The sequence below is a fragment of the Azohydromonas sediminis genome, from assembly GCF_003574675.1.
GTDB classification, from domain to species: domain Bacteria; phylum Pseudomonadota; class Gammaproteobacteria; order Burkholderiales; family Burkholderiaceae_C; genus Calidifontimicrobium; species Calidifontimicrobium sediminis.
The window spans coordinates 55,403-110,048 of the sequence record NZ_QOAZ01000004.1; the positions used below are offsets into that span (position 1 = coordinate 55,403).

The 54,646-nt window shown below is 72.6% G+C and carries 55 protein-coding genes and 1 tRNA gene (2 of these 56 cut by a window edge); 42 read left to right on the forward strand and 14 right to left on the reverse strand.

Translation table 11 applies throughout. The annotated features are described in order from the left end of the window. The 3 genes from DRV96_RS03730 to DRV96_RS03740 all read left to right on the forward strand — a co-directional run. Nucleotides 1–52, forward strand: the final stretch of a protein-coding gene (locus tag DRV96_RS03730) for an ATP-dependent DNA ligase (RefSeq protein WP_119287912.1). Its footprint begins 1,661 nt before the window's first position; the window shows 52 of its 1,713 coding nt (coding positions 1,662–1,713); its start codon lies off the left edge, out of view; the stop codon is at nt 50–52. Between the two features lie 75 nt (nt 53–127). Further along, the gene (locus DRV96_RS03735) at nt 128–565 is read left to right on the forward strand and encodes a c-type cytochrome (RefSeq protein ID WP_119287913.1); all 438 of its coding nucleotides are present in this window, start codon (nt 128–130) and stop codon (nt 563–565) included. Between the two features lie 106 nt (nt 566–671). Continuing rightward, on the forward strand, nt 672–1,517 hold the full coding sequence (locus DRV96_RS03740) for an MTAP family purine nucleoside phosphorylase (RefSeq protein ID WP_119287916.1): 846 nt from the start codon (nt 672–674) through the stop codon (nt 1,515–1,517). Nucleotides 1,518–1,529: 12 nt separating this feature from the next. On the opposite strand, the gene DRV96_RS03745 is transcribed toward DRV96_RS03740, so the two are convergent. Further along, nucleotides 1,530–2,189 carry a Smr/MutS family protein gene (locus DRV96_RS03745; protein ID WP_119287919.1) on the reverse strand — a complete coding sequence of 220 codons (660 nt, stop codon included), beginning with the start codon at nt 2,187–2,189 and terminating at the stop codon, nt 1,530–1,532. Nucleotides 2,190–2,233: 44 nt separating this feature from the next. After that, nucleotides 2,234–2,908 (reverse strand): RadC family protein, encoded by a 675-nt coding sequence (radC, locus tag DRV96_RS03750; RefSeq protein ID WP_162910933.1) that lies wholly within the window; start codon nt 2,906–2,908, stop codon nt 2,234–2,236. A 47-nt stretch (nt 2,909–2,955) separates the two neighbouring features. Here radC and DRV96_RS03755 point away from each other — a divergent pair, with 47 nt between their 5' ends. The 9 genes from DRV96_RS03755 (at nt 2,956) to DRV96_RS03795 (ending at nt 10,566) form a co-directional block, all read left to right on the forward strand. Then, a complete protein-coding gene (locus DRV96_RS03755; protein ID WP_119287922.1) occupies nt 2,956–3,429 on the forward strand; it encodes an FKBP-type peptidyl-prolyl cis-trans isomerase in 474 nt (157 codons plus the stop codon). Continuing rightward, nucleotides 3,429–4,409 (forward strand): 4-hydroxy-3-methylbut-2-enyl diphosphate reductase, encoded by a 981-nt coding sequence (gene ispH / locus DRV96_RS03760; protein WP_119287924.1) that lies wholly within the window; start codon nt 3,429–3,431, stop codon nt 4,407–4,409. The genes DRV96_RS03755 and ispH overlap by 1 nt, the downstream gene beginning before the upstream one ends. 82 nt (nt 4,410–4,491) lie before the next feature. Further along, complete coding sequence (serS, locus tag DRV96_RS03765; RefSeq protein ID WP_119287926.1) at nt 4,492–5,796, forward strand: serine--tRNA ligase; 1,305 nt, start codon at nt 4,492–4,494, stop codon at nt 5,794–5,796. Then, nucleotides 5,793–6,605: a 2-keto-4-pentenoate hydratase gene (locus tag DRV96_RS03770; protein WP_119287928.1), complete on the forward strand. Its 813-nt coding sequence runs from the start codon at nt 5,793–5,795 to the stop codon at nt 6,603–6,605. Before serS ends, DRV96_RS03770 begins: the two co-directional genes overlap by 4 nt. Nucleotides 6,606–6,656: 51 nt before the next feature. After that, a tRNA-Ser gene (locus DRV96_RS03775) sits at nt 6,657–6,747 on the forward strand. A 79-nt stretch (nt 6,748–6,826) separates the two neighbouring features. Further along, complete coding sequence (locus DRV96_RS03780; RefSeq protein WP_162910934.1) at nt 6,827–7,756, forward strand: hypothetical protein; 930 nt, start codon at nt 6,827–6,829, stop codon at nt 7,754–7,756. A 102-nt stretch (nt 7,757–7,858) separates the two neighbouring features. Next, nucleotides 7,859–8,434 carry a Spy/CpxP family protein refolding chaperone gene (locus DRV96_RS03785; protein ID WP_119287933.1) on the forward strand — a complete coding sequence of 192 codons (576 nt, stop codon included), beginning with the start codon at nt 7,859–7,861 and terminating at the stop codon, nt 8,432–8,434. Between the two features lie 58 nt (nt 8,435–8,492). Beyond that, nucleotides 8,493–9,194, forward strand: coding sequence for a response regulator transcription factor (locus DRV96_RS03790; RefSeq protein ID WP_119287934.1), 702 nt, complete (start codon nt 8,493–8,495; stop codon nt 9,192–9,194). A gap of 10 nt (nt 9,195–9,204) precedes the next feature. Further along, nucleotides 9,205–10,566, forward strand: a complete 1,362-nt coding sequence (locus tag DRV96_RS03795) for a sensor histidine kinase (RefSeq protein WP_119287936.1) — start codon at nt 9,205–9,207, stop codon at nt 10,564–10,566. 16 nt (nt 10,567–10,582) lie between these two features. Here DRV96_RS03795 and DRV96_RS03800 read toward each other — a convergent pair whose 3' ends face one another. The 3 genes from DRV96_RS03800 to DRV96_RS03810 all read right to left on the reverse strand — a co-directional run bounded on the left by DRV96_RS03800 (nt 10,583) and on the right by DRV96_RS03810 (nt 13,398). Then, nucleotides 10,583–11,983, reverse strand: coding sequence for an MATE family efflux transporter (locus DRV96_RS03800; protein ID WP_119287938.1), 1,401 nt, complete (start codon nt 11,981–11,983; stop codon nt 10,583–10,585). Beyond that, a complete protein-coding gene (locus DRV96_RS03805; protein ID WP_119287940.1) occupies nt 11,980–12,459 on the reverse strand; it encodes a DUF3717 domain-containing protein in 480 nt (159 codons plus the stop codon). Before DRV96_RS03805 ends, DRV96_RS03800 begins: the two co-directional genes overlap by 4 nt. A gap of 81 nt (nt 12,460–12,540) precedes the next feature. Continuing rightward, nucleotides 12,541–13,398 (reverse strand): dioxygenase family protein, encoded by an 858-nt coding sequence (locus DRV96_RS03810; RefSeq protein WP_119287942.1) that lies wholly within the window; start codon nt 13,396–13,398, stop codon nt 12,541–12,543. 130 nt (nt 13,399–13,528) lie between these two features. On the opposite strand from DRV96_RS03810, the gene DRV96_RS03815 reads away from it, so the two are divergent. The 5 genes from DRV96_RS03815 (at nt 13,529) to DRV96_RS03835 (ending at nt 18,301) form a co-directional block, all read left to right on the forward strand. Then, complete coding sequence (locus DRV96_RS03815) at nt 13,529–14,272, forward strand: sulfite exporter TauE/SafE family protein (protein ID WP_119287944.1); 744 nt, start codon at nt 13,529–13,531, stop codon at nt 14,270–14,272. A 224-nt stretch (nt 14,273–14,496) separates the two neighbouring features. Continuing rightward, complete coding sequence (locus DRV96_RS03820; protein WP_119287946.1) at nt 14,497–15,114, forward strand: ParA family protein; 618 nt, start codon at nt 14,497–14,499, stop codon at nt 15,112–15,114. Continuing rightward, nucleotides 15,111–15,563: a MaoC family dehydratase gene (locus DRV96_RS03825; RefSeq protein WP_119287948.1), complete on the forward strand. Its 453-nt coding sequence runs from the start codon at nt 15,111–15,113 to the stop codon at nt 15,561–15,563. The genes DRV96_RS03820 and DRV96_RS03825 overlap by 4 nt, the downstream gene beginning before the upstream one ends. A gap of 119 nt (nt 15,564–15,682) precedes the next feature. Next, the gene (locus DRV96_RS03830) at nt 15,683–16,420 is read left to right on the forward strand and encodes a response regulator (protein ID WP_119287950.1); all 738 of its coding nucleotides are present in this window, start codon (nt 15,683–15,685) and stop codon (nt 16,418–16,420) included. Between the two features lie 21 nt (nt 16,421–16,441). Beyond that, nucleotides 16,442–18,301 carry an ATP-binding response regulator gene (locus tag DRV96_RS03835; RefSeq protein ID WP_235823266.1) on the forward strand — a complete coding sequence of 620 codons (1,860 nt, stop codon included), beginning with the start codon at nt 16,442–16,444 and terminating at the stop codon, nt 18,299–18,301. Between the two features lie 131 nt (nt 18,302–18,432). Here DRV96_RS03835 and DRV96_RS03840 read toward each other — a convergent pair whose 3' ends face one another. Further along, complete coding sequence (locus DRV96_RS03840) at nt 18,433–19,290, reverse strand: segregation and condensation protein A (protein ID WP_119287952.1); 858 nt, start codon at nt 19,288–19,290, stop codon at nt 18,433–18,435. Further along, entirely contained in the window at nt 19,287–19,490 is a 204-nt protein-coding gene (locus tag DRV96_RS03845) for a DUF3460 family protein (protein ID WP_119287954.1), read from the reverse strand. The genes DRV96_RS03840 and DRV96_RS03845 overlap by 4 nt, the downstream gene beginning before the upstream one ends. Before the next feature lie 48 nt (nt 19,491–19,538). Between DRV96_RS03845 and DRV96_RS03850 the strand changes: the two genes are divergently transcribed. Together DRV96_RS03850 and DRV96_RS03855 are read left to right on the forward strand one after the other, a co-directional pair. Then, nucleotides 19,539–20,045, forward strand: a complete 507-nt coding sequence (locus DRV96_RS03850) for an outer membrane protein assembly factor BamE (RefSeq protein WP_119287957.1) — start codon at nt 19,539–19,541, stop codon at nt 20,043–20,045. Nucleotides 20,046–20,052: 7 nt separating this feature from the next. Next, the gene (locus tag DRV96_RS03855) at nt 20,053–21,558 is read left to right on the forward strand and encodes a CYTH and CHAD domain-containing protein (protein WP_119287959.1); all 1,506 of its coding nucleotides are present in this window, start codon (nt 20,053–20,055) and stop codon (nt 21,556–21,558) included. Here the strand turns inward: DRV96_RS03855 and DRV96_RS03860 are convergent. Then, a complete protein-coding gene (locus DRV96_RS03860; protein ID WP_119287961.1) occupies nt 21,555–23,261 on the reverse strand; it encodes a SulP family inorganic anion transporter in 1,707 nt (568 codons plus the stop codon). The two genes, DRV96_RS03855 and DRV96_RS03860, sit on opposite strands and share 4 nt — an antisense overlap. A gap of 144 nt (nt 23,262–23,405) precedes the next feature. Further along, the gene (gene metG, locus DRV96_RS03865) at nt 23,406–25,448 is read right to left on the reverse strand and encodes a methionine--tRNA ligase (RefSeq protein WP_119287963.1); all 2,043 of its coding nucleotides are present in this window, start codon (nt 25,446–25,448) and stop codon (nt 23,406–23,408) included. Between the two features lie 160 nt (nt 25,449–25,608). Between metG and apbC the strand changes: the two genes are divergently transcribed. Genes apbC through DRV96_RS03890 form a run of 5 tightly spaced genes read left to right on the forward strand, consistent with a single transcriptional unit; the run spans nt 25,609 to nt 30,594 of the window. Then, nucleotides 25,609–26,703, forward strand: coding sequence for an iron-sulfur cluster carrier protein ApbC (gene apbC / locus DRV96_RS03870; protein ID WP_119287965.1), 1,095 nt, complete (start codon nt 25,609–25,611; stop codon nt 26,701–26,703). Between the two features lie 8 nt (nt 26,704–26,711). Next, nucleotides 26,712–27,194 (forward strand): DUF3305 domain-containing protein, encoded by a 483-nt coding sequence (locus DRV96_RS03875; RefSeq protein WP_119287967.1) that lies wholly within the window; start codon nt 26,712–26,714, stop codon nt 27,192–27,194. A gap of 16 nt (nt 27,195–27,210) precedes the next feature. After that, complete coding sequence (locus DRV96_RS03880; RefSeq protein ID WP_119287969.1) at nt 27,211–27,900, forward strand: DUF3306 domain-containing protein; 690 nt, start codon at nt 27,211–27,213, stop codon at nt 27,898–27,900. Continuing rightward, complete coding sequence (locus DRV96_RS03885) at nt 27,806–29,947, forward strand: 4Fe-4S dicluster domain-containing protein (RefSeq protein WP_235823267.1); 2,142 nt, start codon at nt 27,806–27,808, stop codon at nt 29,945–29,947. The genes DRV96_RS03880 and DRV96_RS03885 overlap by 95 nt, the downstream gene beginning before the upstream one ends. Before the next feature lie 17 nt (nt 29,948–29,964). After that, nucleotides 29,965–30,594, forward strand: a complete 630-nt coding sequence (locus tag DRV96_RS03890; protein ID WP_119288122.1) for a TorD/DmsD family molecular chaperone — start codon at nt 29,965–29,967, stop codon at nt 30,592–30,594. A 4-nt stretch (nt 30,595–30,598) separates the two neighbouring features. On the opposite strand, the gene DRV96_RS03895 is transcribed toward DRV96_RS03890, so the two are convergent. The 3 genes from DRV96_RS03895 to DRV96_RS03905 are packed head-to-tail and all read right to left on the reverse strand — an operon-like array spanning nt 30,599 to nt 34,556. Continuing rightward, the gene (locus DRV96_RS03895; protein ID WP_119287973.1) at nt 30,599–31,075 is read right to left on the reverse strand and encodes a rhodanese-like domain-containing protein; all 477 of its coding nucleotides are present in this window, start codon (nt 31,073–31,075) and stop codon (nt 30,599–30,601) included. Nucleotides 31,076–31,131: 56 nt separating this feature from the next. After that, nucleotides 31,132–33,153 (reverse strand): sensor histidine kinase, encoded by a 2,022-nt coding sequence (locus DRV96_RS03900; RefSeq protein WP_119287975.1) that lies wholly within the window; start codon nt 33,151–33,153, stop codon nt 31,132–31,134. Between the two features lie 23 nt (nt 33,154–33,176). After that, nucleotides 33,177–34,556 carry a sigma-54-dependent transcriptional regulator gene (locus DRV96_RS03905; RefSeq protein ID WP_119287977.1) on the reverse strand — a complete coding sequence of 460 codons (1,380 nt, stop codon included), beginning with the start codon at nt 34,554–34,556 and terminating at the stop codon, nt 33,177–33,179. 211 nt (nt 34,557–34,767) lie between these two features. Between DRV96_RS03905 and DRV96_RS03910 the strand changes: the two genes are divergently transcribed. From DRV96_RS03910 to DRV96_RS03940, 7 genes are read left to right on the forward strand one after another with little or no spacing between them, the layout of a single operon-like run. Further along, nucleotides 34,768–34,968, forward strand: a complete 201-nt coding sequence (locus tag DRV96_RS03910) for a formate dehydrogenase (protein WP_119287980.1) — start codon at nt 34,768–34,770, stop codon at nt 34,966–34,968. A gap of 49 nt (nt 34,969–35,017) precedes the next feature. Further along, nucleotides 35,018–37,993: a formate dehydrogenase subunit alpha gene (locus DRV96_RS03915; protein ID WP_119287982.1), complete on the forward strand. Its 2,976-nt coding sequence runs from the start codon at nt 35,018–35,020 to the stop codon at nt 37,991–37,993. Between the two features lie 12 nt (nt 37,994–38,005). After that, nucleotides 38,006–38,638, forward strand: a complete 633-nt coding sequence (gene fdh3B, locus DRV96_RS03920) for a formate dehydrogenase FDH3 subunit beta (RefSeq protein WP_119287985.1) — start codon at nt 38,006–38,008, stop codon at nt 38,636–38,638. Beyond that, complete coding sequence (locus tag DRV96_RS03925; protein ID WP_119287987.1) at nt 38,635–38,874, forward strand: hypothetical protein; 240 nt, start codon at nt 38,635–38,637, stop codon at nt 38,872–38,874. The genes fdh3B and DRV96_RS03925 overlap by 4 nt, the downstream gene beginning before the upstream one ends. 19 nt (nt 38,875–38,893) lie before the next feature. Further along, on the forward strand, nt 38,894–40,021 hold the full coding sequence (locus DRV96_RS03930; protein ID WP_119287989.1) for a formate dehydrogenase subunit gamma: 1,128 nt from the start codon (nt 38,894–38,896) through the stop codon (nt 40,019–40,021). 18 nt (nt 40,022–40,039) lie between these two features. Beyond that, nucleotides 40,040–40,324 (forward strand): hypothetical protein, encoded by a 285-nt coding sequence (locus DRV96_RS03935; RefSeq protein WP_119287991.1) that lies wholly within the window; start codon nt 40,040–40,042, stop codon nt 40,322–40,324. A 7-nt stretch (nt 40,325–40,331) separates the two neighbouring features. Continuing rightward, the gene (locus DRV96_RS03940) at nt 40,332–41,225 is read left to right on the forward strand and encodes a formate dehydrogenase accessory sulfurtransferase FdhD (protein ID WP_119287993.1); all 894 of its coding nucleotides are present in this window, start codon (nt 40,332–40,334) and stop codon (nt 41,223–41,225) included. 24 nt (nt 41,226–41,249) lie between these two features. Here the strand turns inward: DRV96_RS03940 and DRV96_RS03945 are convergent, their stop codons facing one another. Further along, the gene (locus tag DRV96_RS03945) at nt 41,250–41,864 is read right to left on the reverse strand and encodes a M48 family metalloprotease (RefSeq protein WP_162910935.1); all 615 of its coding nucleotides are present in this window, start codon (nt 41,862–41,864) and stop codon (nt 41,250–41,252) included. A 230-nt stretch (nt 41,865–42,094) separates the two neighbouring features. Then, nucleotides 42,095–42,643 (reverse strand): Mpo1 family 2-hydroxy fatty acid dioxygenase, encoded by a 549-nt coding sequence (locus DRV96_RS03950; RefSeq protein WP_119287997.1) that lies wholly within the window; start codon nt 42,641–42,643, stop codon nt 42,095–42,097. Between the two features lie 116 nt (nt 42,644–42,759). Here DRV96_RS03950 and dcd point away from each other — a divergent pair, with 116 nt between their 5' ends. The 11 genes from dcd to DRV96_RS04005 all read left to right on the forward strand — a co-directional run. Then, nucleotides 42,760–43,329, forward strand: a complete 570-nt coding sequence (dcd, locus tag DRV96_RS03955) for a dCTP deaminase (RefSeq protein WP_119288000.1) — start codon at nt 42,760–42,762, stop codon at nt 43,327–43,329. Between the two features lie 48 nt (nt 43,330–43,377). Beyond that, nucleotides 43,378–44,247: a KPN_02809 family neutral zinc metallopeptidase gene (gene ypfJ, locus DRV96_RS03960; protein ID WP_119288002.1), complete on the forward strand. Its 870-nt coding sequence runs from the start codon at nt 43,378–43,380 to the stop codon at nt 44,245–44,247. A 119-nt stretch (nt 44,248–44,366) separates the two neighbouring features. Beyond that, nucleotides 44,367–46,313 (forward strand): acyl CoA:acetate/3-ketoacid CoA transferase, encoded by a 1,947-nt coding sequence (locus DRV96_RS03965; protein WP_119288004.1) that lies wholly within the window; start codon nt 44,367–44,369, stop codon nt 46,311–46,313. Nucleotides 46,314–46,350: 37 nt separating this feature from the next. Continuing rightward, a complete protein-coding gene (locus DRV96_RS03970) occupies nt 46,351–46,620 on the forward strand; it encodes a DUF504 domain-containing protein (protein WP_119288005.1) in 270 nt (89 codons plus the stop codon). A gap of 111 nt (nt 46,621–46,731) precedes the next feature. After that, nucleotides 46,732–47,514, forward strand: a complete 783-nt coding sequence (flgG, locus tag DRV96_RS03975) for a flagellar basal-body rod protein FlgG (protein WP_119288007.1) — start codon at nt 46,732–46,734, stop codon at nt 47,512–47,514. A 15-nt stretch (nt 47,515–47,529) separates the two neighbouring features. Continuing rightward, nucleotides 47,530–48,219: a flagellar basal body L-ring protein FlgH gene (locus tag DRV96_RS03980; protein ID WP_235823269.1), complete on the forward strand. Its 690-nt coding sequence runs from the start codon at nt 47,530–47,532 to the stop codon at nt 48,217–48,219. 5 nt (nt 48,220–48,224) lie between these two features. Continuing rightward, a complete protein-coding gene (locus tag DRV96_RS03985) occupies nt 48,225–49,412 on the forward strand; it encodes a flagellar basal body P-ring protein FlgI (RefSeq protein ID WP_119288009.1) in 1,188 nt (395 codons plus the stop codon). 2 nt (nt 49,413–49,414) lie between these two features. Further along, complete coding sequence (gene flgJ / locus DRV96_RS03990; RefSeq protein WP_119288011.1) at nt 49,415–50,311, forward strand: flagellar assembly peptidoglycan hydrolase FlgJ; 897 nt, start codon at nt 49,415–49,417, stop codon at nt 50,309–50,311. A 10-nt stretch (nt 50,312–50,321) separates the two neighbouring features. Beyond that, the gene (gene flgK, locus DRV96_RS03995; protein ID WP_235823270.1) at nt 50,322–52,280 is read left to right on the forward strand and encodes a flagellar hook-associated protein FlgK; all 1,959 of its coding nucleotides are present in this window, start codon (nt 50,322–50,324) and stop codon (nt 52,278–52,280) included. Nucleotides 52,281–52,295: 15 nt separating this feature from the next. Continuing rightward, a complete protein-coding gene (flgL, locus tag DRV96_RS04000) occupies nt 52,296–53,486 on the forward strand; it encodes a flagellar hook-associated protein FlgL (protein WP_119288014.1) in 1,191 nt (396 codons plus the stop codon). Nucleotides 53,487–53,491: 5 nt separating this feature from the next. Continuing rightward, on the forward strand, nt 53,492–54,646 hold the 5' portion of the coding sequence (locus tag DRV96_RS04005) for an EAL and HDOD domain-containing protein (protein ID WP_119288017.1). 39 nt of this gene lie beyond the right edge of the window; only the first 1,155 of its 1,194 coding nucleotides appear in the window; the start codon lies at nt 53,492–53,494; its stop codon lies beyond the right edge, outside the window.

Here is a 54,646-nt window from a genome sequence, read left to right on the forward strand (position 1 = left end):
CACGCTGCAGTCGCTCGAGGCGCTACTGGCGGGCGGCTTCGCGTCGCGTTGACGGTCGTCAAAGCCGCACGCCGCGCGTCGATCATCATCGGCACAGCCCACGACGGGCGGCGACAAGGAGGCAGCGATGAAGACGGTTCTCTCGACGGCGGCGATCGGCGCCGTGCTGGCCGGGTGGGTGGCGGGCGCGTCGGCACAGCAGGCGCAGCCCTACGTGCACGACCTGGGCAAGCTCGAGTACGAGTCGAGCTGCGCCAGCTGCCACGGCCTGTCGGGCAAGGGCGACGGCTCGCTGCGCAACTACCTGACGAAGCCGCCGAGCGACCTGACGACGCTGGCCAAGCGCAACGGCGGCGCGTTCCCGACGCAGCTGGTGTGGGAGATGATCGACGGGCGCTCGTCGACCGACGTGTTCTGGCACGGCTCGCGCGAGATGCCGGTGTGGGGGCTGCGCTACCGCGTCGATGCGATGAAGGATCCGGCCACGATGGGACAGCCCGAGTGGTACGTGCGCGGGCGCATCGTCGCGCTGCTCGACTACCTCGCGCGCATCCAGCAGAAGTAGCGCTGCCGGCGTCGCAACCAGGGGCCTCGCCGCGGACGGGCAGCGTGACCATGCTGCCGCGCCACGTTCGCGTACGATCGTCGCGCACGTTGACGAGGAGTCCCCCATGCTGGCCATCATCGGCGGCACCGGCCTGTACGACCTGCCGGGCATGACGATCGACGAGAACCTCGACGCGCCGACGCCGTTCGGCGAGCCGTCGGGGGTCGTGCAGCGCGGGCGGCTGCACGGCGTGCCGCTGCTGTTCCTCGCGCGCCACGGCAAGGGCCACCGGCTGCTGCCGCACGAGGTCAACTACCGCGCGAACGTGTTCGCGCTCAAGCGCGCCGGCGCGACGCAGATCCTCGGCTTCTCGGCGGTGGGCAGCCTCGCGCAGCACATCGAGCCGGGGCACTTCGCGATGCCCGAGCAGTACTTCGACTGGACGCGCGGCACGCGCGAGCGCAGCTTCTTCGGCGGCGGCGTCGCCGCGCACGTGTCGACCGCGCACCCGGTCAGCGCGCGGCTCGTCGACGCGGTGTCGGCCGCCGCGCAGCGGCTGGGCCTGCCGCTGCACCGCGGCGTGACCTACGCCTGCGTCGAGGGCCCGCGCCTGGGCACGAAGGCCGAGAGCCTGTTCCTGCGCCAGGCCGGCTGCCACCTCGTCGGCATGACCAACGTGCCCGAGGTGTTCCTCGCGCGCGAGGCGCAGATGGGCTACGCGACGGTGGGTATCGTGACCGACTACGACTGCTGGCTCGACGACCCGAACCAGCACGCGTCGGTGGCGGCGATCATGGAGCGCTACGGTCGCGCGCTCGACGCCGCCAAGCGCCTGCTCGACGCGTTCGTCACCGCCGGCATCCCCGAGCCCGAGCCCGAGATCCGCACCGCGCTGGCGTCGTCGCTGCTGACGCCCGACCACGCGCTCACCGACGCGCAGCGCGCGTGGCTCGACGTGCTGCGGCGCTGACGCTGGCCGCGTTCAGTCGGCGCGCTGCGGTGCCGCGGCCGCGCCGGCCAGCAGCACGACCAGCGCGCCGTGACCGCCGTCGGCCGCGCGCGCCTGCACGAAGGCCAGCACGGCGTCCTTCTGCACCAGCCACGCGCGCACCTTGCCCTTGAGCACCGGCGCCTTGCCGGGTGAGCCGTGACCCTTGCCGTGCACGACGCGCACGCAGCGCAGCCCGCGCTGTGTCGCGTCGCGCAGGAAGGCGGCGAGCGCCTCGCGCGCCTCGTCGCGGCGCAGGCCGTGCAGGTCGATCTGCGCCTGGATCGCCCAGCGCCCGCGGCGCAGCTTGGCGAGCACGTCGGGCGCGATGTGCGGGCGGCGAAAGCTCAGCTCGCCGTCGGTGTCGAGCAGGCGTTCGACGTCGACCTCGTCGGACCACGCCTCGCGCAGCGCGGCCTGCTCGTCGCGTTCGCGCTGGCGCGGCAGCGGCGCCGGCCGCGGGCGGTCGATCTGTGCCAGACCGCGGTCGCGCAGCGGTTGCACCGGGCCGACGCTGCGCGCGAACAGCGAGCGCTCGCGCTCGGCCTGCGCCGCCGCCTCGCGCTCGCGCGCCGCACGCAGGTGCGCCTCGCGCCGCTGCTCGGCGAGCGCGGTCTTCAGCGCGGCGAGGTCGTGCAGGCGGCGTGCGGTCATGGCCCCGGGATTGTCCCCGGCCGCGGCAGGCCGTGCCGGCGCGGCTAGATCAGGCCGCGCTCGGCGAACGAGACGACGTCGGCGGCGCCGACGACCAAGTGGTCGAGCACGCGCACGTCGACCAGCGCGAGCGCGCCCTTGAGCGACTGCGTCAGGAACTCGTCGGCGCGCGACGGCTCGGCCACACCCGACGGGTGGTTGTGCGCGAGCACGACGGCACCGGCATTGAGCGCGAGCGCGCGCTTGACGACTTCGCGCGGGTAGACGCTGGTGTGTGACAGCGTGCCGCGGAACAGTTCCTCCATCGCCAGCAGCCGGTGCTGGTGGTCGAGGAACAGCACCGCGAACACCTCGTGCGGCAGGTGCGCCAGCTGCAGCCGCAGGTAGTCCTTGACGCGCTGCGGCGCGTCGAACACCGGGCGCTGCGCGAGCTCGGCCACCAGCGCGCGGCGCGCCAGCTCGAGCACGGCCGACAGCTCGGCGCGCTTGGCCGGCCCCAGGCCCTTGACGCGTGCGAGCTCGCGGCGGTCGGCGCGCAGCAGCCCGCCGACGCCGCCGAAGGTGGCGAGCAGCTGCTGTGCGAGCTGCAGCACGCCGGTGCCGGCGGTGCCGGTGCGCAGCAGCAGCGCGAGCAGCTCGGCATCGGCCAGCGCCGGTGCGCCGCGCGCGAGCAGCTTCTCGCGCGGGCGGGCGTCGGCGGGCAAGTCCTTGATCGACAAGGGGTGCGCTCCAGGCGGGCGGTGGGGTGGCTCCTAGAATCCACTGTATGCAGCCCGCCGCCGCGACCGCCCACACCATTCAGAGGGACTCGTTCCTGACGCTGCACTACCGGCTGCGCGGGCCCGACGGTGCCGACTTCGTCAGCACCTTCGGCGGCGCGCCGGCCACGCTGTCGCTGGGCCGCGGGCAGCTCGCGCCGGCGATGGAGCAGCGCCTGCTCGGCCTGCCCGAAGGCGCGCGCGCCGCGTTCGACCTCGCCCCGGGCGAGGCCTTCGGCGAGCGCAACCCGGCGCTGCTGCAGCGCGTCAAGCTCGCGCTGCTGCACGAGCTCGGCGACCCGGACGCGACCTACGCCGTCGGCGACGTCGTGCAGTTCCCCACGCCCGACGGCAGCGGCAGCTATGCCGGCGTCGTGCGCGAGGTCGGCCCGGCCGACGAGGGCTGGCTGCTGTTCGACTTCAACCACCCGCTCGCCGGCCAGCCGGTGCGGTTCGAGGTGCACGTGATCGGGGTGCTGTGATGGGCCCGTCCCGCGTCGAGGAAGTGCTGCTCGCCGAGCCGCGCGGCTTCTGCGCCGGCGTCGACCGCGCGATCGAGATCGTCGAGCGCGCGCTGGCGAAGTACGGCGCGCCGATCTACGTGCGCCATGAGATCGTGCACAACACCTACGTCGTCAACGACCTCAAGGCCAAGGGGGCGATCTTCGTCGAGGACCTGGGCGACGTGCCGCCGGGCGCGACGCTGGTGTTCTCGGCGCACGGCGTCAGCAAGGCCGTGCGTGCCGAGGCCGCCGCGCGCGGCTTCAACGTGTTCGACGCGACCTGCCCGCTGGTGACCAAGGTGCACGTCGAGCTCGCGAAGCTGGCCAAGGAGGGCTACGAATTCGTGATGATCGGCCACAAGGGGCACCCCGAGGTCGAGGGCACGATGGGCCAGCTCGCCGACGGCATCTACCTCGTCGAGGACGTCGACGACGTCGCGCGCGTGCAGCCCCGCGGCGACAAGCTCGCCGTGGTGACGCAGACGACGCTGTCGGTCGACGATGCGGCCGACATCCTCGCCGCCGTCAAGCGGCGCTTCCCGCACGTGCGCGAGCCCAAGCAGCAGGACATCTGCTACGCGACGCAGAACCGGCAGGACGCGGTCAAGCTGCTCGCGCCGCAGGTCGACGTCGTGGTCGTCGTCGGCAGCCCCACGAGCAGCAACAGCAACCGGCTGCGCGAGGTCGCCGAGCGCCGCGGCACGCCGGCGTACATGGTCGACTCGGCCGACGACTTGCAGGCCGCGTGGTTCGCCGGGCGTCCCCGCGTCGGCTTGACGGCTGGCGCGTCGGCGCCCGAGATCCTGGTGCAGCAGGTCATCGCGCGGCTGCGCGAGTTCGGTGCGGTCAGCGTGCGCACGATGGACGGCGTGCGCGAGACGGTGCGCTTCCCGCTGCCGATGGGGCTGGGCGACAAGAGCATGGCGCAGGTGCCGTCGACCCCGTCGTCGTCGTCCTGAGGCCACACGCGTGCCCGGCGGCGACGGCGCCTGCGGGCGCCGTCGCCGTTCATGGAAAATTCCTCGCCCACGAAGGACCGCCATGCTCGACATCAACCTGCTGCGCCGCGACCTGCCGTCCGTCGTCGCCCGCCTCGAGACGCGCAAGCGCCCGCAACCGTTCCTCGACGTCGAGCGCTTCACCGCGCTCGAGGCCGAGCGCAAGCGCCTGCAGACGCGCACCGAGGACCTGCAGGCCAGGCGCAATGCGCTGTCCAAGCAGATCGGCCAGCGCAAGGCCAAGGGCGAGGACACTGCGGCGCTGATGGCCGAGGTCGGCGGGCTCGGCGACGAGCTGAAGGCCTGCGCCGAGCGGCTCGATGCGCTGCAGGGCGAACTGCACGCGCTGCTGATGCAGCTGCCGAACCTGCCGCAACCCGGCGTGCCGGTGGGTGCCGACGAGACCGGTAACGTCGAGGTGCGGCGCTGGGGCACGCCGCGTGCGTTCGACTTCCCGGTGCGCGACCACGTCGACGTCGGTGCCCCGCTGGGGCTGGACTTCGACACCGCGGCCAGGCTCAGCGGTGCGCGCTTTTCGCTGCTGCGCGGGCCGGTGGCGCGGCTGCACCGCGCGCTCGCGCAGTTCATGCTCGACGTGCAGACCGCCGAGCACGGCTACACCGAGTGCTACACGCCGTACATCGTCAACCGCGAGGTGCTCGAGGGCACGGGGCAGCTGCCGAAGTTCCGCGACGACATGTTCAGGGTGCTGCGAGGCGGCAGCGACGACCAGCCCGAGCAGTACCTGATCAGCACCAGCGAGATCAGCCTGACCAACACGGTGCGCGAGCAGATCCTCGACGCCGCGCAGTTGCCGATCAGGCTCACCGCGCACAGCCCGTGCTTCCGCAGCGAAGCCGGCAGCGCCGGGCGCGACACGCGCGGGATGATCCGTCAGCACCAGTTCGACAAGGTCGAGATGGTGCAGATCACGAAGCCCGAGGACAGCGACGCCGCGCTCGAGCAGATGGTCGGCCACGCCGAGGCGATCCTCCAAAAGCTCGGGCTGCCGTACCGCGTCGTGCTGCTGTGCACCGGAGACATGGGCTTCGCGAGCGCGAAGACCTACGACCTCGAGGTGTGGCTGCCGGCGCAGCACACGTACCGCGAGATCAGCTCGTGCAGCAACTGCGAGGCGTTCCAGGCGCGCCGCATGCAGGCGCGCTTCCGCAACGCGCAGGGCAAGCCCGAGCTCGTGCACACGCTCAACGGCTCCGGGCTGGCGGTGGGCCGCGCGCTCGTCGCAGTGCTTGAGAACTACCAGCAGGCCGACGGCAGCGTCGTCGTGCCCGAGGCGCTGCGCCCCTACATGGGCGGGCTCGACGTGCTGCGCCCGCGAGCGGCGTGACGGCCGACGTCGCGGCACTGGCCGACGCCGTGCTGGCCGCGCGCGAGAGCGCGCGCCCGATGCCGCTGCCGAGTGCGCGCCAGCCGGGCCTGACGCTGCACGATGCCTATGCCGTGGCCGAGGCACTGCGGCGGCACCGCATCGCGCGCGGCGAGCGCGTGGTCGGCTGGAAGATCGGCTTCACGAACCGCACGATCTGGGACCGCTACGGCGTGCACGCGCCGATCTGGGGCCCGGTGTGGGACACGACGCTGACGCTGCTCGACGGCACCGCGGCGACGCTGCCGCTCGCCGGTCTCGTGCAGCCGCGGCTCGAGCCCGAGATCGTGTTTGGCTTTGCGCGCAGCCCCGAGCCGGGGATGGACGAGGCGGCGCTCGTCGGCTGCCTCGAGTGGGTCGCGCACGGCGTCGAGGTCGTGCACACGCATTGCGAAGGCTGGCGCTTCACCGCCGCCGACACCGTGGCCGACGGCGCGCTGCACGGGCGGCTTCTCGTCGGCCCGCGCGTGCCGGCGGCGGCGTGGCCGCGGCTGGCCGCGGACCTAGCCGCGACGACGATGACACTGGCCTGCGACGGCCGCGTCGTCGACCGCGGCGTCGGCGCGAACGTGCTGGGCGGCCCGCTCGCGGCGCTTGCGCTGTGGCTGGCCGCGATGGTGCGCGACACCCCCGACTGGCGCGTCGAGCCCGGCCACGTCGTGACCACCGGCACGCTGACCGACGCGTGGCCGCTCGCGCCCGGCCAGCGCTGGACGACCCAGCCCGGCGACGCGCGGCTGCCCGGCCTCGACCTCGCGATCGCGCCGTAGCGCTCGGCTAGAATCCGCGGCTTTCCCGCCGACCCCGGGATGCCGAATGCAGGAAAGGTGGCAGAGTGGTCGAATGCGCCGGACTCGAAATCCGGTATACGGGTCTCCCGTATCGAGGGTTCGAATCCCTCCCTTTCCGCCAGTCCCGTCGCAGCCACGAAGCCCGCACCCGCGGGCTTTGTCGCTTCTGGGGCGGGGGGCCCCGGCGGCACAATGCGCTGATGCGGTCTGTCGGTTTGTGGACCATTTTCGGCGCTGCCGTGCTGGTGATGGGCGGCTGCGCCTCGAGCCCGCCCGTCACGCTCGGCGGCGACGACCCGGCGCACTACGGCCACTGGCGCTGCGATGCGATGCACGACGAGGTCGACCGCGTGCAGCAGCGCGCCGTCGACCTCGCGCTGGCCGCCGACCTGCGCGCTGGCTACGGCGTCGTCGCGCTCGGCCAGGGCATCGAGGTCTTCTGGCCGGCGCTGCGCGCGATGCGTCCCGACGGCCCCGACGCCGTGGAACTCGCGCGGCTCGAGCGCCGGCACGCGGCACTGCACGAGGCGCTCGCGCAGCGCGGCTGCGGCCCGCTGCGGCATGCGACCGCGGCCCAGCTCGCGCCGATGCTGCCGCTCGCGCCGGGCGAGCGGCTCGTCTACGAGGAGCGCACCGCGGCGCGCCGCACGGCCGGCGAGCTGGCGCTGACGCTGGAGGTCGTGCGCCGCGGCCAGCTCGAGTTCAGTGCCTCCCTCGACGGCCGTGCGCTGCCGGGCGCGTGGGTGCAGGACCTGGCCGGCAACCTGCGCGGCACGCCGGCGCCCGCGCGCGGCGACGCAGCGCCGTGGGCGTACTGGACGCAGTTGCTCGAGCGATCGCCGCGGCTCGGCGACGTCGTCGCAGGCGAACTGCGCCACAGTGGCGGCGGCCGCGCGCGCGTGCGCGGCCAGGTCATCGCGCAGGGCGTGCACACCGGGTTCGGGCGGCCGTTCGACTTTGCGGCGATCGAGCTGTTCGGCGACGTGCTCGGCGCGCCGGCGGGCACGCGCGTCGACGGCGTCCTCGTCGTCGATCGCCGCAGCGGCGTGCTGCTGCGGCTCGAACTGCGCAGCACCGACCCCGGTTTCGACCTGCGGCGCACGCTGCTGCGCATCGAGGGCGGCGGCTGAGCCGCGCGCCGCGTTTACGCATCTTTACCGGCGCCATATCGCGCCGACACGGGCGCGGCGCAACCTGACCGCCTGTCACCATCCCTTGCAGGAGCGTCACCGATGACCCCGATTCCCCGCATCTCCTCGTTCGACCGCGCGACCGTCTCGCGCCGCACCCGCTGGGCGCTGGCCGCCGTGCCGCTCGTGGCCGCGCTGCTTGCCGCCGCCGTGCTGCCGGCGCAGGCGCACGGCGGCATGGGCCCGCACGGCCGTCACGACAGCGCTGCGATCGGCGCCGGCCCGATGGGGCTGCCGCTGGCCGGCCGCGGGCTCGAGCGCATGCTCGACCGCGTCGACGCGAGCGCCGAGCAGCGCGCGCAGATCCGCGCCATCGTCGACGCCGCGCGCAAGGATCTCGAGCCGCTGCGCGAGCAGCAGCGCGCGCTGCGTGAGCAGGCGCTGGCGCTGTTCGCGCAGCCCAACGTCGACGCCAACGCCATCGAGGCGCAGCGCCAGCAGATGCTGCGCCAGCACGACGAGGTCACGCGCCGCACGACGCAGGCGATGATCGACGTCGCGCGCGTGCTGACGCCGCAGCAGCGCGCGACGCTGGCCGAGCACGCGCGGCAGCGCCGCGAGATGATGCAGCGCCACTGGCAGGAGCGTCAGCGCCTCGACGCGCCGCGCGGCTCGTGACGCTGCACCCGCAGCGGCGCGGGTATGCTGCGCCGCTGCCCTGCCTGCTGCTGCTGCGATGAGCGCCGCGCGACTGCTGCTGATCGACGACGACGCCCGGCTGGCGGCGATGGTCGGCGACTACCTGCGCGCGGCCGGCTACGCCGTCGACACCGCCGGCACGCTGGCCGCCGGGCGCGAACGCCTGCGCCACGGCGGCTACGACGCGCTCGTGCTCGACCTGATGCTGCCCGACGGCGACGGGCTCGACCTCACGCGCGAGCTGCGCGCCGATCCTGCGACGCGCCGGCTGCCGCTGCTGATGCTGACTGCGCGCGGCGAGCCGATGGACCGCATCGTCGGCCTCGAGATCGGTGCCGACGACTACCTGCCCAAGCCGTTCGAGCCGCGCGAGCTGCTCGCACGCGTCAAGGCGCTGCTGCGGCGCGCGAGCCCCGAACCCGCAGCCGAGGTGCTGCGCTTCGGCCGGCTCGAGATCGAACTCGACCAGCGTCGCGCGCGCCTCGACGGGCGCGACTGCGACCTGACCGCGCACCAGTTCGACCTGCTCGTCGTGCTCGCGCGCAGCGCCGGGCGCGTGCTCACGCGCGACCAGATCATGGACGCGCTCAAGGGCCACCCGGCCGACGCGTTCGACCGCTCGATCGACGTGCACGTCTCGCGCATCCGCGCCGCGATCGAGGACGACCCCAAGCGCCCGCGGCGCGTGCTGACGGTGCGCGGCAGCGGGTATCTCTTCGCGCGCCGGCAGGACGAGTGAGAGCGCGCGCGTGAAGTCGCTGTACCTGCGCGTGTGGCTCACCGTCGTCGCGGTGCTGGCGCTGTTCGCGCTCGGCTCGGGCTGGATGTTCCAGCGACAGATCGAGCGCGAGCGCGTGCGCTTCGAGTCGATCGCCTCGGAGCGCGCCGCGGCCTGGGGTGACCTCATCCAGCGCTCGCTGCCCGGCGCCGACGCGCCGGCGGCCGAGCAGGCGCGGGCGCTGCTCGAGTGGGCCGAGCGGCTGCGCCTGCCGCTCGCGCTCGACGACGCGCAGGGGCGGCGCATCGCCACCTCGCCGCTGTTCGCCGAGCGTGAGGCCGATCATGAGGCCGATCGCCCGCCGCCGCGTCGCATCGCGGTGCGCCTCGACGACGGACGCACGCTGTGGCTGCTGCGCCGTGCGCGGGCGCCGCGGCCCGAGTGGGCCGAGCGCGGCGGCCCGCCCGACGGCGCGCCGCCGCCGCGCAGCGCGCGCGCGCCGTGGTTCGCGCCGCCGCCGTGGGCGCAGGGCACCGGCGTGCTGCTCGTGCTCGCGCTGCTGTTCGTCGCGGTGGCCGCCGGCGCCTACCCCGTCGTGCGCCGCCTCACGCGCCGGCTCGAGGCGCTCAAGCACGGCGTCGAGCAGTTCGGCGCCGGCGCGCTCGGGCAGCGCGTCGACGACTCGGGGCGCGACGAAGTCGCCGCGGTGGCGGCCAGTTTCAACCGCGCGGCCGAGCGCATCGAGGCGCTGGTGCGCGCGAACCAGTCGCTGCTGGCCAACGCGAGCCACGAGCTGCGCTCGCCGCTGGCGCGGCTGAAGATGGCACTGGCGATGCTCGACGGCGCCGACGGCGAGCGCCGCGAGCACCTGAAGCGCGAGATCGACACCGACATCGCCGAGCTCGACGCGCTCGTCGAGGAGGTGCTGCTGGCCAGTCGCCTCGACGCGCGCTCGCTCGACGTCGCGCGCGAGCCGGTGGAGCTGCGTGCGCTCGCGCTCGAGGAGGCCGCACGCACCGGCGCCGACGTCGACGACGCCGCACCGGCGTGCACCGTGCGCGGCGACGAGCGGCTGCTGCGCCGTGCGTTGCGCAACCTGCTCGAGAACGCGCGCCGCTACGGCGGCGACGACGCGACGGTGACCTGGCGCGTGCGCGGCGACACCGTCGAGGTCGCCGTCAGCGACCGCGGCCCCGGCGTGCCCGAGGCGTATCGCGAGCGCATCTTCGAGCCGTTCTTCCGCCTGCCGGGCCACGCCGAGCGCGAAGGCGGCGTCGGGCTCGGGCTGAGCCTCGTGCGGCAGATCGCGCAGGCGCACGGCGGCAGCGTGCGCTGCGAGCCACGCGCGGGAGGCGGCAGCACCTTCGTGCTGAGCCTGCCCGCCGGCACCTGAACGGTTGCGGCCGCGTTCAGCGCACCGCGCGCTGCCGTCGCAGCACGACCGCCAGCAGCGCGCCGAGCGCCAGCGCCGCCAGCGCGAGCCCGAGCGTCGCCGACGCCCAGTAGCCGCTCGCGCCGCGCAGCGCGGCCGGCGCGAGCTGCGGCCACGCGAACACGAGCGCCCAGCCGCCGCCGAGGCCGACGCCCCAGATCGCCGTCACGTAGAACGCCAGCGGCAGCGCCGCGATGCGCCACGCGCGCAGCACGAACGCCGCGACGACCTGCGCCGCGTCGGCGACGTGGAACAGCGCGGCCCACGCGAGCAGCGGCAGCGCCGCCGCGGCGACGGCGGCGTCGCTGGTGTAGATGCCGACGATGCCCTCGCGCGCGGCGAACACCGCGCTGCCGAGCAGTGCCGCGAGCGCAACGCCGATCTGCAGCCCGTGCCAGCCGAGGCGGCGCGCGTCGGCGAGGTCGCCGGCGCCGATGCGCTGCGCGACCAGCGTGCTGCTCGCGTTGGCGATCGCCAGCGGCATCATGAACAGCAGCGCCATCAGGTTGGCTGCGATCTGATGCCCGGCCACCGGCGTCGTGCCCAGCCGCGAGATGAACAGCGCCATGAACGCGAAGCCGGTGACCTCGACCAGCGTCGCGAGCCCGATCGGCACGCCCAGGCGCAGCAGCGCACCGATCGCCACGCGGCTGGGCGGGTGCAGCCCGCGGCCCCACAGCGCGAACGGGGCGTACGTGCGGTCGCGCCGCAGCACGACGAACGCGACGGCCACCTGCACCCACATCGCGATCGCGGTCGCGAGGCCGCAGCCGACGACGCCGAGCGCCGGCAGCGGCCCGGCGCCGAAGACGAGCGCCGCCGACAGCGGCACCTTCAGCGCCAAGCCGCCGAGCTGCAGCGCCATCACCGCCTTCGGACGCGAGATCGCGATGTGGAAGGCGCGGTACGCGGCGAACAGCAGCGCCGCCGGCAGCGCGGCAGCCAGCGCGAGCGTGTAGCCGTGCACGCGCGTGGCGACCTCGGGCGGCGCCTGCGCGAGCGCGAGGAACGGCTGCGGGAACGCGAGCGCCGCGCCGCCGAGCACCGACGCGGCGAGCGCGACCCACACCGCCTGGTGCAGCTGCTCGCCGGCCTCGGCCAGCCGCCGTGCACCGTACAGCTGTCCGGTGATCGGCCCGATGCCGAGCACGACGCCCATCAGCCCGATGAACACCGTGATGTACGCCGCCGCGCCGACCGCGAGCGCCGCGAGCTCGACCGGTGCGCCCTGCGCCGCCGCGAAGCGCGCGACGAGCACGGTGTCGACGGTCGAGAACGCGAGCACCGCGAGCTGACCGACAAACACCGGCCACGCGAGCGGCAGCAGGCGCCGTGCGCTGGCGGCCAGCCCGCGGCCGCCGGCGGCGACGGCCGTCAACGCCGGCTCCGGCGCGCCTGCTCGGCCACGGCCGCGTCGAGGGCGGCGGCGTCGGGATGGTCGGCGCCGTCGGCCACGCGCGCGCGCTCGGCGTAGCGGTTGAAGCGCCACGCGCTGGCCTCGAGCGTGATGCGCCGCCACACGGCGCGCTTCTCGGCCGGCGTGTAGACGGTCCAGTGCTGCACCTCGTCGAAGGTGCGCCCGCAGCCCTTGCAGACGTCGTCGCCCTGGCTGGTCGAGCAGATCGCGATGCACGGCGCGTCGGGCGTCGTCGCGTACCACGCGAGCCACGCGGCCTTGGCCGCCGCGGGCATCGTGTCCTCGTCACACTCGCTCTCGCGGTAGTACACCATCAGCGCGTAGACCTCGGCCAGCGCGCGCACCTCGGCGCACGCGGTGATGCCGTCGACGCTCGGCGAGCGCTCGCGCCACCAGTTGATGGCGCGCTCGATGTCGGTGATGTGGATGCCGGCCATGGGGCGCTGCTCGCGAGGGGGCGCAAGGATAGCGCCGGTGCCCTCCGCGGTGCCGGACGAGGGTGGCGGCCAGGCCGCGGCTCAGGCCAGTGCAGGCGCCTGCAGCGCGCGCGCGAGCGCCGGCGCCTGCGCGCCGAACGCGTAGACGTCCATGCCCAGCGCACCGTAGGTCACGCTGGCGTGCAGCCGCTGCGGCGCGTGCTCGCGCCCGCCGGCGCCGGCGGCGCCGAACCACGGCAGCAGGTGCTCGTCGCTCGGGTGCATCAGTGCGGCGTGCGGCGCCTGGCGTCGGTAGTCGAACAGCGCGTCCCAGTCGCGCGCGGCGCTGCGCTGCGCGAACCAATCGCGAAACGCCGCGCTCTCGGCGCGCTCGGGCTGGTCGACCGGCCCGCGGCCGGTGAAGCTCACCACTAGGCGCAGGTTGTGCGTGATGCTGCCAGTGCCGAGCACGAGCACGCCCTCGGCGGCCAGCGGCGCCAGCGCCTGCCCGAGCGCGAACTGCGCGGCAGGCGGGTCGCTCGGCACCCACGCCAGCGGCAGCACCGGGACGTCGGCGTCGGGGTAGACGAAGCGCAGCGGCACCCAGATGCCGTGGTCCAGGCCACCGTCGTCGACCGCGTGGGCCCGGATGCCCGCGCCGTCCAGCAGCGCCTGCACGCGCGGCGCGAGCGCCGGTGCGCCGGGGGCGTCGTAGCGCAGCCGGTACAGCGCGTCGGGGAAGCCGCCGAAGTCGTGCACCGTGGGGTGCCGCGCGGCGGCCAGCAGCACTGGCTCGCGCGTCAGCGAGTGCGCCGACAGCGCGAGGACCGCGCGCGGGTGGCCGAACGTGGCGTCGATGGCCTGCCCGAGCCGCTGCCAGAACGCGCCGGCCGCGCCGGGGTCGAGCGCCGTCATCGGCGAGCCGTGCGAGACGAACAGCGGGGGCAGGGGCTGGTCCATGGCGCCATTGAAGCACCGGCGGCGCCGGCGCGGGTTGGATGGCTTCGCACGCCGCGTTCAGCGCCGGTGCACGCGCGCGACGACGCGACGACAATGCGCGCCCCGATCGCTGCAGCGAAGCCCGCGCCCGATGATCACCGACCCCTGGTTCTACGCCGTCGCCGTGCCGGCGGTGCTGCTGATGGGGCTGGGCAAAAGCGGATTCCTCGGCGGTTTCGGCGCGCTGGCCACGCCGCTGATGGCGCTCGCGGTGCCGGTGCCGCAGGCGGCGGCGATCATGCTGCCGCTGCTGCTCGTGATGGACGCCACCGGGCTGCAGCAGCTGTGGCGCGAGCGCGACCGCGCGCTGATCGCGCACCTGCTGCCCGCGGGGCTGCTGGGCACCGTCGTCGGCACCGTCGTCTTCGGGCTGCTGCCGGCCAAGACGGTGGCGGCCATCGTCGGCGCGCTGACGCTGCTGTTCCTCGTGCAGCGGCTCGTCTTCCCGCCGCGCGCCGACCGCCCGCGGCCGCCGCGCTGGGTCGGCTGGCTGGCGGCGATGGCGTCGGGGTTCACGAGCTTCGTCGCCCACGCCGGCAGCCCGCCGATCTCGGCCTACGTGCTGCCGCTGCGGCTGAACCCGGTCGTGTTCAGCGCGACGATGGCGGTGTTCTTCGCCGCGATCAACCTGTCGAAGTGGATCCCGTACGCGTGGCTGGGCCTGATCGACCTGCGCAACATGACGACGTCGCTCGTGCTGCTGCCGCTGGCGCCGGTGGGCGTGTGGCTCGGCGTGTGGGCGCTGCGCCGGATCGACTCGACGTGGTTCTACCGCATCGCTTACGCCGGCATGGCGCTGACGGGCCTCAAGCTGCTGTGGGACGGGTGGAAATGAGCCTCCCCCTACGCGCTTCGCGCGCCCCCTTTCGGGGAGGGGGCACCGTCAGCGGACCGGCGAAGCCGGATCCGCGGCGGTCGCTGGAAGCGGCGTGATTCGCCGGTCGGTGGTGCCGGTTCGAAACGTAGGTCATTGAGGCGCCGGCGCATGGGTTTGCCCGCTGCGGGGCCGGCCCTGGCGGCCGTTACGATCGCGGGCATGACGGGCGGGGAGGACAGCGCATGCCGGTGATCGTCGTCGCCAACCCCAAGGGCGGGGTCGGCAAGAGCACGCTGGCGACCCACATCGCCGGCGCGCTGGCGCGCCAGGGCCACGCCGTGATGCTCGGCGACGTCGACCGCCAGCAGTCGGCTCGCGGCTGGCTCGCATTGCGCCCGCCCCAGCTGCCGCCGATCCGCGGCTGGGACACCAGCGGCGGCGACGCGCTGCGCCCGCCCAAGGGCACGACGCACGCGGTGCTCGACACACCGGCCGGCCTGCACGGCAAGCGGCTCGACGAGGTGATGAAGGTCGCCGACAAGGTCGTGATCCCGTTGCAGCCGAGCCTGTTCGACATCAACGCCACCCACGCCTTCGTCGCCGCACTGCGCGCGCACAAGCGCGCCGAGCGCATCGCGTTCGGCGTCGTCGGCATGCGCGTGCGCGAGGGCACGCTGAGCAACGAGCAGCTGCACCGCTACCTCGAGACGCTCGGGTTGCCGGTCCTGGGCTTCCTGCGCGACACGCAGAACTACGTGCAGCTGGCCGCACGCGGGCTGACGCTGTGGGACGTCGCGCCCAGCCGCGTCGAGCGCGACCTGGCACAGTGGCAACCCCTGCTGGAGTGGATCGGGCGATGAGGCACTACCTGCACCTGGCCGACCTGCGCACGCGCGTCGGCGACGAGATCGGCCTGAGCGACTGGGTGACCGTCGACCAGGCGCGCATCGACCTGTTCGCCGACGCCACCGGCGACTACCACTGGATCCACACCGACCCCCAGCGCGCCGCCGCCGGTCCGTTCGGCACGACGGTGGCGCACGGCTTTCTGACGCTGTCGCTGATCGCCGAGCTGGCGGCGACGGCGTTCGCGGTCGGCGACGAGCGCATCGTCGTCAACTACGGCCTCAACCGCGTGCGCTTCCCGGCGCCGGTGCCGGCGGGCAGCCGGCTGCGCGGGCGCTTCCGGCTGCTCGCCTTCGAGCCGATCGACGGCGGCGCGCAAGTGACGACCGAGGTCACCGTCGAGCGCGACGGTCACGACAAGCCGGTGTGTGTGGCCGAGTCGGTCACGCGCCGTTACACCTGATCGTCGCTGGCGGCGTCCCCGCGGCGCGGCCACCCGTCCCCCCGTCGGGGGTGTGGCGGGCACTGGCGCTGGGCTACGATCCGCCACCGTCCTGCGCGGGACACCGGGGAGCGCCGCCGATGAAAGTGCTGCTGGTCGACGACCATCCGCTGATCCTGACGGCGCTGCAGACCGTCATGCGCGGCCTCGGCGACGACGTCACCGTCGTCAGCGCCGCCAGCGCGGCCGAGGCGCGCCGCGAGCTCGCCGACGCGAAGGACTTCGACCTCGTGCTGCTCGACCTCGCGCTCGGCGACGCCGATGGCTTCGACGTGCTCGCTGAGATGCGGCAGAGGCACCCGGCGCTGCCGGTCGTCGTGATCTCCGCGTCGGACCGCGCGAGCGACGTGATCCGCGCGATCGACCTCGGCGCGATGGGCTTCGTGCCCAAGCGCGCCTCGAACGAGACGCTGTTCGACGCACTGCGGCTCGTGATGTCGGGCGGCATCTATGTGCCGCCGATCCACCTCGGCACCGAGCCGCCGCCGCCGAAGGGCGGCGACACGGTGCCCGACGTGATGCGCGTGGCCACGCCGCTGGACGTGCCGATTGGCAGCCACGCCGCCGCCGGCTACCAGACGATGCGCTCGCTCGACCAGATCGGCCTGACGCCGCGCCAGACCGAGGTGCTGGCCAAGCTGCTGCAGGGCAAGCCGAACAAGATCATCGCGCGCGAGCTGAACCTGTCGGTCGAAACGGTCAAGGACCACGTCGCCGCGGTGCTGCGCGCGCTGGGCGTGAGCTCGCGCACGCAGGCCGTCATCGCGGTCGGCCAGATGACGCGCGACGGCGGCCTCGGCGTCTGGCGCGGGCGCTGACACCTGCCGCTGCGCGCCGCGATGAGCGCCGTCGTCTCGACCGAGGTGCCCGCGTCGCCGACCGGCGCCCCGGCGCCGGCGGCGTCGCCGACGTCGGCGAGCGCGATCGCCGCCGAGGCCGTGCGCGCACACCTGCGCCAGTCGCCGGTGGCGCTGTTCGGCAACCTGGTGGGCATGGTGCTCGTCGGGCTGATCTTCGCGCCGGTGGCCGAGCGCTGGCGGCTCGCCGTCTGGTTCGTGCCGGTCGTCGTGCTGTGGCTGCTGCGTCTGGCGCACTGGCTGTTGTACGGCCGCCGCGCTGATATGTCCGACGAGACGATCGTCGCGCAGCGCACGCCGCTGGCGTGGCTGTCGGTCGCGCAGGGCGCGATGTGGGGCGTCGCGTCGTGGGTGTTCTGGGGCGAGGGCGGCGTGTTCCAGAAGACGGCGCTGATCCTGATGGTCGTCACCTACACGTTCGGCGCGGTGCAGGTGGTGGGCACGCAGCGGCGCCTGTTCCTCGTCTTCGTCGGCGTCGTCTTCGTGCCGGGGATCGTGCGTGTCGCGCTCGACACCGCGACGCCGAACCACCTTGAGCTCGCCGGACTGATGCTGCTGCTGTTCGCCGCGACGCTGCTGATGGCGCGCACCTACCGCGGTGCGCTGGCCGACGCGATCGCGCTGCGCCGCCACAGCGAGCAGCTCGCCGCGCAGCTGCAGGTCGAAAAAGCGCAGGCCGAGGCGGCGCGCCGCGAGGCCGAGGCCGCGAGTCGCGCGAAGACGCAGTTCTTCGCCGCCGCCAGTCACGACCTGCGCCAGCCGCTGCACGCCATGGGCTTGTTCGCCGAGGCGCTGCGCCAGCGCGCGCACGACCCCGAGGTGGCCAAGCTCGTCAACAGCATCAACGAGAGCGTCGACGCGCTCGAGGGCCTGTTCGGCGAGCTGCTCGACATCACGCGCATCGACACCGGCGGCGTCGACGTCAACCCGCAGCCGGTGCGCCTGCGCGAGCTGTTCGCGCGGCTGCGGCTGCACTTCGAGCCGGCGGCGTTCGAGAAGGGGCTGGCGCTGCACTTCCGCGGCGAACAGCACGTCGCGCACGCCGACCCGGTGCTGCTCGAGCGCGTGCTGCGCAACCTGGTCAGCAACGCGATCCGCTACACCGAAGACGGCGGCGTGCTGGTCAGCGCGCGCCGGCGCGGCGGCAAGCTGCTGCTGCAGGTGTGGGACAGCGGCATCGGCATCGCGCCGGCCAGCCTGCCTCGCATCTTCGACGAGTTCTACCAGGTCAACAGCCACCGCCCGCTCGAGCCGCACCACCGCAAGGGGCTCGGTCTCGGGCTGGCGATCGTCAAGCGGCTCGCGGCGCTGATGGACACGCCGCTGTCGGTGCGCTCGCGCCCGGGCCATGGCACCGTGTTCACGCTCGAAGTGCCCGAAGGGCGCGCGCCGCGCGCGCTCGACGCGCAGATGCCCAAGGCCACGACGCCGATCGGGCTCACGCTCGACGGGCGGCTGTTCGTCGTCGTCGAGGACGAGGCGGCGGTGCGCGACGGGCTCGTGGTACTGCTGCAGGCCTGGGGCGCGCGTGTCGTCGCGTTCGACACCGTCGACGCAGTGCGTGCGTGGTGCGCGGGCCCCGCTGCCGAGCGCCCCGACGTGCTGCTCGTCGACTACCGCCTGCCTGGCGGCACGACGGGTCTGGAGGCGCTCGCGCTGCTGCGTGCGCGCTTCGCCGGCGCCCCGTTGCCGGCGATCGTGATCACCGGCAGCAGCCTCGGCGGCCACGAGGACGAGGCCGCAACGCATGACTTCCACCTGCTGATCAAGCCGGTGCTGCCGAACAAGCTGCGCGCGATGATCGCGTTCAAGCTCGGCGTGCGCAGCGGCGCGGCGGGCTGACCGGCGCGCCGGCGGCCCACGCAGCCGAATCGCATCCGGTCCGGCGGCCGCCGCCGATCCGGCTGCGCCAGGGCACAGGCGACGTTCCGGCGTGAAGGTGGCCGAAGGCCGTGGGGGGTGTGATCCTCTTGTCAGGCCGGCTGATACGCCAGCCGCACGTAGATCGGCGCGAAGGCCTCGGCCTGCGTGACGTCGATCAGCCGCTCGCGCGCGAGCTCGAGCAGCGCGATGAAGGTCACCACCACCACCGGCACGCCGCGCGTCGTGTCGAACAACTCGTCAAACTCGACGAAGCGGCGCCCCTGCAGCTTCTTCAGCACCAGGCTCATGTGCTCGCGCACCGACAGCTGCTCGCGCGTGATCTTGTGGTGCTGGTTCAGCTTCGCACGCCGCAGCACGTCGAGCCATGCGGCGCGCAGCTCGTCGGGCGAGACGTCGGGCAGCCGCGCCTGCAGGCTCTGCTCGATCACGACCTGCGCGCGCAGGAAGTCGCGCCCGAGCACCGGCAGCTGCTCGAGCCGTGCGGCGGCGAGCTTGATCTGCTCGTACTCGAGCAGGCGGCGCACGAGTTCGGCGCGCGGATCCTCGGGCTCGCTGCCGTCGTCGCGCTTCTTCGGCGGCAGCAGCATGCGGCTCTTGATCTCGATGAGCATCGCCGCCATCAGCAGGTACTCGCTGGCGAGCTCGAGGTTGCGGCTGCGGATCTGCTCGACGTAGGCGAGGTACTGGCGCGTGACGTCGGCCAGCGGGATGTCGAGGATGTTGAAGTTCTGTCGCCGGATCAGGTACAGCAGCAGGTCCAGCGGGCCCTCGAACGCCTCGAGGAAGACCTCGAGCGCGTCGGGCGGGATGTACAGGTCCTGCGGCAGCGTGAACAGCGGCTCGCCGTACAGGCGCGCGACGGCCACGCCGTCGACGACGTCGGGCACGACGTCGGCCTCCGGTGCCGCCACCGGATCGGCCACGGTGGCGGCCGCCGGCACCGTCATTTCGCCTTCGTCTGGTACACGTACGGCTGCTGCGGCACGCGGGCCTCGCGCCACTCCTGCAGCGCCTCGCGGTCGAGCGCGCGGTCCCACAGCAGCGCGCGTCCGGCGCGCTGCTCGGCCTCGAGGCTGGGCTTGCGGGCCTTCAGCTCCTCGATGAACTGCGTGACGTCGGACTTGTACGGCTTGCGGAAGAAGGGCATCGTGCGGGCAGAATTGACAACGGGCCAGGATTCTATCGAGGGGGTGGCATGCGAGAGCTGACGTCGGCGTGGGCCGCGCTCGCCGGCGCCGCGGTCGGGCTGTCGGCGCTGGCCGGCTGCGACGCGTCGCCGATCGCGCGGCTGCAGGTCGGCGTGTCGACCGAGGCCGACATGCGCCGTGCACTCGGCGAGCCCGCCGCCGTCTACGACGCGCCCGAAGGTGCGCGCGAGTTCGAGTACCCGCGCCAGCCCGAAGGCCACGAGAACTGGTTCGTCACCGTCGGCGCCGACGGACTCGTGCGCGAGATCCGCCAGGCGCTCGCACCGGCCACGTTCGCGCGCGTCGTGCCAGGGCTCGACAAGGCCGAGGTGCGCCGCCTGCTCGGCCGCCCGGCGCGCACGACGTTCTACGACCTCAAGCGCGAGGAAGTCTGGGACTGGCGCCACGGCGACGCGGCGACGCCGCTGTTCTTCAGCGTGACCTTCGACGCCGACGGGCGCGTGGTCGCCAGCGGCAGCGGCCCCGACCCGCGGCGCGAGCACGTCGGGCTGTAGCGCAGCGATGGTCGAGGTCGAACTCAAGTTGCAGGTGCCGCCCGCGCAGCGCGACGCGGTGCGTCGCGCGGTGGCCACCGCGAGCGCGCGCACCACACGGCTGCAGGCCCGCTACTTCGACACGCCCGACCGGCGGCTCGCCGCTGCCGGCATCGCGCTGCGGCTGCGGCGCGAGGACAGTCACTGGGTGCAGACGCTGAAGGCGCGTGGCGACGGCGTGATGGCGCGCCCCGAGCACAACGCCGTGCTGCCGCGCACGCGCGGCGAGCCGGTGCTCGACGTCGCGCGCCACGATGGCACGCCGGCTGGCGACGCGCTGCGTGCCACCGGCGTCGATGCAACCGCGCTGCAGCCGCTGTTCGCGACCGACGTGCGGCGCACGCACCGGCGCGTGCGCCACGGCGGTGCCGTGGTCGAACTGGCGTACGACGACGGCGTGCTGGTGGCCGGCGAGCGGCGCGAGCCGGTGGCCGAGCTCGAGCTGGAGCTGGTCAGCGGTGCGCCGGCGGCGCTGTTCGCGCTGGCTGCGCGCTGGATCGAGCGCCACGGCCTGTGGCTCGACGTGCGCACGAAGGCCGAGTGCGGCGACCTGCTCGCGCGCGACGAGCGCGCGTCGCCCGCGGTGCACGCGACGGCACCGGCGCTGCGCACCGGCGCCACGCCGGCCGAGGCGCTGCGCGCGATGGTGCGCTCTTGCCTCGATCAGATCCTGCCGAATGCCAGCGTCGTCGCCGCCGGCCGCCACGACGCCGAGCACGTGCACCAGCTGCGCGTCGGTCTGCGCCGGCTGCGCACCGCGCTGCGCGAGTTCGGCGACGCGGCGGCCGAGGTCGATCCCGCGTGGGAGCCGGCGCTCGCGGCGGTGTTCGCGCGATTGGGCGCGGCGCGCGACCGCGACGCGCTCGCCGCGACGCTGCTGCCGGCACTGGCCGCCGCCGGCGCGCCGGTCGTCGCGCTGGCGCCGGTGGCCGACGCCGAAGACCCGGGCCAGGCGCTGCGCGAGCCGGCGTGGAACCTGCTGCTGCTCGCACTGATCGGCTTCGCGCACGGCGACGAGCCGGCGGCGGCGCCGGGCGCCGAACCGAGCTGGGCGCTGCCGCCGGCCGACGATGCCGACGCGCTGCGGCGCTGGATGCGCCAGCGGCTCAAGCGCGCACACCGGCGCGCGGTGGCCGACGCCGCGGCGTTCGCGACACTGCCCGAGGACGCCCAGCATCGCGTGCGCAAGCGCGTCAAGCGGCTGCGCTACGCCGTCGAGTTCGTCGCCGCGCTGTACTCGGCCAAGGCGGTCGCGCGTTACCTGAAGCGGCTGCGCCCGGCGCAGGAGGCGCTGGGCGAGTACAACGACGTGCTCGTCGCCGAGGCGGCGTTTCGCGAACTCGTCGCCAGCGACCCGCGCGCGTGGTTCGCGCTCGGCTGGCTCGCGGCGCGGCGCGCGCAGTGCCTCGCGAAGTGCACGCGCGCGCTGCAGCGGCTGGCCGACGCCGAGCCGTTCTGGCGCGGCCGCCATTAGGCAGAGCGCCCAGGCGCGCGCGCGCGCTGCAGCGCCTCGGCCAGCGTCGGCGCGACCGCACCCTCGTCGAGCAGCGCGTCGAAGCCCGAGCGGTGCATCAGCGAGCGCGGCTGCTCGTTGACGGCGGCCAGCCGCAGCGCGACGCCGCGCTTGCGCAGCGCGTGCAGCAGCTGCGTCAGCGCGTCGAGTCCGGTGGTGTCGAGCTGCACCAGCCGCTGGCACTCGAGCACGAGCACGCGTGTGCCCGCCGGCAGCGCCTCGACGATCGCCTCGACCTTGCCCACGGCGCCGAAGAACAGCGAGCCGTACAGCCCCATCACGTGCACGCCCGGCGGCGCGGCCTCGCCGGCGGCGCGGCGCAGCGCCTCGTCGTCGAGCGGCTCGGCGCGGAACAGCTGGCTCATGCGCCAGATGAAGAACACGCACGACAGGATCAGCCCGACCTCGACGGCGACGGTGAGGTCGAAGATCACGGTCAGCAGGAACGTGCCCACCAGCGTCGTGCGGTACGTCAGCGCAAAGCGCTTGAGCCGCGCGAACTCGTGCCACTCGCCCATGTTCCATGCGACGAACAGCAGGATCCCGGCCAGCGCCGCCAGCGGCACGTGCACCGCCAGCGGCGCGGCCACGAGCACGACCGCCAGCAGCGTGGCCGCGTGGACGAGGCCCGCCACCGGCGTGCGCGCGCCCGAGCGCACGTTGGTCGACGTGCGCGCGATCGTGCCGGTGGCCGGCATGCCGCCGAACAGCGGCGTCACGATGTTGGCCACGCCCTGCGCCATCAGCTCCTGGTTGGGGTCGTGGCGCGGGATGTCGGCCATGTTGTCGGCCACGCGCGCGCACAGCAGCGACTCGATCGCGCCGAGCAGCGCGATCGTCACCGTCGGGATCACGAGCTGCTTCGCGCTGGTCCAGCTGAACGACGGCAGCTCGAACGACGGCAGCGCCTGCGGGATGCCGCCGAAGCGCGAGCCGATCGTCTCGACGTCGAGGCCGAACGTGGCGACGACGGCGGTCGCGCCGGCCAGCGCGATCACGGTGCCGGGCACCTGCGCCGCGTGCCGGCGCAGCCTGTCCAGGCGCGTCGCCGGTGCGGCGGGCATCGCGTACGACTTCGGCCACACGACGACGAGCGCCAGGCACGCGAGCCCGATCGCCAGCGCCGTCGGATTGAGCGTGTGCACGTGCATCGCGAGCACCGCGATCTGCGAGAAGAAGTCGGCCGGCAGCTTGTCGATGCGCAGGCCGAGCAGGTCCTTGACCTGCGACAGCGCGATCAGCACCGCGATGCCGTTGGTGAAGCCGATCACGATGCTGATCGGGATGTAGCGCACCAGCGCCCCCAGACGCAGGAAGCCGAGCGCGAACAGCAGCACGCCGGCGAGCATCGTCGAGATCAGCAGGTTGGCCAGACCGTAGCGCTCGACGATGCCGTAGACGATGACGATGAACGCGCCGGCCGGCCCGCCGATCTGCACGTTCGAGCCGCCGAGCGCCGAGATCAGGAAGCCGGCGATGATCGCCGTGAAGATGCCCTGCTCGGGCTTGAGGCCCGACGCGATGGCGAACGCCATCGCCAGCGGCAGCGCGACGATGCCGACGGTGACGCCGGCGCCGGCGTCAGCGGCGAATTGCGCGCGCGTGTAGCCACGCAGCGCGTCGACGAGACGGGGGCGGAACGGGTGGACGGGAAACGGCAGCATGGAACCTCCGGGAATGAACGCGGCGGGCAGGGCCGGGCCCGCCCGGAGGTCCGCAGTGGTGGCATTGCGCGATGAAGCGCCAGCGGCGCGACAGCGTGCGCGGCGCACGTGCGCACGCCGCGTGCCGCGCGCGCGCCGGCGCCATCAGCGCACCCGCATGCCCGGCTGCGCGCCGGCGTGGGGTTCGAGGATGAACAGGCCGGGCTGCGTCTTGCCGTCGGCGTGGCTTGCGGCCAGCACCATGCCTTCGCTGACGCCGAACTTCATCTTGCGCGGCGCGAGGTTGGCCACCAGCACGGTGAGCTTTCCGACCAGATCCTCGGGCCGGTAGGCGCTCGAGATGCCGCTGAAGACGTTGCGCGTGCGCCCCTCCCCGGCGTCGAGCGTCAGGCGCAGCAGCTTGTCGCTGCCCTCGACGCGCTCGGCGGCGACGATCCTGGCGATGCGCAGGTCGACCTTGGCGAAGTCGTCGATGCCGATCTCCGGCGCCACCGCCTCGCCGCCGGGCAGCACCGCCGGCGGCGCTGGCGGCTCGAACAGCGCGTCGAGCCGCTTCGGGTCGACGCGCTGCATCAGGTGCTGGTAGGCGCCGATGCGGTGTGCGCCGAGGGCGCGCTGCGCGTCGGCGAATGCGAGCGGCGGCACGTGCAGGAAGGCCTCGACCTTGGCGGCGAGTGCCGGCAGCACCGGCTTGAGGTAGATCGTGAGGATGCGGAAGGCCTCGATGCACACCGTGCACACGTCGTGCAGCACGGCGTCGGCGCCGGGCTGCTTCGCGAGCTCCCACGGCTTGTGCTGGTCGACGAACTCGTTGACGCGGTCGGCCAGCGCCATCACCTCGCGCAGCGCCTTGCCGTACTCGCGCTCCTCGTACAGCTGCTCGATCGCGTCGCGGTGCACGCGCAGCCCGTCGAGCAGCACGCGGCCCTCGACGCCGGTGTCGGCCGACAGCACGCCGCCGAAGCGCTTGGCGATGAAGCCCGCGGCGCGGCTGGCGATGTTGACGTACTTGCCGACGAGGTCGGCGTTGACGCGCGCGACGAAGTCGTCGGGATTGAAGTCGACGTCCTCGACGCGGCCGTTGAGCTTGGCGGCGATGTAGTAGCGCAGCCACTCGGGATCCATGCCGAGCTCGAGGTACTTCAGCGGGCTGATGCCCGTGCCGCGGCTCTTGCTCATCTTCTCGCCGCTGACGGTGATGAAGCCGTGCACGAAGACGTGGGTCGGCGTCTTGCGGCCGCTGAAGTGCAGCATCGCCGGCCAGAACAGCGTGTGGAAGTACGTGATGTCCTTGCCGATGAAGTGGATCTGCTCGACCTGCGGGTCGGCCATGTAGGCGTCGAAGTCCCAGCCGTTCTTGTCGAACCAGTTCTTCAGCGACGCGAGGTAGCCCACCGGCGCGTCGAGCCAGACGTAGAAGTACTTGCCCGGCGCGTCGGGGATCTCGATGCCGAAGTACGGCGCATCGCGGCTGATGTCCCAGTCGGCGAGCGTGACGCGGCCGTGCTCGTCGGGCGCGAACCATTCGCGGATCTTGTTCAGCACCTCGGGCTGAAGCCGCCCGGGCGTGGCCGCCCACTCCTGCAGGAACTCGATGCAGCGCGGCGAGCTGAGCTGGAAGAAGTGGTGCTCGCTCGTGCGCAGCACCGGCGTCGCGCCCGACAGCGCCGAATAGGGATTCTTCAGCTCGGTGGGGCCGTAGACGGCGCCGCAGACCTCGCAGGCGTCGCCGTACTGGTCCTTCGCGCCGCACTTCGGGCACTCGCCCTTGATGTAGCGGTCGGGCAGGAACATGCCCTTGACGGGGTCGAAGAACTGCTCGACCGGCCGGATCGCGATCAGTCCCTCGCGGCGCAGCGCGCGGTAGATGTCCTGCGCGAGCTGGTGGTTCTCGGGGCCGTCGGTCGAGTGCCAGTTGTCGAACGCGATGTGGAAGCCGTCGAGGTAGGCCTTGCGCCCGGCGGCGATCTCGGCGACGAACTGCTGCGGCGTCTTGCCCGCCTTCTCGGCGGCGATCATGATCGGCGCGCCGTGCGCGTCGTCGGCGCAGACGAAGTGGACCTCGTGCCCGCGCATGCGCTGGAAGCGCACCCAGATGTCGGCCTGGATGTACTCCATGATGTGGCCGATGTGGAAGGCGCCGTTGGCGTACGGCAGCGCGGTGGTGACGAACAGTCGGCGGGGCATGGGCGCTCGCGGCGGCAGCGGAGCGTGACATTCTAGGAGCCGCCGCCCCGCTACCCGGGTAAGTACCGAGCCGGCGCGTGCCGCCGGGCCTGCCCCTGCGGACAAAGTGACGTCCGTGCACCGGTAGACTGCGTGCCCTCCCGGATCGCCTGCCACCGCCATGACCGCACCGACCGAACCGTCCCTGCTCGAGGCCCTGAAGAGCGTCGTCGACCCGAACACCGGGCGCGACTTCGTCTCGACGCGCCAGCTGAAGAACCTGCGGGTCGAGGGCGGCGACGTGTCGTTCGACGTCGAGCTCGGCTACCCGGCCAAGAGCCAGATCCCGGCGCTGCGCCGCGCGCTGATCGCCGCCGCGCGCGAGGTGCCCGGCGTGGCCAACGTCAGCGTCAACCTGACGACGAAGATCGTCGCGCACGCGGTGCAGCGCGGCGTGCAGCTGCTGCCGAAGGTCAAGAACGTCGTCGCCGTCGCGTCGGGCAAGGGCGGTGTCGGCAAGAGCACGACGGCGGTCAACCTCGCGCTCGCGCTCGCCGCCGAGGGCGCGAGCGTGGGCATCCTCGATGCCGACATCTACGGCCCGAGCCAGCCGATGATGATGGGCATCGAAGGCCGCCCCGAGTCGGTCGACGGCCAGACGATGGAGCCGCTCGAGAACTACGGCGTGCAGGTGATGTCGATCGGCTTCCTGGTGGATGCCGACAACCCGATGATCTGGCGAGGGCCGATGGCCACGCAGGCGCTCGAGCAGCTGCTGCGGCAGACCAACTGGCGCGAGCTCGACTACCTGATCGTCGACATGCCGCCGGGCACCGGCGACATCCAGCTGACGCTATCGCAGCGCGTGCCGCTGACCGGCGCCGTCATCGTCACGACGCCGCAGGACATCGCGCTGCTCGACGCGAAGAAGGGGCTCAAGATGTTCGAGAAGGTCGGCGTGCCGATCCTGGGCATCGTCGAGAACATGGCGGTGTACTGCTGCCCGAACTGCGGCCACGTCGAGCACATCTTCGGCGCCGAGGGCGGCAAGAAGATGGCCGCGCAGTACGGCGTCGACTACCTCGGCGCGCTGCCGCTGAACATGAGCATCCGCGAGCAGGCCGACAGCGGCCGCCCGACCGTCGTCAGCGACCCCGACGGCGAGATCGCCGCGATCTACAAGGCGGTCGCGCGCCAGGTGGCGGTCAAGATCGCGCAGAAGGCCAAGGACTTCAGCGCGAAGTTCCCGACGATCACGATCTCGAAGACCACCTGAAGCGCGCCATGTCCAAGCGTCCGCGCATCGAGGTCGCCGTCGTCGTCGAGCGCGAAGCGCAGCCCAACCGCTGGGAGGACTGGCGCTTCCGCATCGCCGAGGTGCTGCCCCACGAGCCGGCGTTCGGCACCGCGCCGCGCGTGCTGCGCGACGATGGCCGGCTGCAGCGCGTGCTGCACCCGGGCTTCGCCGTCGAGCTGTTCGCCGACGAGGGCGAGGGCTACTACCTGAACCTGACGTCGGGCGCGCCGGTGTGGTTCGTGATGTGGCGCGTCGACGACGCCGACGCGTCGCGGGCGAGGCCGGAGATCGTCAGCGTCTCGTACAACGAGGCCGGGCGCTGGCTCGACGCGCAGGAGCGCGTCGACTCGGTGCCGTTGTCGCCCGAGGTGCGCGACTGGCTGCAGGCCTTCACCGACGCGCACTACCGCCCGGAGCCGAAACAGCGCCGGCGCCCGGCGTCGTTCCAGCGCCCGCACGAGCGCGGCTGAGCCGCGCGCGACCGCCATGGCCGACGACCGCGACGACGGCTTCTTCTCGCGCTGGGCGCGGCGCAAGGCGCAGGCGCGGCGCGGCACCGTCGACGATGCGCCGCCCGGCACGCCGCCGGCCGCCGCGCCTGCCGCGCCCGCGGCGGCGGTCGCGGGCACGGCCACGCCGCCGGCACCGGCGGCACCGCCAGCACCGTCGGCTCCCCGCGCGCCCGACGCCGCGCCGGCGCCTGCCGCGCCGCCGCTGCCGACGATGGACGACGTCGCGCGGCTGACGCGCAGTTCCGACTTCTCCCCGTTCGTGCGTGCCGGCGTCGACGAGGGCGTCAAGCGCGCGGCGCTGAAGAAGCTGTTCAGCGACCCGCACTTCAACGTGATGGACGGGCTCGACGTCTACATCGACGACTACGGCCAGCCCGATCCGCTGCCCGCGTCGATGCTGCGCAAGATGGTGCAGTCCAAGGCGCTGGGCCTGTTCACCGACGAGCCGCCGGCGCCTGCGGCCGCGCGCGCGACGGCGCCGGACGCCGCCGACGTGCCCCCAGCGGCCGACGTGCCCGCCGTCACCGATTCCGCACCGGCCCCCGAGGCCGCCGCCGAGGCTCCCACCGATGAAGACGCTGATCTGCGACTGCAACCGCTCGATGCCGCTGGACGCGGAGGCGATCCGCGAGACGCTGGCGACGACGCCGGGCGCGAGCGCTGACGGGCTCGACACCGTCCACACGCTGCTGTGCCGGCGCGAGGCCGGCGCGTTCCAGCGCGCCGCGAAGGGCGGCGACGAGCTGCTCGTGGCCTGCACGCAGGAGAGCCGGCTGTTCCTCGAACTCAACGAGCAGACCGAGGGCGCGCCGTCGGTCGCCGAACGGCCGATCCGCTTCGTCAACATCCGCGAGGCCGGCGGCTGGAGCCGCGACGCGAAGCAGGCCACGCCGAAGCTCGCGGCGCTGATCGCCGCGGCGCAGCTGCCCGACCCCGACCCGGTGGCCACCGTGAGCTACCGCTCGGGCGGTCGCGTGCTCGTGATCGGCGACGCCGACACTGCCGAGCGCGCCGCCGCGCTGCTGGCCGACAAGCTCGACGTCAGCGTGCTGCTCGAGCGCGCCGGCGGCGCGCTGCCGCAGACGCGCGAGCACCCCGTCTACAGCGGGCGGCTGACGCGCCTGGCGGGCTGGCTCGGCGCCTTCACCGCCGAGTGGGACGCGACCAACCCGATCGACCTCGACCTGTGCACGCGCTGCAACGCGTGCATCGCCGCGTGCCCCGAAGACGCGATCGACTTCAGCTACCAGGTCGATCTCGCGCGCTGCAAGAGCCACCGCGACTGCGTCAAGGTCTGCGACGCCGCCGGCGCGATCGACTTCGCGCGCGAGCCGCAACCGGTCAGCGAGACCTTCGATCTGGTCCTCGACCTGCGCCGCGACCCCGCGTTCACGCAGCACCAGCCGCCGCAGGGCTACGTGCACGTGCGCCCCGGCGACGAGCGTGCGCTGTTCGACGCGGTGCTGACGCTGCGCGAGCTCACCGGCACCTTCGACAAGCCCAAGTTCTTCCACTACAAGTCCAAGTTGTGCGCGCACAGCCGCAACGAGAAGCTCGGCTGCGACGCCTGCGTCGAGGTCTGCTCGGCCAGCGCGATCGCCAGCGAGCGCGAGACGAGCGGCGGCATCCGCGTCGAGCCGCACCTGTGCGTGGGCTGCGGCGCATGCACGACGGTGTGCCCGAGCGGCGCGCTCGCCTACGGCTATCCCGACGCGCCCACGCTCGGCAAGCGTGTGCGCACGCTGATCGGCACCTACCGCCGCGCCGGTGGGCGCGACGCGATGCTGCTCGTGCACAGCCAGGACGCCGGCGCGAAGCGCCTGGCCGCGCTCGGCCGCGCGGCGCGCATCGATCCCGCGATCCACGGTCTGCCGGCGCGCGTGCTGCCGCTCGAGGTGTGGCACACCGCCAGCGTCGGGATCGACCTGTGGCTTGCGGCGATCGCGTGCGGCGCGAGCCAGATCGGCGTGCTGCTGACCGACGAGGAGGCGCCGCAGTACCGCGAGGCGCTCGCGGCGCAGATGGCGCAGGCGCAGGCGATCCTGAACGGCCTCGGCTACGCCGGCACGCACCTGCACCTGTTCGAGGCGCGCGACGACCGCGACCTGGCCGCGCTCGACGCCGCGCTGCGCCTGCCGCCGGCACAGGGCGTGCGCCAGCCGGCGGCGTTCGCGGTGCAGGCCGACAAGCGCGCGACGCTCGACCTCGCGCTCGACCACCTGCTCGCGCAGGCGCCGAAGCCGGTCGACGAGATCGCGCTGCCGAAGGCCGGCGCGCCGTTCGGCACCGTCGTCGTCGACACCGGCAAGTGCACGATGTGCCTGAGCTGCGTCGGCGCCTGCCCCGAGGCGGCGCTGGCCGACAACCCCGAGGCGCCGCAGCTGCGCTTCGTCGAGAAGAACTGCGTGCAGTGCGGGCTGTGCGAGCGCACCTGCCCCGAGCGCGCGATCACGCTGCAGCCGCGCCTGTGGCTGGCCGACGGGGGCAAGGCGCGCAAGCAGATGCGCGTGCTCCACGAGGCGCAGCCGTGGCGCTGCATCCGCTGCGGCAAGCCGTTCGGCACCGTGCAGGCGATCGAGGCGATGGTGGCCAAGCTCGCCGGCCACGCGATGTTCCAGGGCGCGGCGGCCGAGCGGCTGAAGATGTGCGCCGACTGCCGCGTCGTCGACATCTTCAGCGACCCGAACGAAGTCCGGATCACCGACCTGTGAACGAGGGTGACACGCCGATGGCCCAGGATCTGAAGGCGCTGAGTTTCGCCACCGCCGACGACAGCGAGGAACTCGCGCGCGCCGAGCTTTACGGCCTGCTCGCGCGGCTGTGGTTCGCGCCGCCCGACGAAGCGCTGCTGCAGCAGTTGCGCGTCGCGGTCACCGAGGCGCCGACGCCGGGCGCGTTCCTCGAGGCGCCGTGGCAGGACCTGGTGGCGGCGATGCACGCGACGACGGTGCAGGCGGCGGCCGACGAGTACGACGCGCTGTTCCAGGGGGTCGGCAAGCCCGAGGTCTTCCTCTACGGCTCGTACTACCTCGCGGGCTTCCTCAACGAGAAGCCGCTCGTGCAGCTGCGCGACGACCTCGCGCGGCTCGGCCTCGCGCGCGACGAGACGCGCGGCGAGACCGAGGACCACGTCGCCGGCGTGTTCGAGGTGATGCGCTACCTGATCGCCGGCGACGACGTCGCGGTGTGCAACCTCGAGCAGCAGCGCCGCTTCTTCCGCGCCCACGTGCAGCCGTGGGTCGAGAAGATGGGCGACGCGGTGATCGCGCACCCGCGCGCCGACCTCTACGCGAAGCTGGCGGTATTCACGCAGGCCTTCGTGCAGGTCGAGACGCAGGGCTTCGACCTGCTCGAGTGAGGCTTCAGCCCGCCGGCGGCGGCGCCGGCGTGTCGGCGGGCGCGGCCGCGGCGGCCTGCAGCTTCTTCCACGCCTGGAAGCCGCCGGCCACCGACAGCGCCTTCGGGTAGCCGAGCTCGCGCAGCAGCGCCGCGGCCGACAGGCTGCGCCGCCCGCTGTTGCACACGCACAGCAGCAGGTGGTCGCGCCCGTGGTGCAGGCCGTTGATCGTCCTGATGAAGGTGCGCGCGTCGATCTCCTTCGGCTTGCCGGCGTCGAGTATGTCCTGCTCGTTCTCGGTCAGCGTGTCGCCGAGCATCTGCTTGACCTCGAACAGCGGGATGTGCACCGTGTCGGGGATCGCACCCTTCATCTCGATCTCGAACGACTGGCGGATGTCGATCATCGTCGCCAGCCCGAGCCGGCACAGTTCGAGCGCGGTGGGCAGCGAGACCTCGAGGCGCTCGCGCTCTTCGGGGGTGAATTCGTGGTCCAGGTCCATGGCATGGGGGATGCGCGGCGGGGGCCGCGATTGTCCCACCGCGGCGTGGCGCCAGGCTAGGCGGCCTCGGTTTCCGGCTCCAGGCGCAGCACGACGGTGAACACGGCGCCGCGGCGGCCGTCGCCGCGGTCGGCGGCGCGCAGGTCGCCGCCGTAGCGCTCGACGATGCTTCGGCTGATCCACAGTCCCAGCCCGGTGCCGTCCTTCTTGCGCGTGACGAAGGGCTTGAACAGCTCGCCGATCAGCTCGGGGCCGAGCCCCGGGCCGGTGTCGGCGACCTCGATCTCGACGGCGTCGTCGCCCGCGTCGCGCGTGGCCAGCGTCAGCTCGCCGCCGTCGGGCATCGCGTGCACCGCGTTGACGAGCAGGTTGACCAGCACCTGCTGCAGCTCGTGGCGGTTGATCGACGGCCGCCGTGTCGCGGCGAACCCGCGCCGCACCTCGATGCCGCTCTTGGCCAGTTGCGGCCCCACGAGCACGAGGCAGTCCTCGATCAGGCGCGCGACGTCGACGGCGTCGACGTAGCCGGCGAACTCGGCCGGGCGTGCGAACTGCAGCAGCTGCGTGACGATCAGCCGCATGCGCTCGACCTGCTCGTCGAGCAGCTTCAGCTCGGCGCGCACGCGCTCGACGCCGGCGGGGCCGAGCAGCTCGCGCAGCAGGTCCAGGTTGCCCTGCATCACGGCGATCGGGTTGTTGATCTCGTGCGCGACGCTGGCCGTGAGCTGTCCCACCGCGGCGAGCTTCTCGGAGCGCACGAGCTGCTGCTGCGCCGCCTGCAGCTCGCGGGTGCGCTCGGCGACCTTGGCGTCGAGCTCGGCGTTGAAACGCTGCAGCTCGCGCGTGTTGGCGTCGACCGTGTCGAGCAGGTGGTCGAGGTGGCCCGCGAGCTGCGCGATCTCGTCGCTGCCGGCCACCGGACCGACGCGCGCGTCGGCATGGCCGGCCTCGACGGCCTGCATCGTGCGCGCCATGCGCTCGACCGGCGCGAAGATGCCGCGCGCCCAGCGCAGCGACACGGCGGCGGCGGCGATCATCACCGCGAAGAACACGACCCCGATCGCCGCCAGCGCGCCGAACTTGACCCACGTGAACGGCGCCTCGAGGAAGCCGACGTAGAGCATGCCCACACGCCGGCCGTCGCCGTCGACGATCGGCTTGTAGCCCGAGACGTACCAGTCGCTGACGACGAACGCGCGGTCGAGCCACGTGCTGCCGCGGTCGAGCACGGCCTCGCGCACCTCGCGCGAGACACGCGTGCCGATCGCGCGGCTGTCGCTGCCCTCGCCGGTGGCGTCGGGGTCGAACAGGCGCACGTTGGTGCTGATGCGCACGTCGTCGAGGAACAGCGTCGCGGTGCCCTGGCTGCCGAACGGCAGCGAGCCGGCCGGGTAGACGATCTCGTTGATGTGGTCGATGAACGCCAGGTTGCGGTTGAGCAGCACGCCGCCTTGCACCCAGCCGCGCAGGCGCCCGTCGGTGCTGCGCACCGGCGCGCTGGCGAGCACGACCATCGCACGGTCCTCGACGCGGCGTTCGGTGGGCACCGCGTTGCGCGTGGGCAGCAGCGGCACCGGCACGCGCGACTGCAGCGCCGGGGCGAGCCGGGCGACGACCTCCGGCGCCAGGATCTCGATCGTGGCCTGCGCGCCGGCGGTCGCCGGTGTCGCGTGCAGCGGCGCGTCGGCATCGCCGGCCGGCGGGGTGCCGTGGTCGGTCACGCGCAGCCGGCCGTCGGCGTCGCGCCAGTTGACGAAGTCGAGCGCGCCGCGCTGCTTGACGTCGCGCAGCAGCGTGACGAGCGCGTGTTCGTCGTAGGCTGCGATGGCGCGCTGCAGCGCGTGCGAGTCGGCCGCCGACGCAGTGCTGGCCGCCACCTCGCCGAGCACGCGCTCGAAGTAGCCGTGCGCGACCGCGAGGTCCGAGCGCACCTTCGTGATCAGCAGGCGGTCGAGCGCGACGCTGGCCCACCACAGCAGTGCCACGCCGAGCAGCGGCAGCACGACGACCAGCGGCAGCAGCACCATCGCGAGCAGCTTGCCGCGGATCGACTGCGGCGCCAGGCGTTCGATGCGCATCGGTCGCCCGTCTCAGCGGGCCGTCACACCGCCCACTCGGCGCAGCGGCGCTCGAGCGTGCGCCGCGAGATGCCCAGCAGCTTCGCCGCGCGCGTCTTGTCGCCGGCCACCGATTCGAGCACCGACAGGATGTGCTGCTTCTCGAGCGTGTGCAAGTCGGTGGGCGTGCCCGCCGCGGGGCCGCGCGCCGCCGGCCGTGCCGGCGCCATGCGCGGGTACAGCGCCGAGACGTTGAGCGCGCCGAGGATCAGCGAGCGCTCGATCAGGTTGCGCAGTTCGCGCACGTTGCCCGGCCAGTCGTACTGGCGCAGGAAGTCGAGTTCGTCGGGCGGCACCTCGATCGGCGGCACGCCCAGCTGTGGCGCCAGCGTGGCGACGAAGTGCGTCACCAGCGCCGGGATGTCTTCCTTGTGCGCGCGCAGCGGCGGCAGGTTGATCTCGACCACCTGCAGCCGGTAGTACAGGTCGCGCCGGAAGCGCCCGGCGTCGCACTCGTCGGTCAGCTTGCGGTTGGTCGCCGCGACGATGCGCACGTCGACCGGGATCTCCTGCTCGCCGCCGACGGGGCGGATGCGCCGGTCCTCGAGCACGCGCAGCAGCGTGGCCTGCAGCGGCGGCGGCAGCTCAGCGATCTCGTCGAGGAACAGCGTGCCGCCCTGCGCGTAGACGAACAGGCCGTCGCGGCGTCGCGCGCCGGCGCCAGCGTGGCCGAACAGCTCGGTCTCGATCGTCTCGGGGGAGATCGTCGCGCAGTTGACCGGCACGAACGGGGCGTGCGCGCGCGGGCTGCCGTGGTGCAGCGCGAGCGCGACGAGCTCCTTGCCGGTGCCCGACTCGCCGGTCAGCAGCACCGTGCTGCCGAATCCGGCCACGCGCTGGATCGCCGCGCGCAGCCCCTTGATCGCGATCGAGTCGCCGACCAGCCCGTCGGCCGGCGGCGTGCGCTGCGACAGCGTGCGCCGCAGCACCCAGTTCTCGCGCTTGAGCAGCCCGCGCTCGAGGCCGTGCTTGAGCGCATTGAGGATCTGCGTGAGGCGGAACGGCTTGAGGATGAAGTCGCTCGCGCCGGCGCGCAGCGCCTCGATCGCGGTGTCGAGGTCGGCGAAGGCGGTGATCAGCACGACCTCGCAGTCGTTGCCTTCGTCGCGCAGCTCGCGCAGCCACTCGATGCCGCTCTTGCCGGGCAGCGCGATGTCGAGGATCACGAGGTCGAAGCGGTGGCGGCGCAGCAGCGCGGCGGCCTCCTCGGCGCTGCCGGCCTCGTGCAGCTCGCCCACCCGCGGCGCGAGCGCCTTGCGCAGGAAGTTGCGCATGCCTGGCTCGTCGTCGACAACGAGCACGGCGGCCATCGGCCAGCGGTCGGTGGCGGCGGTCGGGGCGGCGGGGGCGGGCGACGAAGCCATGGCGGCTGCAGGCCAGCAATTGTAGGAAGGCGGCCGCCTAGGCGCCGGCGACGACAGCCTGTCGGTATGGCGCGACAACTTGTCGTGGCAAGCGCGGGCTGCCACCGATTGGCACGCCGGCGTCGCTGGCGGCTAATCCCGATCGTTGGCGGGGCGATGGCCCGCCGGTGTTGCGTTGCAACATGTTTGAGTCCATCGCGAGGAGATCCCGATGAAGGAAAGCCCCGAGAAGATCTCGCGCCGCCGCGTGTTCGCCGGCGCCGGTGCCGTCGGCGCGGTGGCGGCGGTGGCCGCCGTGGTGCCCGCCGTCAAGCCCGATGCGGTCGCCGACGCGAAGCCGGCGCCCGAGAGGAAGGACGGCTACCAGGTCACGCAGCACGTGCTGCGCTACTACCAGACCGCGCGCGTCTGACGCCCGCGCCGGTGCTGCTGCCCCCGAACCGCACGAGCAAGGAGACGTGATGTTGCTCACCCGCAGAACCCCGTCCAGCACCGGCGCCGCACCGTCGGGGCTGGTGTCCAGCCTCGCGCGCGGCGTGTCGCGCGCGATCCCGACGATGGACCGCCGTGCCTTCCTGCGCCGCTCGGGCCTCGGCGTCGGCGCCGGCTTGGCCGCCACGCAGCTGACCCTCGTCAAGAAGGCGCAGGCCGCCAGCGAGACCAAGGGCGGTGACGCCGGCGCGAAGGTCGAGGTCAAGCGCACCGTGTGCGGGCACTGCTCGGTGGGTTGCGCGATCGACGCCGTCGTGCAGAACGGGGTGTGGGTGCGTCAGGAGCCGGTGTTCGACAGCCCGATCAACCTCGGCGCGCACTGTGCCAAGGGCGCCTCGGTGCGCGAGCACGGCCACGGCGAGTACCGCCTGAAGTACCCGATGAAGCTCGTCAATGGCAAGTACGAGCGCATCAGCTGGGACCAGGCGCTCGACGAGATCGCGAAGAAGATGCTCGCGCTGCGCGAACAGAGCGGGCCCGACTCGATCTTCGTGATCGGTTCGTCGAAGTACAACAACGAACAGGCCTACCTGCTGCGCAAGTGGGTCACGCTCTGGGGCACGAACAACACCGACCACCAGGCGCGCATCTGCCACAGCACCACCGTCGCGGGCGTCGCGAACACGTGGGGCTACGGCGCGATGACGAACTCCTACAACGACATGCAGAACGCCAAGGCGGCGCTGTACATCGGCAGCAACGCCGCCGAGGCGCACCCGGTGTCGATGCTGCACATGCTGCACGCCAAGGAGAACGGCTGCAAGATGATCGTCGTCGACCCGCGGTTCACGCGCACCGCGGCGAAGGCCGACGAGTACGTGCGCATCCGCTCGGGCACCGACATCCCGTTCCTGTTCGGCGTGCTGTACCACGTCTTCAAGAATGGCTGGGAGGACAAGAAGTACCTCCACGACCGCGTCTGGGGCATGGACAAGGTGCGCGAGGAAGTGCTCGCCAAGTGGACCCCGGACAAGGTGCAGGAGGTCTCGGGTGTCGACGAGGCCACCTGCTACAAGGTCGCCAAGATCATGGCCGAGAACCGCCCAGGCACCATCGTCTGGTGCATGGGGCAGACGCAGCACACGATCGGCAACGCGATGGTGCGTGCGTCGTGCATCCTGCAGCTGGCCCTGGGCAACATCGGCGTGTCGGGCGGCGGCGCCAACATCTTCCGCGGCCATGACAACGTGCAGGGCGCGACCGACGTCGGCCCGAACCCCGACTCGCTGCCGGGCTACTACGGTCTGGCCGAGGGCTCGTTCAAGCACTACGCCGCGGTGTGGGGCCTCGACTTCGACTGGATCAAGTCGCGCTACGCGCCGGGCATGATGACCAAGCCCGGCATGACGGTGTCGCGCTGGATCGACGGCGTGCTCGAGAAGAACGAGCTGATCGACCAGGACAGCAATCTGCGCGGGCTGTTCTTCTGGGGTCACGCGCCGAACTCCCAGACGCGCGGCCTCGAGATGAAGCGCGCGATGGACAAGCTCGACCTGCTCGTCGTCGTCGACCCGTTCCCGAGCGCGACCGCGGCGATGGCCGCGATGCCCGGCCGTCCCGAGGACCAGAACCCGAACCGCGCCGTCTACCTGCTGCCGGCGGCCACGCAGTTCGAGACCAGCGGCTCGATCACGGCGTCGAACCGCTCGATCCAGTGGCGCGAGCAGGTCATCGAGCCGCTGTGGGAGAGCCGCACCGACCACATGATCATGTACCAGCTCGCCGAGAAGCTCGGCTTTGGCAAGGAGCTGGTGAAGAACTACAAGATGGTCAAGGGCAAGGGCGGCATGGAGGAGCCCGAGACCGAGTCGATCCTGCGCGAGATCAACCGCGGCGTGTGGACCATCGGCTACACCGGCCACAGCCCCGAGCGGCTGAAGGCGCACATGCGCAACATGCACGTCTTCGACGTCAAGACGCTGCGCGCGCGCGGCGGCGTCGACAAGGAGACCGGCTACAAGCTCGACGGCGACTACTTCGGCCTGCCGTGGCCGTGTTACGGCACGCCCGAGATGAAGCACCCGGGCAGCCCGAACCTGTACGACACGTCGAAGCACGTGATGGAAGGCGGCGGCAACTTCCGCGCGAACTTCGGCGTCGAGCGCGACGGCCAGTCGCTGCTCGCCGAGGACGGTTCGCACAGCAAGGGCGCCGACCTGACCACCGGCTACCCCGAGTTCGACCACCTGCTGCTGAAGAAGCTCGGCTGGTGGGACGAGCTGACCGACGAGGAGAAGAAGGCCGCCGAGGGCAAGAACTGGAAGACCGACCTGTCGGGCGGGATCATCCGCGTCGCGATGGTCAACCATGGCTGCCACCCGTTCGGCAACGCGAAGGCGCGCGCCGTCGTGTGGAACTTCCCCGACCCGATCCCGCAGCACCGCGAGCCGCTGTACAGCAACCGGCCCGACCTCGTCGCGAAGTACCCGACGCACGACGACCGCAAGGCGTTCTGGCGCCTGCCGACGCTGTTCAAGACGGTGCAGGAGGCGAACAAGGACATTGGCAAGGAGTACCCGCTGATCATGACGAGCGGCCGCCTCGTCGAGTACGAGGGCGGCGGCGAGGAGACGCGCAGCAACCCTTACCTCGCCGAACTGCAGCAGGAGATGTTCGTCGAGATCAACCCGCGGGCGGCCAACGACCGGGGCATCCGCAACGGCGAGTACGTCTGGGTGCGCACGCCGCCGATGGCGCAGGTGCCCGGCTTCAAGGGCATCAAGGTCAAGGCGCTGGTCACCGAGCGCGTCGACGCCGAAACGGTGTTCCTGCCGTTCCACTTCTCGGGCCGCTGGGGGGGCATCGACCTCGCACCGTATTACCCGCAGGGGGCGATGCCGCTGGTGCGCGGTGAGGCCGTCAACACCGCGACGACCTACGGCTACGACAGCGTCACGATGATGCAGGAAACCAAGACCACGCTCTGCCAGATCGAGCGTGCCTAAGGAGATCGCGACATGGCCCGAATGAAGTTCATCTGCGACGCCGAGCGTTGCATCGAGTGCAACGGCTGCGTCACCGCCTGCAAGGCCGAGCACGAGATCCCCTGGGGCGTCAACCGCCGGCGCGTCGTCACGCTCAACGACGGCGTACCCGGCGAGAAGAGCATCTCAGTGGCGTGCATGCACTGCGCCGACGCGCCATGCATGGCGGTGTGCCCGGTCGACTGCTTCTACCGCACCGACGAAGGCGTCGTGCTGCACGACAAGGACGTGTGCATCGGCTGCGGCTACTGCAGCTACGCGTGCCCGTTCGGCGCGCCGCAGTTCCCCACCAACGGCCAGTTCGGGCTGCGCGGCAAGATGGACAAGTGCACCTTCTGCGCCGGCGGCCCCGAGGCCAGCGGCTCGAAGGCCGAGTTCGAGAAGTACGGTCGCAACCGCCTCGCCGAAGGCAAGCTGCCGGCGTGTGCCGAGATGTGCTCGACGAAGGCGCTGCTCGGCGGTGACGGCGACGTCGTCGCCGACATCTTCCGCACGCGCGTGCTCACGCGCGGCAAGGGCAGCGAGGTGTGGGGTTGGGGCACGGCCTACGGTCGGCCCAGTGGCGGCGCGCCGGCGCCGCAGAAGGCGGAGACGACCAAGTCATGACCACGACGATCTTCCGCGCGGCGGCGCTCTTCGCATTCGCCGTCGCCCTCACCGCCTGCGGTGAGACGGCCACCTCCGACCAGACGGTGCGCAAGACCGACAGCCCGGCCTACCAGGGTGCCGCCAATCCGTTCGTGGTCGACGGCTGGAAACCCGGTGACGCGTCGAGCTGGGAACAGCAGATGCGCACGCGCGCCCAGGGCCAGAACGAGTACTCGCGCACGACGGGCGGTTGACGCCCGCGAAGGAGACGGCATGCAAGCCTCGATCCGAACGCTGATCCTCACCGTCGGCCTGGCTCTGTCCGCGCTCGCCGGCGCGCAGCAAGCACCGGCAGCCGGCGGCCCGCCCGCCGGATTCGTCGCCCCGGCCGACCCCCGGCCCGACGAGAGCAACGCCGAGCGCGCGAAGAGCCAGCCCGGCAACAATGCGCCGTTCTGGCGCGCGGTGCGTGAGTCGGGCGAGCAAGCCGGCTACACGTCGCTGCCCGGTGCCGAGAAGGGTGTGCTGATCCAGTCGTTCGTGCAGTACCCCGGATCGCGTTACACGACCGCCGGCGAAGCGTGGCGGCAGGTGCGCAACGACTGGATCCTGCCGTACGGCGGTGCGCTGCTGCTGATCGCGGTGCTCGCGGTGGCGATGTTCTACTGGCGCCGCGGGCCGATGGGTGGCCACGAGGCGCAGACCGGCCGGCTGATCGAGCGCTTCACCTACTTCGAGCGTGCGGCGCACTGGACGGTCGCGATCACGTTCGTGATCTTGGCGGTATCGGGCATCGTGATCGCGTGGGGCAAGTATTTCCTGCTGCCCATCCTCGGCGGTACGCTGTTTGGCTGGCTGACCTACGCGCTGAAGAACGCACACAACTTCGCCGGGCCGGTGTTCGCCGTCGCGCTGCTGGTGTTCATCGTCGGGTTCATTCGCGACAACATTCCGCGCGCACACGATCTGAAGTGGCTCGGCAAGGGTGGCGGCATGTTCAGCGGCGAGCACGTGCCCTCGGGCAAGTTCAACGCCGGCGAGAAAATTGTCTTTTGGGGCGGCGTGATCGTGCTCGGGCTGATCGTCGTCGCGTCCGGCCTCGTGCTCGACAAGGTTTTCCCGACGCTGCTCACCTACGATCGCGGGCAGATGCAGGTGGCGCACATGATCCACGCCAGTGCCGCGGCGCTGATGATGGCGATGTTCGTCGGCCACATCTACATGGGCACGATCGGGGTCAAGGGCGCCTACCAGGCGATGCGCACCGGCTACGTCGACGAGGGCTGGGCCAAGGAACACCACGAACTGTGGTACGAGGACATCAAGGCCGGCAGGATTCCCGCGAAGCGCTCGGCCGAAGCCGCTGCGGGGCCGGTCGCGTCGGCCGGCGCACAGGGTTAACCAGGAGGACTGCAGACCATGAGCCGCAAGCATCTGTGGACCGCCGCGCTGGTGCTGGCCGCGGCGCCAGCCCTCGCGAAGCTGCCGCCGCCGTCGGAGGAAGCCAAGGCCAAGGCGGCCGAGGCCGCCGCGCGTGCCGCCTGGGCTGGCAAGGTCGCGAACTACAAACTGTGCCTGTCGATGGAGCGTGTCGCGGCGAAGTACCGCGCCGACGCGCAGAAGGCCGGCAAGCAGCCGCCGGCGGCGACGCCGACGCCGGCTTGTGTCGATCCCGGGCCCTTCGTGCCTCCGTCGCAGAGCTGACGCGCCGATGTCTTTGGCCGAGCCCCGTCAGAACCTCTCGTGCGCGACATGCGCCGGGCCGCGCATGACGCAGGCCGGCCAGCCGCTCACGCGCGAGGTCGAGGTGCTCGACGAGTACGGCCAGCGGCGCAGCATCCACATCCCCGACGAGCGGCCGCTGACGGTGTTCGTCGACAAGCGCGAGCTCGTCACGCTGATGACGCTCGGCGCCGCGCCCGAACTGCTCGTGCTGGGCTATCTGCGCAACCAGCGCCTCGTCGACGACCTGTCGCAGGTCGAGTCGATCACCGTCGACTGGGACGTGCACGCCGCCGCGGTGCGCACCGTCGGCGGCATCGAGGCGTTCGAGGCGAAGACGGCCAAGCGCGTCGTCACCACCGGCTGCGGGCAGGGTACCGTGTTCGGTGACCTGCAGGCGCAGGTCGACGCGATCCGTCTGCCGCCGCCCGAGAAGGCGCGCATCCGCCAGTCGACGCTGCACGGCATGCTCGAGGTGATGCGCCAGCAGGACAGCATCCACCGCAAGGCCGGCTCGGTGCACGGCTGCGCGCTGTTCCGCGGCACCGAGCTGCTCGTCTTTGTCGAGGACGTCGGCCGCCACAACGCGCTCGACACCATCGCCGGCTGGATGTGGATGCACGGCGTCGACGGCGCCGACAAGACCTTCTACACCACCGGCCGGCTGACGAGCGAGATGGTGATGAAGGCCGCGCAGATGGGCGTGCCGATCGTCGTCTCGCGCAACGGCGTCACGCAGATGGGCCACGCGTTCGCGAGCCGGCTCGGCATGACGCTGTTCGGCCGCGCCGCGAACCGCCACTTCCTCTGCTACACCGGCTTCGAGCGCTTCGACTCCGAGCCCGAGCCGCAGCGTTCGCCGGTGCGCGTCGTCGCCGGCTGACCGGGCGGCGCCCGCCGGCGCGCGTCAGCGGTCGCGTTCGGCCACGAGCGACGCCGCGTGCCCCGACGCCAGATCGGGGTGGTCGATCTGCGTGTCGATCACGCGCATCTGCGCCAGCCGATGGCGCGTCACCGGATGGGTCGCGGTGTCGACGGTCGCGCCGCGGCGCATCAGCAGCGCCATCGCGTGTTCGATGCCGAAGCCGAGCTGGCGCAGCAGCCTGTAGCCCCAGGCATCGGCCTCGAACTCGTGGCGGTGCGCCATCCGGTGGGCCTGCAGGCCGAGCACACCGGCTACCGGATCGGTCGTCTCGGGCCGGACCTCGCCCGGGATGTGGGTGCGGTACAGCGCTGCGAGCGCCTGCCAGTGGCCGAGCACGACGCGGCCGAGCTCGTGCGCGAGCAGCAACAGCCGCTCGCCTTTGGGTAGATCACCGGCTGCCTCCGACACGACGAGGACGCGGCCGAGCAGCACCTCGGCGTTGAGCGGACCGGTGACGACGCGCAGTTCGGCATCCGGCGGCGACGCGGTCGATGCGATCAGCCGCTCGAACGAGATGCGTATGCGTGCGGTGCGCCCGCTGTCGGCTCTCGCCGCTTCGAACTGGTGCAACCGCATCTGGTGCGAGCGCTCTAGCACGGCGACGATATCGTCGGCGTGCGCGCACGCGGCCCCAGATCCATCCCAGGCACAGGGCAACAAGACGCATCGAATCCTCCCCACGGTGCTGACGCTGGCAGATCGCGTCGGCCAGCCGCGGATCAGCCCGCGACGACCCCTTGCGCGTCGCGTGTCCGTTTCAGGGATAAACGGGATGGAAAAGTGCGCCGCCCGCGATCTGCGCAAAGGTGGCGTGCAACTGCGGCGCTTCAGCGAGCCGCCGGCTGGTGGTGCAGGTCGCGCAGCATCGTCGGGCCGACCTGGCGTTCGATCTCGGCGGCGAGCTGGCGCAGCCGACCGAACGCGAACAGCGCTTCGGCGACGACAAACATCGGCCCCACCAGCAGGCCGACCAGGTCGTCGAAGAAGGCCGGCCGGCGCCCTTCGTACAGGTGGCCGACGAACTGGACGAGCCACCCGGCGACGAAGCACCCGGCACCCCAGGCCAGCCACGCCGTCGTCGTGCCCGCGCCAAGCGGCTGCGCCAGTGCGACGAGCACGGCCGTCACCGCCGCGACGGCGACGCCCAGCAGCCCCGGCCCGCGCGAGACGTACCACGCGGCAGCCAGCGCCCAAAGCACCCAGGCCGGCGTCAGCGCCAGACCGGCGACCGGCACCGTCGGCCGCGCCAGCAGCACGCCGACCGCGAACACGATCAGCGGGATGCCGACGAAGTGCGTCGCGATGTTGCGACGATCCCGGTGGTAACCGGCGTACTGCACCATCAGCTCGGTGCCGGGACGGAACAGCGAGGACATCGGCAACACTCCAGCGGTGGGTACACGCACGTTATCGGCCGCGACGCACATAGTGTGCACCCGCCGGCGCCCCTGCGGGGATCCATAGAATCGGAAAGCCTTCACGGGATGTGTCCATGAGCATCAAGAGCGACCGCTGGATCCGCCGCATGGCACAGCAGCACGGGATGATCGAGCCGTTCGAGCCCGGGCAGGTGCGCCACGCCGCCGACGGCCACCGCATCGTCAGCTACGGCACGTCGAGCTACGGGTACGACATCCGCTGCGCGCGCGAGTTCAAGGTCTTCACCAACGTCCACAGCACCGTCGTCGACCCGAAGAACTTCGACGAGAAGAGCTTCGTCGACATCGAGGCCGACGTGTGCATCATCCCGCCGAACAGCTTCGCGCTGGCGCGCACCGTCGAGTACTTCCGCATCCCGCGCAACGTGCTGACGATCTGCCTGGGCAAGAGCACGTACGCGCGCTGCGGCATCATCGTCAACGTCACGCCGTTCGAGCCCGAGTGGGAGGGCTACGTGACGCTCGAGTTCAGCAACACGACGCCGCTGCCGGCCAAGATCTACGCCGGCGAGGGCTGCGCGCAGGTGCTTTTCTTCGAGAGCGACGAGGTCTGCGAGACGAGCTACAAGGACCGCGGCGGCAAGTACCAGGGGCAGCGCGGCGTCACGCTGCCCAAGACCTGACGCCGGACGGCGCGGCGGCCGGCCCACGGCCTGACGGCGGAGGGCGCGATGAAGTGGGAAGGCCAGCGGCAAAGCGACAACGTTGAGGACCGCCGCGCCGGCGGCGGTGCGCCCCGCCTGGGCGGCGGGCGCGGCATCGGACTGGGCACGATCGTCGTCGCGCTGGTCGCGGGCTGGCTGTTCGGCATCAACCCGCTGACTTTGCTCGGGCTGCTCGGCGGTGGCGAGCTCGCGCCGCCTGCGGCCGAAGCGCCCGCCACCGCGCCACCGCCGGGCGACGCCCAGGCCGCCTTCGTCGCGACGGTGCTCGCCGACACCGAGGACGTCTGGGGCGCGCTGCTGCGCGCCGGCGGCGCCGCCTACCGCGAGCCCCGGCTCGTGCTGTACCGCGACGCCACGCGCAGCGCCTGCGGCGTCGGGCAGGCCGCGATGGGGCCGTTCTACTGCCCGGCCGACGAGAGGGTCTACCTCGACCTCGGCTTCTTCGACACGCTGCACCGCCGGCTGGGCGCACCGGGCGACTTCGCGCAGGCCTACGTGATCGCACACGAAGTCGGCCACCACGTGCAGAACCTGCTCGGCGTCACCGCCAAGGTCGACGCGATGCGCGGGCGCGTCGGCGAGGCGCAGATGAACGCGATCTCGGTGCGCGTCGAGCTGCAGGCCGACTGCTTCGCCGGCGTGTGGGCGCATCACTCGCAGCGCGGCAAGGACTGGCTCGAGCAGGGCGACCTCGAGGAGGCGATGAACGCCGCCGCGCAGATCGGCGACGACACGCTGCAGCACCGCAGCCAGGGCCGTGTGGTGCCCGACAGCTTCACCCACGGCACGAGCGCGCAGCGCCAGCGCTGGTTCCAGCGCGGCTACGCGAGCGGGCGCCTCGCGCAGTGCGGCACCTTCGCGGCGCAGACGCTCTAGCCGCGCCGGCCTGAGCCGCCGGTGCGGCACGCGCTGCGGGCCAGCCCGCATGGCGCGCGGCCGCGGCCCGCGGCAGCATGGCTGCGGGCGTCGATCCTCGCTGGCGCCGGGAGACCCGCATGCACCCCGCCCCCGCCCACGCCGCCGAGCGCCTCGCCGGCCTGCGCGGTGCCGCCACCGGCAAGGTCGTCAGCGCGCACGACGCCGTGCAGCTCGTGCGCGACGGCGACACCGTCGCCACCGGCGGCTTCGTCGGCATCGGCTTCGCCGAAGGGCTCGCCGTCGCGCTGGAAAAGCGCTTCCTCGCCACCGGCGCGCCGCGCGATCTGACGCTGGTCTACGCCGCGGGGCAGGGCGATGGCAAGACGCGCGGCCTGAACCACTTCGGCCACGACGGCATGGTCGCGCGCGTGATCGGTGGCCACTGGGGGCTCGTGCCGGCGCTGGGCCGGCTCGCGGTGGCCAACAAGATCGAGGCCTGGAACCTGCCGCAGGGCGTCATCAGCCACCTGTTTCGCGACATCGCCGCGGGCCGGCCGGGACACCTGACGAAAGTCGGGCTGGGCACCTTCGTCGACCCGCGCCACGGCGGCGCCCGCATGAACGAGCGCACGCCCGACACACGCGTGCGGCTGCTCGAGATCGACGGCCAGGAGTGTCTGTACTACCCGGCGTTTCCGATCGACGTCGCGCTGATCCGCGGCACCACCGCCGACACCGACGGCAACGTCACGATGGAGCGCGAGGCGCTGACGCTCGAGGCGCTGGCCATCGCGATGGCGGTGCGCAACAGCGGCGGCATCGTCATCGTGCAGGTCGAGCGGCTGGCCGACGCGCGCACGCTGAGCCCGCGGCAGGTCAAGGTGCCGGGCGTGCTGGTCGACTGCGTCGTCGTCGCCGACGATCCCGCGCACCACTGGCAAACCTTCGCGACGCCGTACAGCGCGGCCTTCGCCGGCGAGATCCGCGTACCGGCCACGCACGTCGCCCCGATGGAGCCCGGCCTGCGCAAGACGGTCGCGCGGCGCGCGGCGATGGAGCTGCGCCCGAACCAGGTGGTCAACCTCGGCATCGGCATGCCCGAGGGGGTCGCGGCGGTCGCCGCCGAGGAGAAGGTGATCGACCTCATCACGCTGACCGCCGAGCCGGGCGTGATCGGCGGCGTGCCCGCCGGCGGGCTGAACTTCGGCGCCGCCGTCAACACGCAGGCCATCGTCGACCAGCCGTACCAGTTCGACTTCTACGACGGCGGCGGGCTCGACATCGCGTTCCTCGGTCTCGCGCAGGCCGACGCCGAGGGCAACGTCAACGTCAGCAAGTTCGGCCCCCGCCTGGCCGGTGCCGGCGGCTTCATCAACATCAGCCAGAACGCCAAGCGGCTGGTGTTCGTCGGCAGTTTCCTCGCCGGGCAGGGCGGACACACGCACCCGAAGTTCGTGCCGCAGGTCGAGCACCGCACCTTCAGCGGCCGCGAAGCCTTCAGGCGCGGCCAGCCGGTGCTGTACGTGACCGAGCGCGCCGTGTTTGGGCTGCACCCCGCGGGCCTCGAGCTGCTCGAGGTGGCTCCCGGCCTCGACGTGGAGCGCGACGTGCTCGCGCTGATGCAGTTCCGCCCGGTGATCGAGCGCGAGCCGGCAGTGATGGATGCGGCGATCTTCGCCGACGCGCCGATGGGTCTGCGCGCGCGGCTGCTGCTGCGCCCGCTGGCCGACCGCTTCACGTTCGACGCCGCGAGCCGCACGCTGTTCATCAACTTCGAGCGTCTTTCGATCCGCACGCGCGACGACGTCGAGGCGGTGCGCGCCGAGGTCGAGCGTCACGTCGCGCCGCTCGGCGAGCGGGTGTGGGCGGTCGTCAACTACGACCACTTCTTCCTCGACCCGGCGGTCGAGGACGACTGGGTCGAGATGGTGCGCGACCTGGTGGCGCGCTACTACCGCAACGTCACGCGCTACAGCACGTCGGGCTTCCTGCGCGCCAAGCTCGGTCCGGCGCTGGCCGCGCGCGGCGTCGCGCCGCACATCTACGAGACGGCGCACGAGGCGCGCGCGCACCTGCGCGACTGACCTCCCACCGCCCGGCGCGAAGCCGCCACCCGCCCCGATGGAGCCGATCCGGTCGCTGCTGCACCGCATCCAGTGGGACGAGGCCTTCGCCCGTGCCGAGTTCACGGTCGGCTACCGCGACCGCACGCGTGACGAATTGGTCACCGTGCCGTGGGAGCGCATCCGCCTCGAGCCGGGCAACGCCTTCTCGTTCACGGCGATCGAGCCCGACGGTACGGTGCACGAGGTGCCGCTGCACCGCGTGCGCGAAGTGCGGCGCGACGGCCGGCTGATCTGGCAGCGGCACGTCGACGCCGACCACCGGTGAGCGCGACGTCAGCGTCAACCCCCGAAGCACCCCGCTTTTTCGCCTCAATTCCGCCCGCAGCCGGCGCGCGCTTGGCCGGATCATCACCGCCACACCCTCGGGAGCGTGCGCATGATCCGTTCGTTGTGGATTTCGAAGACCGGCATGGAGGCCCAGCAGACGCAGCTGGACACGATCTCACACAACCTCGCCAACGTGGCCACCAACGGCTTCAAGAAGGGCCACGTGGTGTTCGAGGACCTGATCTACCAGAACCTGCGCCAGGCCGGCGCCGCCACCGGCGAGCAGGGGATGCTGCCGACCGGGCTGCAGGTCGGCCTCGGCGTGCGCCCGGTGGCGACGTCGCGCACGTTCACGCAGGGCAACCTGCAGCAGACCGGCAACAACCTCGACGTCGCGATCAAGGGCAACGGCTTCTTCCAGATCCAGCGCGCCGACGGCAGCACGGCCTACACGCGCGACGGCGCGTTCCAGGTCAACGCCGACGGCCAGCTCGTGACCCACGCCGGCGACCTCGTGCAGCCCGGCATCACGGTGCCGGCCAACGCGCTGTCGCTGACGATCGCTGCCGACGGCACCGTCAGCGCCACCGTCCCCGGGCAGACCGCGCCGCAGGTGCTCGGCCAGCTGCAGCTGGCCAGCTTCGTCAACCCGGCCGGGCTCGACCCGCTGGGCGGCAACCTGTTCGGCGAGACGGCGGCGTCGGGCGCGCCGAATGCCGGGGCGCCCGGCACCGACGGGCTGGGCGCGCTGCAGCAGGGCTTCGTCGAGACGAGCAACGTCAACGTCGTCGAGGAGCTGGTCGCGATGATTCAGACGCAGCGCGCCTACGAGCTCAACTCGAAGGCGATCCAGACCTCCGACCAGATGCTGCAGCGTCTGTCGCAGATCTGAGACGCAGGCCGTGGCATGAAGACGCTGTTCGCTTTCGCGTGCGCCGCCGCGGCCGCCGTGCTCGGCGGCTGCGCGATGATGCAGCCGCCGCTGGTCGACGTCGCGCCGGTGCCCGCGGCGCTGGCCACGCCGCTGGCCACGCCCGTCGCACCGCCGCCGCCCGTTGCCGGCGCGATCTACCAGGCCGCGGCGTACCGCCCGCTGTTCGAGGACCACCGCGCGCGCCTGCCCGGCGACACGCTGAAGGTCGTCATCACCGAGCGCATCAGCGCCAGCGCGCGCTCGACGAGCTCGGTCGACAAGTCGGGCAGCGTCGAGGCCGGCATCACGTCGCTGCCGTGGTTCGGCGCCGCGTCCAAGCTCAGCCGGCTCAACGCCGAGGGCAGCAGCAGCAACACCTTCGCCGGCAAGGGCGCCACCGAGAGCACCAACGCGTTCAGCGGCACGATCACCGCCGTCGTCACCGGCGTGCTGCCCAACGGCCACCTGCTGATCGCCGGCGAGAAGCAGATCGGCGTCAACGCCAACGTCGACGTGCTGCGCTTCTCGGGCCAGGTCGACCCGCGCGCGATCCAGCCGGGCAACAGCGTGCCGAGCACGCAGATCGCCAACGTGCGCGTCGAGCAGCGCAGCCACGGCCAGCAGGCCGACGCGCAGGTCATCGGCTGGCTGGCGCGCTTCTTCCTCAACGTGCTGCCGATCTGAGTGCGATGCATCCCGTGACCTCGTCCGTCTTCGCGCGCGTGCGAGCGCAGCGCCTGCCGCAGCGCGCGCTCGACGCCGTCGCGCGCACGGCCGTCGTGCTCGCCGCGCTGGCCGCCAGCGCCGCGCTGTGGTGGCCCGCCGGTGCGCAGGCCGCTTCGCGCATCAAGGACCTCGCCGCCGTGCAGGGCGTGCGGCCGAACCAGCTCGTCGGCTACGGCCTCGTCGTCGGGCTCGACGGCACCGGCGACCAGACGACGCAGTCGCCGTTCACCGCGCAAAGCCTCGGCGCGATGCTGCAGCAGATGGGCGTCACGCTGCCGAGCGGCGTCTCGCTGCAGCCGAAGAACGTCGCCGCCGTGATGGTCACGGCCATGCTGCCGCCGTTCGCGCAGCCGGGCCAGGCGATCGACGTCACGGTCTCGTCGGTGGGCAATGCGAAGAGCCTGCGCGGCGGCATGCTGATCGCCACGCCGCTCAAGGGCGCCGACGGCCAGGTCTACGCGATCGCGCAGGGCAGCCTGCTGGTGGGCGGCGCCGGCGCCTCGGCCGGCGGCTCCAAGGTGCAGATCAACCACCTGAGCGCCGGGCGCATCCCGCAGGGCGCCACCGTCGAGCGCGGCGTGCCCACGCCGCTGCTGGCGGGCGACCACCTGCAGCTCGATCTCAACGCCGCCGACTTCGCCACCGCGCGCGCGGTGGCCGACGCGATCAACCGCGCCAAGGGCGACGGCACCGCGGTCGCGCTCGACGGGCGCGTCGTGCGCGTGCGCGCGCCGGCCGACCCGGGCGCGCGCGTGGCCTTCCTCGCCGACATCGAGAACCTGCCGCTCGAGCTCGCGAAGCCCGCGGCCAAGGTCGTGCTCAACGCGCGCACCGGCTCGGTCGTGATGAACGAGACCGTCACGCTCGGCGCCTGCGCGGTCGCGCACGGCAGCCTCGCGGTGACGATCAGCTCGACACCGGTGGTCAGCCAGCCCGCGCCGTTCGGCCGCGGCGACACCGTGGTCGCCGAGAAGGCCGACGTCGCGATCACGCAGCAAGGCGGCGCGCTGGTGCAGATGCCCGAGGGCGCCAAGCTCGCCGACGTCGTCAAGGCGCTCAACGTGCTCGGCGCGACGCCGCAGGATCTGCTCGCGATCCTGCAGGCGATGAAGGCTGCCGGCGCGCTGAAGGCCGAGATCGAGGTGATCTGACGATGGCGCTCGCCCCGCTGCCCGGACTCGCCACCGACGCGCGCTCGGTCGACGGGCTGCGCACGCTCGCCAGCCGCGACCCGCAAGCCGCGGTGAAGGAGGTCGCGAAGCAGTTCGAGTCGCTGTTCATGCAGGAGCTGCTCAAGAGCATGCGCCAGGCGACGATGAACTCGGGGCTGCTCGACAACTCGGCCAGCGAGCTCGGCACCGAAATGCTCGACGCGCAGTACGCGCAGAAGATGAGCGGCCTGCCCGGCGGGCTGGCCGACGTGATCGCGCGCCAGATCGCGCGCCAGATGGGGCTGCCCGCCGACACCCGCACGTCGGCGCCGGCTGTGCCCGCCGCGGCACCTGGTACGCCCGCGACGCCAGCGGCTGCGGCCGACGCCGCCGCGCCGCGTGCCGCGCGCCCCGCCAGCGGCGACAGCCGCCACGAGTTCATCGCCCGCCACGAACAGGCGGCCAAGGCCGCCGAGGCGGCCACCGGCATCCCGGCAACCTTCCTGCTCGCGCAGGCCGCGCTCGAGACCGGCTGGGGCCGGCGCGACATCCGCATGGCCGACGGCACGCCGTCGCACAACGTGTTCGGCATCAAGGCCACGCCGGGCTGGAGCGGTCCGGTGGCCGAGGTGACGACGACCGAGTACCTCGGCGGCGTCGCGCGCAAGGTCAAGGCCAGGTTCCGTGCCTACGCGAGCGTCGACGAGGCCTTCGCCGACTACGCGCGGCTGATGACGCGCACCAAGCGCTACGCGCAGGTGATCGCGCAGGCGCAGACCGCGCACGGCTTCGCGCAGGGGCTGCAGCGCGCCGGCTACGCGACCGACCCGGCCTACGCGACCAAGCTGGCCAGCGTCATCGACACGACGCTGCGCGTGCAGCGCACGCTGAGCGCCTGAGGACGACGCGATGGCTTCGGCACTGATGAGCCTGGGCACGCGCGCGATGGCCGCGGCGATGGCGCAGCTGCAGACGACGAGCCACAACATCGCCAACGCCAGCGTCGCCGGCTACTCGCGCCAGGAGGTCGAGCTCGCGACCTCGAAGGGCCAGTTCACCGGCGCCGGCTTCTTCGGCAAGGGCGTCGACGTGGCGACCGTCAAGCGCGCGCACGACGAGTTCCTCACGCGCGAAGCGGCGGTCGCGGCGTCGCTGGCCGCCGGCGACAAGGCGCGCCACGAGCAGCTCGTGCGCCTCGAGAACGCGTTTCCGACCGGCGAGCAGGGCGTGGGCTACGCCGCCGGCCAGCTGCTCAACGCGATGGTCGACCTCGCGAGCCGCCCGCAGGACATCTCGACGCGCGAAGTCGTGCTCGCGCGCGCGCAGGAGGTGGCCGCGCGCTTCGCGACCGCCGGCCGCCAGTTCGACGCGCTGCAGGCCGGCGTCGCGCAGGACCTGAAGAACGCGGTGGCCAGCGTCAACGAGATCGCGCAGCGCATCGCCGACGTGAACCAGCAGATCGCGTCGATGCAGGGCTTCGGCCACGCGCCGAACGACCTGCTCGACGAGCGCGACCGGCTGGTGCAGCAGCTCAGCGGCTTCGTCGCCGTGACGACGATCCCGGCCGACGACGGCGCGCTGGGCGTCTTCATCGCCGGGGGCCAGCGGCTCGTGCTCGGCAACCAGGCGCAAGAGCTCGTCGTCACGCCCGACGCGATGGACCCGTCGCGCGCGGCGATCGGCATCGAGGAAACCAACGGTGTGCGCCCGCTGTCGGCCGCGCTGCTCAGCGCCGGCTCGATCGGCGGGCTGCTGCGCTTCCAGAACGAGGACCTCGTCGCCGCGCGCACGTCGGTCGGCCAGATGGCGCTGGCCTTCGCGTCGCGCGTCAACGAGCAGCTCTCGCTCGGGCTGGACCTCAACGGCAACGCCGGCGCGGCCCTGTTCGCCGACCTGCGCGCCACGGCTGCGCTGGCGGCGGCGACCAACGGCGGCAGCGCCGCGATCGACGTCTTCGCGCACCGGCCGGCGCAGGTGCCGGCCGAGGAGTACGAGCTGCGCTACGACGGCGCGTCGTGGCAGCTCACGCGCACCGACGGCAGCACGCCGGCCGGCGGGCCCTACACCTTCACCGACGCGGCGCTGGCCGCCGGCGTCGCGATCGACGCGCTGGGCCTGACGCTGCAGCGCAGCGGTGCGGCGGCGGCGGGTGACCGCTTCCTGTTGCAGCCGGTCTCGCGGGTGGCCGGCGAGATGACGCGCGTGCTCACCGATCCGCGCGGCATCGCGGCCGCGTCGCCGCTGACGGCCACCGCCCACCCGGCCAACGCCGGCAGCGCCGGCGTCGGCGCGCTGACGATGACAGCGCCGCTGGCCTCCAGCGACGCGGTGCAGATCACCTTCGGGGCCGTCGTGCCCGGCACGCCGCCCGCGCCCGACGGTGTGGCCTACACGTGGACGCGCGGCGCGGCCAGCGGCGCCGGCACCTGGACGCCGGGGCAGCCGCTGGCGATCGGCGAGTTCACGCTCGCGCTCACCGGCGTGCCGGTGGCCGGCGACGTGATCGACGTCGCGCCGACCGAATTCCCGCTCAGCAGCAACGGCAACGCGATGGCGCTGGCGGCGCTGCGCGACGAGACCTTCGTCGGCCGTCGCGCCGACGGCAGCGGCGGCGAGACGGTCACCGACGCCTACGCCAGCGCGATGGCCGGCATCGGCGTGCGCGTGCAAAGCGCCGCCACCGCGGCCGAGATCTCGGCGTCGGTGAAGGTCGCTGCCGACCGGCTGCGCGAGGCGAAGTCCGGCGTCAACCTCGACGAGGAAGCGGCGCGGCTGATCCAGTTCCAGCAGAGCTACCAGGCCGCGGCCAAGGTGCTGCAGGTCGCACAGCAGATCTTCGAGACGCTGCTGTCGACGGCGGCGCGCTGACCACGGGGCTGACCGATGCGTGTGACCACCGCCTACACCTTCAACGCCAGCGTCGACGAGCTGCAGCGTCGCCAGCAGGGCCTGGCCGAGGCGCAGCTGCAGCTGACCAGCGGCAAGCGCGTGCAGCGCGCGAGCGACGACCCCACTGCGGCGGCGCGCGCCGAGCGCGCGCTGGCCAGCGTCGCGCGCAGCGACGCTGACCAGCGCGCCCTCGAGGCCAGCCGCAACGCGATGACGCTGACCGAGTCGGCGCTCGGCGACGCCGGCGAGCTGCTGCAGCAGGCGCGCGAGGCGATGGTCGCCGCCGGCAACCCCACCTACAGCGACGCCGAGCGCGCCGGCCTGGCCGAGAAGCTGAAGAACCTGCGCGCGCAGCTGCTCGCGGTGGCCAACCGCAGCGACGGCGCCGGCGGCTTCCTGTTCGCCGGCCAGGGCGCCGGGCAGGCCCCGTTCGTCGACGCACCGGGCGGGGTCGTCTACCGCGGCACCGGCGGCGGCGTCGACACCGCCAGCGCCGAGCCGCTGCCGCTGACCGTCGACGGCCGCAACGCGTGGATGAACGCGTGGAGCGGCAACGGCAGCTTCGTCACCGACAACGTCAACAGTACGACGGCCTACGTCGACGCGGGTCAGGTCAGCGACCCGTCGGCACTGACCGGCGAGCCCTACCGCATCGTCTTCGGCGCCGGCGGCACGACGTACGACGTCCTGCGCGGCGACCCGCTCGCCCCTTACCTCAGCGCGCAGCCGTTCACGCCGGGCAAGGCGATCGAGATCGACGGCATGGCGTTCACGATCGGCGGTGCGCCCGCCGCCGGCGACACCTTCGAGCTGCACCCGTCGCGGCCCGAGCTCGGCGTGTTCGACGTGCTCGACCGCGCGATCGCCGAACTCGCGACACCGCTGCGCACCCCCGCGCAGGTCACGCAGACGGTGGCGCGCACGCTGCGCGACCTCGACGCATCGATGGGCGCGCTGCAGGGGCTGCGCGCGGCGGTGGGCGAGGTGCTCAACCGCACCGACATGGTCGAGGGGCGCGTCGCGGCGCAGAAGCTGCACGGCCAGACCGAGCGCAGCAACGCCGAGGACCTCGACATGGTGCAGGCGATCTCCGACTTCCAGAACCGCCAGACCGGCTACGACGCCGCGCTGAAGGCCTACTCGATCGTGCAGCGCATGTCGCTGTTCCAGTACCTCAACGGCTGAGCGCCATGAGCAACCCCGTCCTCAACCACGTTGTGCTCGGCTACGCGCCGATGATCGACCGCCAGCGCGACGTCATCGCGACGCGGCTGACCGTGTTCCCCGCGCGGCCCGACACCGTCGTGCCGGCCACCGAATTGCTCGCGACGCTGGCCGAGGCCTGGCCCGAGGGCGGCGTCAAGCTCGCGCTCAACGTCGCCAGCGAGGCGATGCTGCACGACCTGCTGCGCACGCAGCCGGCGTCGCACGTGATGGTCGAGGTGCCGGCCTTCATCGCCGGCGACCCGGCGCAGACGCAGGCCATCGTCGACCTGCACGCGCGCGGCAACCTGCTGATGCTCGCCGGCCGGCCCCGCCAGCCGCTGCCGCGCGAAGTGCTCGGCTGCTTCACGCACTCGATCATCGACCTGTCGGAGGAGCGCCGCAGCGACGCCGTCGCGCCGCCGGGCACGACGCGCTCGATCGGCTTCGTGCAGTCGGGCGTGCGCACCGTCGTGCAGGTCGCCGAGGCGTTCGAGCGCGGCGCGGTCGCGGTGCTCGGCTGGCCGCTCGACGACGTCGTGCCGGCCACCGGCGGCAAGGGCGTCAAGCCGGACCTGCAGACCATCGTCGAGCTGATCCGCCGCGTCGACAACGAGGAGCCCGTCGAGCGGCTGGACGCCGTGATCAAGCTCGACCCGACGCTGGGCTTCAAGATGCTGCGCTACATCAACTCGCCGGCGTTCGGGCTGCGCGTCGAGATCGCGTCGTTCCGCCACGCGATCATGATGCTCGGCTACCAGCGCCTCAAGCGCTGGCTCGCGCTGCTGCTCGCGCAGGCGAGCAAGGAGCCCGACGCCAAGCCGGTGATGTTCGCCGCGCTGCGCCGCGGGCTGCTGATGGAGGAGCTCGTCAAGGCCAGCGGGCAGGGCGACACGCAGCTGCGCGACGAGGCCTTCATCTGCGGCGTGTTCTCGCTGCTCGACAAGATGATGAAGCAGCCGTTCGACGAGCTGCTGAAGTCGATCCCGATCCCGGCCGGCGTGTCTCAGACGCTGGCCGGCGGCGACGGCCCGTACCGCCCGTACCTCGAGCTCGTGCAGGCGGTCGAGAACGCGTCGGTGTTCGACCTGCGCGAGATCGCCGAGCGGCTGATGATGTCCACCGGCGAGGTCAACGCCGCG

Coding starts and splice junctions, on each gene's coding strand:
- DRV96_RS03980 (WP_235823269.1), top strand. CDS start 47,530: ATGAAGACGCTGTTCGCTTTCGCGTGCGCCGCCGCGGCCGCCGTGCTC.
- DRV96_RS03880 (WP_119287969.1), top strand. CDS start 27,211: ATGGCCGACGACCGCGACGACGGCTTCTTCTCGCGCTGGGCGCGGCGC.
- flgJ (WP_119288011.1), top strand. CDS start 49,415: ATGGCGCTCGCCCCGCTGCCCGGACTCGCCACCGACGCGCGCTCGGTC.
- DRV96_RS03950 (WP_119287997.1), bottom strand. CDS start 42,643: ATGTCCTCGCTGTTCCGTCCCGGCACCGAGCTGATGGTGCAGTACGCC.
- DRV96_RS03965 (WP_119288004.1), top strand. CDS start 44,367: ATGCACCCCGCCCCCGCCCACGCCGCCGAGCGCCTCGCCGGCCTGCGC.
- metG (WP_119287963.1), bottom strand. CDS start 25,448: ATGCCCCGCCGACTGTTCGTCACCACCGCGCTGCCGTACGCCAACGGC.
- DRV96_RS03985 (WP_119288009.1), top strand. CDS start 48,225: ATGCATCCCGTGACCTCGTCCGTCTTCGCGCGCGTGCGAGCGCAGCGC.
- apbC (WP_119287965.1), top strand. CDS start 25,609: ATGACCGCACCGACCGAACCGTCCCTGCTCGAGGCCCTGAAGAGCGTC.
- ispH (WP_119287924.1), top strand. CDS start 3,429: ATGGGCCCGTCCCGCGTCGAGGAAGTGCTGCTCGCCGAGCCGCGCGGC.
- DRV96_RS03735 (WP_119287913.1), top strand. CDS start 128: ATGAAGACGGTTCTCTCGACGGCGGCGATCGGCGCCGTGCTGGCCGGG.
- DRV96_RS03825 (WP_119287948.1), top strand. CDS start 15,111: ATGAGGCACTACCTGCACCTGGCCGACCTGCGCACGCGCGTCGGCGAC.
- DRV96_RS03905 (WP_119287977.1), bottom strand. CDS start 34,556: ATGGCTTCGTCGCCCGCCCCCGCCGCCCCGACCGCCGCCACCGACCGC.
- DRV96_RS03845 (WP_119287954.1), bottom strand. CDS start 19,490: ATGCCCTTCTTCCGCAAGCCGTACAAGTCCGACGTCACGCAGTTCATC.
- fdh3B (WP_119287985.1), top strand. CDS start 38,006: ATGGCCCGAATGAAGTTCATCTGCGACGCCGAGCGTTGCATCGAGTGC.
- DRV96_RS03890 (WP_119288122.1), top strand. CDS start 29,965: ATGGCCCAGGATCTGAAGGCGCTGAGTTTCGCCACCGCCGACGACAGC.
- DRV96_RS03780 (WP_162910934.1), top strand. CDS start 6,827: ATGCGGTCTGTCGGTTTGTGGACCATTTTCGGCGCTGCCGTGCTGGTG.
- flgK (WP_235823270.1), top strand. CDS start 50,322: ATGGCTTCGGCACTGATGAGCCTGGGCACGCGCGCGATGGCCGCGGCG.
- DRV96_RS03785 (WP_119287933.1), top strand. CDS start 7,859: ATGACCCCGATTCCCCGCATCTCCTCGTTCGACCGCGCGACCGTCTCG.
- dcd (WP_119288000.1), top strand. CDS start 42,760: ATGAGCATCAAGAGCGACCGCTGGATCCGCCGCATGGCACAGCAGCAC.
- DRV96_RS03935 (WP_119287991.1), top strand. CDS start 40,040: ATGAGCCGCAAGCATCTGTGGACCGCCGCGCTGGTGCTGGCCGCGGCG.
- DRV96_RS03930 (WP_119287989.1), top strand. CDS start 38,894: ATGCAAGCCTCGATCCGAACGCTGATCCTCACCGTCGGCCTGGCTCTG.
- DRV96_RS03900 (WP_119287975.1), bottom strand. CDS start 33,153: ATGCGCATCGAACGCCTGGCGCCGCAGTCGATCCGCGGCAAGCTGCTC.
- serS (WP_119287926.1), top strand. CDS start 4,492: ATGCTCGACATCAACCTGCTGCGCCGCGACCTGCCGTCCGTCGTCGCC.
- DRV96_RS03830 (WP_119287950.1), top strand. CDS start 15,683: ATGAAAGTGCTGCTGGTCGACGACCATCCGCTGATCCTGACGGCGCTG.
- DRV96_RS03840 (WP_119287952.1), bottom strand. CDS start 19,290: ATGACGGTGCCGGCGGCCGCCACCGTGGCCGATCCGGTGGCGGCACCG.
- DRV96_RS03925 (WP_119287987.1), top strand. CDS start 38,635: ATGACCACGACGATCTTCCGCGCGGCGGCGCTCTTCGCATTCGCCGTC.
- flgG (WP_119288007.1), top strand. CDS start 46,732: ATGATCCGTTCGTTGTGGATTTCGAAGACCGGCATGGAGGCCCAGCAG.
- DRV96_RS03815 (WP_119287944.1), top strand. CDS start 13,529: ATGATCACCGACCCCTGGTTCTACGCCGTCGCCGTGCCGGCGGTGCTG.
- ypfJ (WP_119288002.1), top strand. CDS start 43,378: ATGAAGTGGGAAGGCCAGCGGCAAAGCGACAACGTTGAGGACCGCCGC.
- DRV96_RS03745 (WP_119287919.1), bottom strand. CDS start 2,189: ATGACCGCACGCCGCCTGCACGACCTCGCCGCGCTGAAGACCGCGCTC.
- DRV96_RS03860 (WP_119287961.1), bottom strand. CDS start 23,261: ATGCTGCCGTTTCCCGTCCACCCGTTCCGCCCCCGTCTCGTCGACGCG.
- DRV96_RS03755 (WP_119287922.1), top strand. CDS start 2,956: ATGCAGCCCGCCGCCGCGACCGCCCACACCATTCAGAGGGACTCGTTC.
- flgL (WP_119288014.1), top strand. CDS start 52,296: ATGCGTGTGACCACCGCCTACACCTTCAACGCCAGCGTCGACGAGCTG.
- DRV96_RS03915 (WP_119287982.1), top strand. CDS start 35,018: ATGTTGCTCACCCGCAGAACCCCGTCCAGCACCGGCGCCGCACCGTCG.
- DRV96_RS03940 (WP_119287993.1), top strand. CDS start 40,332: ATGTCTTTGGCCGAGCCCCGTCAGAACCTCTCGTGCGCGACATGCGCC.
- DRV96_RS03790 (WP_119287934.1), top strand. CDS start 8,493: ATGAGCGCCGCGCGACTGCTGCTGATCGACGACGACGCCCGGCTGGCG.
- DRV96_RS03820 (WP_119287946.1), top strand. CDS start 14,497: ATGCCGGTGATCGTCGTCGCCAACCCCAAGGGCGGGGTCGGCAAGAGC.
- DRV96_RS03875 (WP_119287967.1), top strand. CDS start 26,712: ATGTCCAAGCGTCCGCGCATCGAGGTCGCCGTCGTCGTCGAGCGCGAA.
- DRV96_RS03810 (WP_119287942.1), bottom strand. CDS start 13,398: ATGGACCAGCCCCTGCCCCCGCTGTTCGTCTCGCACGGCTCGCCGATG.
- DRV96_RS03910 (WP_119287980.1), top strand. CDS start 34,768: ATGAAGGAAAGCCCCGAGAAGATCTCGCGCCGCCGCGTGTTCGCCGGC.
- DRV96_RS03835 (WP_235823266.1), top strand. CDS start 16,442: ATGAGCGCCGTCGTCTCGACCGAGGTGCCCGCGTCGCCGACCGGCGCC.
- DRV96_RS03855 (WP_119287959.1), top strand. CDS start 20,053: ATGGTCGAGGTCGAACTCAAGTTGCAGGTGCCGCCCGCGCAGCGCGAC.
- DRV96_RS03895 (WP_119287973.1), bottom strand. CDS start 31,075: ATGGACCTGGACCACGAATTCACCCCCGAAGAGCGCGAGCGCCTCGAG.
- DRV96_RS03805 (WP_119287940.1), bottom strand. CDS start 12,459: ATGGCCGGCATCCACATCACCGACATCGAGCGCGCCATCAACTGGTGG.
- DRV96_RS03885 (WP_235823267.1), top strand. CDS start 27,806: ATGAAGACGCTGATCTGCGACTGCAACCGCTCGATGCCGCTGGACGCG.
- DRV96_RS03850 (WP_119287957.1), top strand. CDS start 19,539: ATGCGAGAGCTGACGTCGGCGTGGGCCGCGCTCGCCGGCGCCGCGGTC.
- DRV96_RS03740 (WP_119287916.1), top strand. CDS start 672: ATGCTGGCCATCATCGGCGGCACCGGCCTGTACGACCTGCCGGGCATG.
- DRV96_RS03970 (WP_119288005.1), top strand. CDS start 46,351: ATGGAGCCGATCCGGTCGCTGCTGCACCGCATCCAGTGGGACGAGGCC.